Origin of the sequence: Actinoplanes cyaneus, assembly GCF_016862095.1 — a bacterium.
Lineage (GTDB): Bacteria > Actinomycetota > Actinomycetes > Mycobacteriales > Micromonosporaceae > Actinoplanes > Actinoplanes cyaneus.
The window spans coordinates 53,838-111,508 of record NZ_BOMH01000072.1; the positions used below are offsets into that span (position 1 = coordinate 53,838).

The window sequence follows — 57,671 nt, forward strand, 5'->3', positions numbered from 1 at the left end:
GACGCTGACCAACACCGGGTGGCGCGCCGGGCGGGAGGTCGTGCAGATCTACCTGTCCGCGGCACAGCCCGGGCCGGTCGAGCGCCCGGAACGCTGGCTCGCCGGATTCGCGTCGGTCGAGGCGGTGCCCGGCGAGACGGTCAGTGTGCGGATCCCGCTGCCCGAACGCGCGTTCCAGGTCTGGGACGACGGCTGGCGCACGGTGCCCGGTGGATACGAGGTCATCGCCGCGCACGCCTACGACGACATCCGGCGGACCGTCGACATCGAACGATAGGCGCCGGCGACGACGCGGCGGCCCCGGTCACCTCGGCCGGGGCCGTTACCAGCGGTGGAGGCGGGCCGAGAGGACCGACAGCGCCGCCACCCCCGCGGTCGAGGTGCGCAGGACGGCACTGCCCAGCCGGACCGGGATCGCCCCGGCGTCCCGGAAGGCGGTCACCTCGGCGTCACTGATGCCGCCCTCGGGGCCGACGACCAGCACGATCTCACCGGCGCCGGGCAGCGTGACCGCGGTCAGCCGCTCGGTGGCCTCCTCGTGCAGCACGAACGCCGCGGAGGCCTCGGCGAGCCGGGCCGCGACCTGCTTGGTGGAACAGTCCGGATCCCCGGCGACCCGGGGCAGCCACGACCGGCGGGCCTGTTTCGCGGCTTCCCGGGCGGTCGCCGCCCACTTGTCGCGCGCCTTGAACCCCCGGTCGCCGCGCCACTGGGCCACCGACCGCGACGCGGCCCACGGCACGATCTCGTCGACACCGGTCTCGGTCATCGCCTGCACGGCCAGTTCACCCCGGTCACCCTTGGCGATTCCCTGCACCACGACGAGGCGCGGGTCCGCCGCCGGCTCCTGGATGCGCTCGCCCACCGCGACGTCCACGCTGCCCTTGCCGACCGCCACGACCTCGCCGTGCGCGATGCCACCCCGGCCGTCCGCGAGGATCAGCGCCTCGCCGGCCCGCAGCCGCTGCACGGTGGCGGCATGATGCCCCTCCGGCCCGTCCAGCGTGAACGTGGACCCGGTGGGCAGGCTCTCGACCAGAAACAGCGGCGCTGACACCCCCGCACGCTACCGCGAGCCCCCCGGCACAGGCTCCGCCCGATCACCGCCGGGCGCCACCCGCCGCCGGTTCAGGAGCGGAAGAACGCCGTGACGTCGTCGGAGAAGAGCTTGGGCTGCTCGGCGGAGAGGAAGTTGCCGCCGGCCGGCAGCTCCGTCCAGTGCGTCACCGGCGCCTCCCGCTCCGCGAACCGCCGCACGGTGATGTCCGTTACGCCCAGGGCCACCCCGAGCGGAACGGTCGACTTCTCCTTGGGCGCCCAGGCGGACGGGTCGTGGGCCGACTCCCAGTACGTGGTGGCGGACGAGCCGGCCGTGCCGGTGAACCAGTACAGACTGACGTTGGTGAGCAGCAGGTCCAGCCCGACCGCGTCCTCGGGCAGGGCCGACGCCGGGTCGGTCCACTCCTGGAACTTCTCGACGATCCAGGCGAGCTGGCCGACCGGCGAGTCGTGCAACCCGAAGGCGAGGGTCTGCGGCCTGGTCGACTGGATCGCGGCGAACCCCATCCGGTCGTCGCGGAACTCCTGCAGGCGGCGCAGCCGCTCCTGCTCGGCGTCGGTGAGCCCCTCGAACTCGGCCGGGTCGCCGGACGGGAACGTGATGTGCCCGTTGACGTGCACGCCGATCACCCGGTCGGGCGCCTGCCGGCCCATCTCGACGGCGATCCAGGCGCCGCCGCCGGTGCCCTGGACGCCGTAGCGCTCGAAGCCCAGGCGGGCCATGAGCTCGGTGAGCGCGGCGGCGCTGCGCGCGGTGCTCCAGCCCGGTGCGGTGAGCGGGCCGGAGAAACCGACGCCCGGGTTGCTGACGAGCACCAGGTGGAAGTGCTCCCGCAGCGCCTCGACCACCGGCAGGTAGAGCGCGAACGAGCCGGGCCAGTCGTGGCTGATCAGCAGCGGGACGGCGGCCGGATCGGCCGAGCGGACGTGCGCGAAGTGCAGGGTCTGCCCGTCGACCTCGGTCAGGAACTGGGGCAGCTCGTTGAGCCGCGCCTCGGCGGCCCGCCAGTCGAACTCCTCGGCCCAGTGGGTGGCGAGCCCGCGCAGGTAGTCCACCGGGACGCCGCGGGACCAGCCCTGGCCCGGGATCTCCGGCGTCCAGCGGGTACGGCGGAGCCGGTCGCGCAGGTCGTCCAGCTCGCCCTGGGGCACGTCGATGCGGAAGGGGCGGATCTCGGCCATGTCCTGCTCCTCGGAGTGGAACGGAATGCTTCGTTCCGTTCCAATGTAGCACCGGCGACCGTGGAACGGAATACTTCGTTCCGATCCGCTAGGCTGCACCCATGAAGAGGCCCGGACGTGGTGAGCAGGCTGTCCGCAACAACGAGGCGATCCTGACCGCGGCCCGGGAGATCTTCCTGGCCGATCCCCGGGCGCCGGTCGCCGCCGTCGCCGAGCGGGCCAAGGTCGGCATCGGCGCGCTCTACCGGCGCTATCCGAGCAAGGAGGAGCTGCTGCGCACGATCTGCCACGACGGGCTGCGCACGTTCATCGCGGAAGCCGAGCGGGCCGGCCCGGAGCCGGACGACTGGGTCGCGTTCGCGACGTTCCTGCGCGGGGTCGTCCGGGCCGACGTGCACTCGCTGACCGTGCACCTGGCCGGCACGTTCACGCCGACCGAGCAGATGCACGCCGACGCGGTGCTGGCGTCCGAGCTGGCCGGGCGGCTGGTCGAGCGGGGCCGGCCGCACCTGCGGGCGGAGATCGGCCCGGCGGACGTGACGCTGCTGCTGGAGATGTGCGCGGCGGTGCGGGTGCCGGACGCCGCCCGGACCGCTGAGCTGCGCGAACGATGCCTCACCATCCTGCTGGACGGGCTGCGCGCCGATGGACCGCTGCCCGGCCCGCCGCCGACCGCGGCGGAACTCAACTGGCGCTGGCCGAAAGCCTGACCACCCGCCGTCAGCCGACGGCGGTCATCAAGGCCGGGACTCCGTCAAGGGTCTCCGGAACCACCCGCGCAGATCGCCCCGGAGGGTTTCGCGCTCGGGGCCGGCCACGGCCCTGCGAAGCCCTCCGGGGTCCCGGCGGGAGCGGCGGCCGGGACCACGCCGGGCGCACGACATGAAGAATTCGATCGTGATCCTGGAACGGGAACGCAGAAGGGCGGCGAGAAAACCCGCCGCCCTTCTGACCGAAGACGATCAGTGACCGTTGAACGCGTCCCGCATCCGGGAGAAGAAGCCACCCTGCTTGCTCAGCTCGGCGACATCCTCCCCGCGGGTCTTCGCGAAGTCCCGCAGCATCCGCTCCTGGTCCGCGGTGAGCTTGGTCGGCGTCTTCACGTCCAGGTGGACGAAGAGCTCGCCACGCCCCTGACCACGCAGGTGCGGCACGCCCTTGCCGCGGATGCGCAACGTGCTGGCGGGCTGCGTGCCGGGCTTGACCTCGATGTTCTCTTCGCCGTCGAGCGTCTTGATGGTCATCCGGGTGCCGAGCGCGGCGGCCGTCATCGGCAGCGTGACCCGGCAGTGGAGATCGTCGCCCTTGCGCGAGTAGACGTCGTGCGGCCGCTCGTGGATCTCCACGTAGAGGTCACCGGCGGTGCCGCCGCCCGGGCCGACCTCGCCCTGCTGGGCCAGGCGGATGCGCATGCCGTCCTCGACCCCGGCCGGGATCTTGACCGTCAATGATCGGCGGGTACGGATGCGGCCGTCACCGGCACAGGTCGGGCACGGGCTCGGGATGATCGTGCCGTGGCCCTGGCAGTTCTGGCAGGGGCGGGACGAGACGACCTGGCCCAGGAACGTGCGCTGCACCGACTGCACCTCGCCGCGGCCGCCGCAGACCTCGCAGGTGGCCAGGTGGGTGCCGGGCGCGGTGCCGGCCCCGGAGCACTGGGTGCAGAGCACCGCGGTGTCGACGGTGATCGGCGCCTCGACGCCGAACGCGGTCTCCACCAGGTCGAGCTCGAGTCGCAGGATGGCGTCGGCGCCGGGACGGGTCCGCGGGCGCGGGCCACGGCTGCCGCCGCCGGCCGCGGTGCCGAAGAACGCGTCCATGATGTCCTGGAAGCCGACGAACGGGCCGGCCCCGCCGGGACCGCCACCGGGCGCGCCGCCGCCGGGCGCGAGCGGGTCACCGCCCAGGTCGACGATCTGCCGCTTCTGGTCGTCGGACAGGACCTCGTACGCCGCGTTGATGTCCTTGAACTTCTCGTGCGCCTCCGGATCGGGGTTGACGTCCGGATGGTACTGCCGAGCCAGTTTGCGGTAGGCGCGCTTGATCTCGTCGTCGGTGGCTTCCCGGCTCACGCCGAGAATTCCGTAGTAGTCCTTGGCCACGGGGTTTGGAGTCCTCAATGTCTGCGCGGATCCGTCAATTCTGTGCCAACAGGTCGCCAACGTAGCGTGCCACTGCACGAACAGTAGCGATCGTGCCGGGGTAGTCCATCCGGGTCGGCCCGAGCACGCCGAGCCCACCAACGATCGTCGCACCCGGCCCGTAACCCGTGCTGACCACGGACGCCGACCGGAGGTTGTCGATCTCGTTCTCGTCGCCGATCAGCACCCGGGTGGTGCTGGGCTCGAGGTCGCCGATCAGTTTGAGCAGGATGACCTCCTCCTCCAGCGCTTCGAGAACGGGACGCAGCGTGCCCTGGAAGTCCAGCACACCGCCGCGGGTCAGGTTGGCCGTCCCGGCGAGTGCGAGGCGCTCCTCACTCCGCTCGACCAGCGTCTCCAGCAGCACGGTGGCGAGGCACACCATGTCACCGCGGCGCTCGGGGGCGCACTCCTCGACGAGTTTCTCCACCAGGGGCGGGGCGTCCGCGAGCTTCTGACCGGCCAGTTTCTCGTTGACCCGGCGCCGCAGATCCCACACGTCGCCCTCCGGGACGGGGGCCGGCATCTCGACCAGGCGCTGCTCGACCCGGCCGGTGTCGGTGATCATGACGAGCATCAGCCGGGTGGTGGAGATCGGCACGAGCTCCAGGTGGCGGACCGCGGAGCGGGACAGGCTCGGATACTGCACCACCGCGACCTGGCGGGTCAGGGTGGCGAGCAGGCGGACCGTGCGATGCACCACATCGTCGAGGTCGACGACGCCCACCATGAAGCGCTCGATCGCCCGGCGCTCGGCCGGGCTGAGCGGCTTGATCCTGGTCAGGCGGTCGACGAAGAGCCGGTAACCGGCGTCGGTGGGCACCCGGCCAGCACTGGTGTGCGGCTGCCGGATGTAGCCCTCCTCCTCCAGCACGGCCATGTCGTTGCGGACCGTCGCGGAGGAGACGCCCAGTTGATGACGCTCGACCAGGGCTTTGCTGCCGACCGGCTCGCGCGTCTTCACATAGTCCTCGACGATCGCCCGCAGCACTTCGAGCTTGCGGTCATCCAGACTCATCTGACCCCTCCCCCCGGATCGCGGCTCCTGGCACTCGCACGGACAGAGTGCCAGTCTACGTCGCCGCTGGCTGGAGCGCGATGATCGAAAGGACGGGAGGCCGAACCGAAACAGTTCAGGGAATGACGTCACGGATGACCGCGTCGGCCAGCAACCGCCCCCGCAGGGTGAGAACGAGCCGGCCGGCGTCGTAGGCACCCCGGTCCAGCAGGCCGTCCGCCAGGGCTTGAGCCGCCGCCGGCCCGTCGACCCGGTCCAGGCCGATGCCCTCGCGCAGCCGGACGCGCAGCATCACGTCCTCGACGTGCCGGTCCCCGGCGGTCAGCAGCTCTCTGCCGTGCCCCGGAGAGACACCCTCATTCAGGCGATTCGCGTACGTCGTCGGATGCTTCACATTCCACCATCGCACCCCGCCCACGTGGCTGTGCGCGCCCGGACCGAGACCCCACCAGTCGGCGCCGGTCCAGTAGAGCAGGTTGTGCCGGCACTCACCGCCAGCCTTCGCCCAGTTCGACACCTCGTACCACCGGAAGCCGGCCCGGGTCAGCTCCTCCTCGGCGGCGAGATAGCGGTCGGCGGCCACGTCGTCGGACGGGTAGGGCAGCTCGCCGCGGCGCATCCGCACGGCCATCCGGGTGCCGTCCTCGACGATCAGCGCGTACGCGCTGACGTGGTCCACCCCGGCGTCGACCACGGCCCGCAGGGAGCGCGCGAAGTCCTCCGGCGTCTCGCCCGGGGTCCCGTAGATCAGATCCAGGTTGACGTGCTCGAACCCGGCCTCACGAGCCTCCAGGGCGGCCTGGGGGGCCCGGCCGGCGGTGTGTTTGCGGTCGAGGACCCGCAGCACGTGGGCGGCCGACGACTGCATGCCGAGCGAGATCCGGGTGAATCCGGCGGCCCGGAGCGCCGTCAGCGACTCGGGAGTGACCGACTCCGGGTTCGCCTCGGTGGTCACCTCGGCGTCCGCGGCCAGGCCCCAGGTGCGGTCGATGCCCTCCAGGATCCGGCCGAGATCACCCGGGCTGAGCAGCGTCGGCGTCCCGCCCCCGACGAAGACCGTGTCGACCCGCCGCGGCTGGATCACCTTGGCGGCCAGGTCCAGCTCCCGCAGGACGGTCCCGGCATACTCGTCGCGGCTCGCCCCGCCGCCCAGCTCACTGGCGGTGTACGTGTTGAAGTCGCAGTAACCGCAGCGACTCGCGCAGAACGGCACGTGCACGTAGACGGCGAAACCGTTCGCCCCCACGTCACGGATCGCGTCGTCGGGGAGGGACCCGTCCGCGGGTACGGGTTCGCCATCGGGGAGTGCGCCGGCCATCCACCAAGTCTGCCTTAGGGTGCCGGCATGACATTGGTCCGTACCGTCACCGACGCCGGGGTGACCACCCTCACGCTGGACAGCCCCGCGAACCGCAACGCCCTGTCCCGCGCCCTGATCACCGAGCTGCTGACCGCGCTCGCCGACGCGGCCGCCGCCCCGGAGACGCGGGTGGTGGTGCTCACGCACACCGGCCCGGTCTTCTGCTCCGGCGCCGACCTGAAGGAGACCGCCGCCACCGGGCCGGGTGAGCGGCTGCCGGTCGAGCTGATGGCCGACCTGCTCGCCGCGATCTGGGACTTCCCCAAGCCGGTGGTGGCCCGGGTCGCCGGGCCGGCCCGCGCCGGTGGCCTGGGGCTGATCGGCGCGGCCGACCTCGCGGTCTGCACCCGGTCGGCCACGTTCGCGTTCACCGAGGTACGGCTCGGGGTGATCCCCGCCGTGATCAGCGCCACCGTGCTGCCCCGGCTGGCGCCGCGCGCCGCGGCCGAGCTCTACCTCACCGGCGACGTCTTCGACGGGACGCGTGCCGCCGAGATCGGCCTGGTCACCGCCGCGGTGCCGGACGACGAGCTGGACGCGGTGGTGGCGCGCCACTGCGCGTCGCTGATCCGCGGCGGCCCGCTCGCGCTGGCCGGCACGAAGCGGCTGCTGCGGCGTGCGCGCTCCGCGTCGATCCAGGCCGAACTGGCCGAACTGAGTGACCTTTCAGCCGGATATTTCACCTCCCCGGAGGGCCGGGAGGGCGTTTCCGCACGTCAGGAGAAGCGGGATCCGGCCTGGGTGCCGCAACGGTCCTGACTGTCGCAGGTGCGGAGGTTGTCTAGGCTGGCCTCCAGTCTCGAAGGGAGTGCGGCGCTTGAAGACAGCGGTCGGTGTGCTCGTGTCGCTCGTCCTCATCGCCGTGGTCAGCGTGTTCGTCGTCCTGCACCGTGACCCGGGCGCGATCACCCTGCCGGTGCTCGGTCCGGAGTGCGTGGTCGGCGCCGAGGGCGAGGTCACCCTGGACCTGACGCAGATGGCCAACGCGGCGACCATCGCGGCGGTCGGGGTGCGCAAGGACATGCCCGAGCAGGCCGTGGTCGTCGCGCTCGCCACCGCCCTGCAGGAGTCCAAGCTGGAGAACCTGGACGGGGGCGACCGGGACTCGGTCGGCCTCTTCCAGCAGCGGCCGAGCAAGGGCTGGGGCACCGTCGAGCAGATCAAGGACCCGAGGTATGCGGCCGGGAAGTTCTACACCGCCCTGAAGAAGGTCAAGGGCTGGCAGAACATGCGGGTCACCGACGCGGCGCAGAAGGTGCAGCGCTCGGCGTACCCGAACGCGTACGAGAAGTGGGCCGACGAGGCGAAGGTGCTGGCCGGGGCCCTGCTCGGCGAGGCCACCGGCGCGGTCGCCTGCCGGGTCACCGGCGATCCGGCGCTGCGGGGCACGGCCGCGGCGACCGCCCTGATGGCCGGGCTCAAGCTGGACTGGGGCAAGCAGCTGGATTTCGCCAGTGAGCAGGCGGCCGGGCTGACCCTCGCGGTCAGCAACCCCAGCTCCGGCTGGCGGTACGCGCACTGGCTCGTCTCGCACGCCTCGGCGACCGGCCTCGAACGGGTACGTTTCGGGAGCCTGGAATGGCACGCCCCGGACGGAAAGTGGCAGCAAGTAACCACGCCGGGAAGCCAGGACAACCGCCGCGTCGTCGCCGAAGTCTTCAACTGACCCCTACTCTCCGCAACTATCGGTGACTTTCCGTAATTCACCCTGCTGGACCCGTAAATCGCGCTGCGTATACATCGACATGGACAGTGCGCAACCACCCTGGTACTAAGTAGGGCGTGTTCTGGGGAGCGCTGGAATGGATCCTGCTGGGAGCGGGGGGCGTCGGCGCGATCATCTACGGTGTCCGCCGTCATCGGCCGGCACGCAAGGCACCGTGGTGGCTGCTCGCCGCGTCCCTGGCTGCCCTCGCCGCGGGCGACGTCTGTTACTCGTACCGGGTGATGGGCCTGGCCGACATCTTTTACCTGATGATGTTCGGCCTCACCGCGCTGTGCCTGCTGCAGTTCACCCGCGGCGGCGCGCTGCTGGGTGACCGGGCCCGCCTGATCGACCTGCTGGCGGCCGGATGCACGACACTGCTCGTGGTCTGGGTCTTCGTGATCGGGTCGAACCGGCTGCACACCGTCTCGGCCACCGACGTGATCGGCGACCTGCTGCTCCTCGCGGTGGCCGGTCGCCTGATCGCGGCCGACCGGCGCAACGTCGCGGCCTGGCTGCTGCTGACCGGCGCGGCCGGGATGCTGACCGGCGACACGCTCTACCCCGTGATCACCAACGGGCTGACCGAGTCCGCCTTCGTGGTGCTCTACCTCTGCTGGGGGCTGTCCGCCCTGCACCCGTCGATGGTCCGGCTGACCGAGCCGGCGCCGCCCCGGCACAGCCCCTGGAAGTTCCGGTGGTCGCTGATGCTGGCCCTGGCCGCCTGCACCCCGCCCGCCGTGCTGCTGGTCGAGGCGTTGAGCGGCGACGTCCGGGACGGTCCGGTGATCGCGATCACCGGCGCGGTCACGCTGCTGCTCACGATCACCCGGCTCGGCGACGCGATCCGCCAGCACAGCCAGGCGCTCAGCCGCGAGCAGGGCCTGCGTGCCGCCACCGCGGCGCTGGTCGCCACCGCGGATCGGCCGTCGGTCGACGCGGCCCTGCGGTCCGCCGTCGCCCATCTGCTGCCGCCGGCGTCGGTGCGCCGGGTCTCGCTCGCCGACGAACTGTCGCCCGCCGAGCTGCCCGCGGCGCCGACCGGCCCGACGGCTCGCAGCTGGTGGCTGGACGCCGCCGACCCGGAGGACCGGACCCTGGTCTGTCCCTTACGCCTCGAGCCGCTCGACGTGGCCCGGCCCAGCGGCGGCGCGCTGATCATCACGGGCCGCCGGGACGATCTGATCGCCGGGCACGACGCGCTGGAGGTGCTCGCCGGTCAGGCCGCGCTCGCGCTGGACCGGATCACGCTGGTCGAGGCGGTCGGCCGCCGGGACAGCGACCTCTATCTGCGCGCTGTGATTCGTAACACAGCAGAGCTGATGGCGGTGATCGACGTCGATCAGCGGATCCGCTACTGCAGCCCGGCGCTGCGTGACGCGCTCGGCGGGGCCGAACTGCCGCCGCTGGCCACCTTGGACGAGTTGATCCACCCGGACGACCGGGCCCGGGTGCGCAACGCGCTGCGCTCGCACGGCGACGGCACCGTGCACTGCGCCCTGCAGCGCGGCGACCAGAGCCAGGTTCTGGTCGAGCTCACCTATCGCGACCTGCGGGAGGACCGTCTGGTGCAGGGTCTCGTCGTGACCATGCGCGACATCACCCGCAACCACGATCCGGCCGAGCTGCACCCGCACACCGCGGTCGCCGCCGAGATGCCGGCCTGGGTGAACCGTCGCAGCGCCCAGCAACGCTTCCGCTACTAGCGATGTGTTGCTGATCACCCTGGACTGCGGCGTGGTCGACCCGGCTCCTGGCAGCGTCGGCCCACACTCCTGACCTTCGCCTCGTGCTCGCCGGACCTCGCCACGTGCCCAACGCCCGATCCGGACCTCGGCACGTGGCCGCGCCCGATCCGGGCCTTGCCTCGCACTCGCTGGACCTCGGCACGTGGCCGCGCGCCCGATCCGGGCTTCGCCTCGCCCCCCGGCCGGCCCCCGGCAAACAGGCAAAGACCATTTCCCTCGTACGCGGGAAATGGTCTTTGGGCAACGCAGAAGCGCCCGGCCTCGGGGGAGGCCGGGCGCTTCTGCGTGTTTCTAGGCGTGCCTTATCGGGTCAGGCCACGACGACCGGCGACACCGACCGTCAGGGCGACACCGATGGCGGCCAGAACGACCTGGAAGAAGAACTCGATCCAGTCGAAACCCTTCGTGTCAGCGACACCGAAGGCCCGGGCCAGCACCGTGCCCAGCAGCGCCGCGACGACACCGATGACCATGGTCAGCCAGATCGGGATGTTCTGCTTGCCCGGTACGACCAGGCGACCCAGAGCACCGATGACCAGACCGACGACCAGAGCGGAGATGATGCCGACAACAGTCATTGGGAGTTCCTCCTCGGGGGTGGAGCTTGTTCGTTGCGTCCGTCGAGCAACAGAGTTCCCGACCCCTCGAGAAATCAAACCGCCCTATTTTTTGGCGGCTTTCGGATCCGCCGCCTCGGAGGTGGAGAGCGCGGCGATGAAGGCCTCCTGAGGCACCTCCACGCGGCCCACCATCTTCATCCGCTTCTTGCCTTCCTTCTGCTTCTCCAGCAGCTTGCGCTTGCGGCTGATGTCACCGCCGTAGCACTTCGCGAGCACGTCCTTGCGGATCGCGCGGATCGTCTCGCGGGCGATGATCCGGGAACCGATGGCTGCCTGGATCGGCACCTCGAACTGCTGCCGCGGGATGAGTTTCTGCAGCTTGGCGGCGATCGACGTGCCGTACGAGTAGGCCTTGTCCTTGTGCACGATCGCACTGAACGCGTCGACCGGCTCACCGTGCAGCAGGATGTCCACCTTCACCAGGTCCGCGACCTGCTCGCCGGAAGGCTCGTAGTCCAGCGAGGCGTAGCCCTTGGTCTTGCTCTTCAGCTGGTCGAAGAAGTCGAAGATGATCTCGGCGAGCGGCAGCGTGTAGCGGAGCTCCACCCGTTCGGAGGACAGGTACTCCATGCCGAGCAGGCTGCCCCGGCGGCTCTGGCACAGCTCCATGACGGCGCCGACGTAGTCGTTCGGCACCAGGACTGTGGCGCGCACCACAGGCTCGTGGATCTCGGCGATCTTGCCGGCCGGGAACTCGCTCGGGTTGGTGACCGTCTGCTCCTTCCCGTCCTCGGTGACGACCTGGTAGACCACGTTCGGCGCCGTGGAGATCAGGTCCAGGCCGAACTCACGCTCCAGGCGCTCCCCGATGATCTCCAGGTGCAGCAGGCCCAGGTAGCCGACCCGGAAACCGAAGCCGAGCGCGGCCGACGTCTCCGGCTCGTAGGTGAGCGCGGCGTCGTTGAGCTTCAGCTTGTCCAGAGCGTCCCGCAGCGCCGGGTAGTCCGAGCCGTCGATCGGGTAGAGACCCGAGTAGACCATCGGCTTCGGGTCCTTGTAGCCACCGAGGGCGTCCTTGGCCGGCCGGTTGTTGCCGGTGACGGTGTCACCGACCCGGGACTGCCGGACGTCCTTCACGCCGGTGATCAGGTAACCCACCTCGCCGACGCCGAGGGCGGTCGCCTTCTCCATCTCCGGCGAGACGACCCCGATCTCGAGCAGCTCGTGCACCGCACCGGTGGACATCATCTTGATCTTGTCGCGCGCCTCGATCCGGCCGTCGATGACCCGGACGTACGTGACCACGCCGCGGTACACGTCGTAGACCGAGTCGAAGATCATCGCGCGGGCCGGGGCGGCCGCGTCACCGACCGGGGCCACGAACTGCCGGACGATCTCGTCGAGCAGGTGATCCACACCGACACCGGTCTTGCCGGAGACCCGCAGCACGTCGGACGGCTCGCAGCCGATCAGCTTGGCGAGCTCCTCCGAGTACTTCTCCGGCTGGGCGGCCGGCAGGTCGATCTTGTTCAGCACCGGGATGATGCGGAGATCGTTCTCCATCGCCAGGTACAGGTTGGCGAGGGTCTGCGCCTCGATCCCCTGCGCGGCGTCGACCAGCAGGACGGCGCCCTCACAGGCGGCCAGGCTGCGGGAGACCTCGTAGGTGAAGTCGACGTGGCCCGGGGTGTCGATCATGTTCAGGACGGCGGTCTCGCCCTGCTTGCCGCCCTCCCGGACGGTCCACGGCATGCGCACGGCCTGCGACTTGATGGTGATGCCGCGCTCGCGCTCGATGTCCATCCGGTCCAGGTACTGCGCGCGCATCTGACGCGGGTCGACCACCCCGGTGATCTGCAGCATCCGGTCGGCCAGCGTCGACTTGCCGTGGTCGATGTGGGCGATGATGCAGAAGTTGCGGATGCGGGTCGGATCGGTCGATCCGATCACGTTCACGCCGGGGTCGAGCGGTCCAGGCACGGTCGTCCGTTCTTCTCGGGCTGGCTGGTCGGGCTGGCTGGTCGGGCTGGGGAGCGCCGGCGGACACGCCGGCGCTCCCTATCGTCCCACGCCCGGCCGGGCAGGTCCGATCACACCCGTTCGAGCGCCTCGGGCGGACCGGGCGGCAGTTCCACGGCGACCGGATCCCCGGGACGAATCGGGCCACCCCGCAGCACGACGCCCATCACGCCGGCCCGCCGGACCACGGTGCCGTCGTCGTCCTGCCCGAGGACCTCCTTGAGCAGGCCCGGCCGGAACTTGTTGATCTGCGCGCACGGATTGCGCAGCCCGGCGACGACCACCGCCGGGCGCGGATCGGCACCGCCGCGGGCATCCCGCTCCACGGCCGCCGCCACCGCGGCCGCCGCCCGGGCCGTCTCCTCGTCCAGAGTCGCCGCATCGGCCGCGGCCAGCACCGCCCTCGCGGGATGCTCACCGGCAGCCGCTGCCCCGCCCCCAGCGTCGTTCCCGTTACCAGCGTCGTTCCCGACTCCAGCGTCGTTCCCAACCCCAGCGTCCTTGCCGACCGCAACGCCCCTGCCGAACACAGCGTCCTTGCCGACCGCAGCGTCGTTCCCAGCCCCGGCGGAGCCGTCCGCCTCAGCCGCATGCTCCGCCGCTTCCGGCGGGCCGAACCGCAAGATCGTGCCGCGCGGCAGCGCGAGCAGATCGAGGCCGAGGGTCGTCACGTTCTCGCCGATGCCGCCGGCGGGCACCTCGAAGCCCTTGCCTGCCACCTCGTCGAAGAGCTCGGCCTGGATCAGGTGCACCTGTCGCAGATTCGGCTGGCTCGGATCGGCCCGCACCCGGCTCCGATGCCGCACATTGACCCCGGCATGGATGTCCCCCTCCACACCCAGGCCCGCCACCAGGACGATCTCGTCCCGATTCGGCTTGGTGAACGTGTAGGCGTCATTCCGGCTGACCGCGGCCACGGATCCCGCATCACCACTCATGCCCAGATTCTGGCCGACCACCGCCCGGCTGCTCGACCCGGTTTTCCGCTCCTGATCAACAGACCGCGTCCTGCCGATCGCCCGGAGTCACGCCGCAGCCCCGCGTGATCACTCCTGATCGGCAGGCCGCGTCCTGCCGATCGCCTGGGGCAGCGCCGCATCCCTAGTCCGGCGGCTCGAGGAACAGGGCGGACAGCTTCGGCAGGCGACGACGCATCTCGTCCTCGTCGTCGAAGTCCCACAGGTCGCCGACCGCCGGACGGTTGCGGCCACCCTCGCCGGGCGGCAGCGGCTGACCGGTGGCCTGCTCATAGGCCCGGGCCGCGATGCCGAGCACCTCCTCCGCCTCGAAGACCGCGCCGGTGTCCGCCGCCGCCTTGATCACCAGCACGTTGGCCAGCACGTCGGGCGACTGGACCGCGGCGGCCACCGCTTTGCGGCCGTGCGCGATGAGCCAGCCCCGAAAGGCGTCGAAGCCCGCCTCGTCGGCCCCACTGTTGATCAGATAGGCCGCGGCCCAGAGATCCTCCGTCCCGGAGGCCGCCATCACCTTGTCCAGGTGGCGGCCCCAGGCGACGATCTCCTCCGGATCGCACGTGACCAGCTCGGCGACGGCGCGCTCGGCCACCTCGGCCGGGGACGCCGGCTTCGACGCGGTCGCGCGGTCGATGACCGCCCAGAAATCGTCGGTTCGCATGCCGCGATCCTGCCAGTGCCCTACGACAGTTTCGCGGAGGCACGGACGGCCACGGCAGGATGGGCGCATGCGGCCGATCACTCTGCCCGACGTTCCGTACGACTCCACCGCCGTACGCCCGGATTGGCCTGATCTGCCGGAGGCGGTGCGCACAGCGATCATCGCGCGCCTCGGCTCCCCGTTCTCCGCCGCGCGCAGCGCCGGGGGCGGCTTCACCCGAGCCTTCGCCGCCGTCGTCGAGACCGAGGCCGGGACCAGCGCCTTCGTCAAGGCGGCGCCGATGAGCGACCCCACCTCCCAGTGGTACGCCCGGGAGGCGGCCGTCACCGCGGCCCTCCCACCGGAGGTGACCGCCGCCCGGCCGCTCTGGACGATGACCGCATCCGACTGGTTCGTACTGGCCCTGGAGACCATCGACGGGAGAGTGCCGGCGCTGCCCTGGTCCCGCGACGATCTCGACGCCACGCTGCGCACCTGGTCGGCGGCGGCGACGGCGCTCGCCCACCCGTCGCCGCGGGCCCTGGAGATCGGCCTGCCCGCCCTGCCCGACATCCTCCGCAGCGAGATGTCATGGTGGTCACAGATCGCCAAGCGCCGCGAGCCGATGCCGGAGCCCGCCCTGGACACGATCGCGCCGAGCCGTCTCCGCGAGCTCGCCGCCCTCGAACGCGACCTGCCCGCCCTCGCCGCCGGCGACGCGATGATGCACGGTGACCTGCGGCTGGACAACGTGGTGCTCGACCGGGACGGCCGCGCCTGGCTCTGCGACTGGACCTGGCCATGCCTCGGCGCACCGTGGTTCGACACGGTGACGCTGCTGGTCAGCGCACATGCCAGCGGCTTGGACACCGACGCGGTGCTGCGCGCGTGGGGCGCCCCCGACGAGGGGGTGGACGGCGCTCTGGCGGCTCTGTCCGGGTATTGGCTGGTCCGGGCCGGCGGCGGGCCGAGCAGCGCCTCCCCGCACAGCCGGCAGCACCAGCGCTTCAGCGGCCTCCAGGCGCTCGCCTGGCTCACCGAACGTCGCGGCTGGACCGGTCCGCCCGCGAAGCGCGGCTGGCTCCGCCGCTGACCCCACCGCGACACCCTCCAGCACCAGCCGAGCGCCCCCGACCACCAACAGCCCCAGCCCAGCGGCCCCAGCCGACCGCCAGCGGCCCCATCCGGGTTGCGATGAGTGCTTCCCGGGCTCGAAGCACCCGTGACCACCAGCCCGGCGGCCCCAGCCGACCGCGGCGGCCCTACTTTCCAAGCCCGAAACACCTTCCAGCACCAGCCCGCAGACACAGGCTGGCCCTCAAGGGTGCTTCCCGGGCCCGAAGCACCCTTGAGGGCCAGCCGCGCGGCCTCGGCCGGCCTTGAAGGGTGCTTCGCGGGTGCCGGCACGACCCGCAGGGCAAGCCCGTGCCGAGAGGCTGGCCAGGAGGGGTGTCTCACGAGGGTCAGGCGTGTGGCAAGAGCGCCGGACCGGAGCCGTTTTGGCGGCTCGCGAACGTGCTGGTAATCTGAATCCTCGCGTGTGGTGACACGCTGTTGTTTCATGCACCGGCCTCGCCGGGTCGGGGACGGCCGCGCGGTAACCACTCGTTCAGACCAATTTCCGAACTAGTCAGGACAAGGCTGTCGCGTGGCGAACATCAAGTCCCAGATCAAGCGCAACCGGCAGAACGAGAAGGCCCGTCTGCGCAACAAGTCGGTCAAGTCGTCGCTGAAGACGGTGATCCGCAAGCTTCACGAGGCGAGCGACGCCGGCAACACCGAGACGGCGACCACTCTTCTGCGTGACGCCTCGCGTCAGCTGGACAAGGCTGTCAGCAAGGGTGTCATCCACAAGAACCAGGCGGCCAACCGTAAGTCGGCCATCGCCAAGAAGATCGCCTCGCTGTCCGCCTGATCCTCTTCGGATCAGGTCGGCGACCGCACGGAAGCGGCCGCCGACTCCGCCCGCCGGCGGGTGGGCAGAACTATCGAAACCGGGCACCGCTGGACCCTTGAGGTCCGTGCGGTGCCCGGTTCGTTTCATTTCGCGGTACGCCATGAGCCCCGCGCCACCCCGCGCCGAGCGCACCTGATCGCCGTGGCCGCGCCGCCCCACCCAGGATCAGCGGGGCGGAACGCGCGCTCCCTCACGAGGGGTGGAAAGCGCGATCCCGCTCGAGAGTTGGAAGGCGCAATCCCGGACGAGTTGCTCTGGCAAGCAGGTCCCGCTCCTGGGGCTGACCCGGCTCCGGACGGTGGCACGCCGGCGAATCACTCGGCACGGCTCCGGCCGGTGGCACGTCGGCGAGCATCGGCACGGCTCCGGGAACCACGCTGACCAGCGCACCACTCGGCGTGGCCGAATCCCGGCCGTCCGACACCGCGGCCGGGCGAACTCGCCACGGGCGAAGGGCGCGCCTACGGCCGTACGGCGAAATCGGGTGTGAAAAGGCTATTCGTAGCGCCGCACCGCGGACTGCCGCGCCATCTGCTGGCGGACGTCGAGATCCTCCGACCAGGGACGCCGTGCCGGCGCGGTGTTGACGATCTGCCCCGGTTCGGACGGCATCTCCGGCGAGGTGGAGCGGCGACCGTAGCCGTTCTCCGGTGGGAACCAGACCACCCCGGTGGAACGTGCCCCGGTGTCCACCGGCGGCGGCACGACCGGTTTCCGCACGCGCGGTGGCGGTGACCACTCCCCCGCCTGGGCGCCGGCGCGCGGCCAGTCCTCGGAATGTCCGCCGCTGCGCGGCCGATGGGTGTGACGTTCCCGCGAGACGACAGCGCGGGCCGCGACCGGCTCGGCGGTCCGAGCGGGCGGCGCGAGCCAGCCGGCGACCAGGTCGTTGAACTTCACCATCACCGCGACGGCGGCCGGCAGCAGCAGCACGCCCCACCAGCTGACCAACTCGGCCAGCGCGAGCAGGACGCCGAGCGCGAACGCGCCCTCCAGGAAGACGAAGCAGAGCAGCCCGCCGAGGCTGAGGTGGCGCAGGCGCAGCGCGCGGGCGTAGAGCGGCTGGTTGGCGACGCCGGCCCGGCGGGAGCGAACCGTCCTGGTCATCGGGTGCCACCGCCCCGGCGTGCCGCGGCCACCGCGAAGACGGCCTGCTCCAGCGCGTAACCCCGATCCTCGGCGCCGCCCTTGACGGCGGCGTTGCAGTCGGCGGCCGCGCGCATCGCGTCGACCAGGCCCTCGGGCGTCCAGCCGCGACTGCGCTCCTGGGCCCGCTGGATCTTCCAGGCCGGCATGCCGAGCGTGCCGGCCAGTTGGTACGGATTTCCCTTGCCGGCCGAGGCGACCCTCGCGACCGTCCGCACGCCGTCGGCGATGGCGTCCGCGATCGGCACCGGATCGACGCCGACGTGCAGCGCCCAGCGCAGCGCCTCGAGCGCGCCCGGCAGGTCGCCGACCATCGCCGCGTCGGCCACCGTGAAGCCGCTCACCTCGGCCCGGCCCTTGTAGTAGCGGGCGACGACCGCCTCGGTCACCTTGCCGTCGGTGTCGGCGATCAGCTGTGAGCAGGCCGCCGCGATCTCCCGCAGGTCGTTGCCGACCGAGGCGAGCAGCGCGGAGGCGGCAGCCTCGTCGCACCGGCCGCCGGCCCGCCGGAACTCGTCGCGCACGAAGGCGATCCGCTCCCGATCGCCCTTGAGCTTCATCGCCGGGACGACGGTGGCCCCGGCTTTCTGCAGGCCGTCGGCGAACGCCTTGCCCTTGGCTCCGCCCGGGTGGGTGACGATCAGCGTGACCTCGGGATCGGGACTCTTCGCATAGGCCAGCAGGGCGGCGACGAGCTCCTTGCGCGCGTCCTGCCCGTTGCGGAGGACCAGCGCGCGCCGGCCGCCGAACAGCGACGGGCTGAGCATCTCGGCGACCTCGCCGGCGCTGAGCTGACCGGCCTCGTACTCCCGGACGTCGGCGCCGGGGTCGGCGGCGCGCGCCGCGTCCACCGCCGCGGTGACGGCACGGGCGGCGAGGAGTTCCTCATCGCCTTGGACGAGCAGCAACGGGGGCGGTGGCGCGGCGTTCACGCGTGCCATGTTCGCACGTCCCACCGACACTCCGGCGAGGCTCACTCTTCAGCACAGCCGGACGGATCGCGGAACGCGAAACCAGACATATTGGCATGCAGACATGCTTCTGCCGGTGTGGCCTGCGGCATCGTCCACCGTCACGGTGACGACCGGCCGGCGCTCCCCGACCGCGGCGGTCCCGAAAACTCGCGATCCGGTCTCGGCATGTCGGACAATTCGTGCAACTTCGGGCCATCCGTGAACCGTCGGCCCAGCGCCTGGAACGGCAGCTCGATCAACCGGTGGCAGAGACCGCTCACCACCAGCGTCACCCCGAGACAGCCCGCAGCCCAGCCGAGTCGCGCCGGGATCCCCGCCGCCCGCGCCTGGACGAGGTGGTCGCCCAGCAGGCGGAGCACGAGCACATGCGTCAGGTACACCGAGTAACTGACCGTGCCGAGCCAGGACAGCCATCGGGGCACCCGCCGGCGCTGTGACGCCATGCCCAGACCGAAAACGATCAGCGCCAGGACGACCGCGCTCAACCAGGAACTCCTGGCCAACGGCTCCGTCATGCCGACCATGTCCCAGATCCCGCCGTACCGGTGGACCGCGAAGACCGCGGCGCCGAGCACCGTGCCGACCGCCAGCACCGCGCGCCCCACGGCGATCTGCCCCTGCTCCGCGCGGTAGAGCGCGGTCCCGGTGAACATCACGGCCAGGATGACGAAACCCTCCCACGGGCCACCCGGCTGGTTCACGGCCAGCAGCCCGAACACCAGCGCCGCCAGCAGAACCGCCCCGGCCACGTGACGGCGGCACACGGCGACCACTCCGACGACCAGCACCGCCGCGGCGACCACGGTCAGGTTCCGCAGCGCGAGCGGATCACCGGCGAACCTCCCGGACGGCAGCACCCCGCCGACCACGACCGCCACCGCGGCCAGCACCATCGCGATCTCCGCGCTGAACCGGTGCACGCGTACCACGAACGCCGCCGTGACCAGCAGGTAGAAGAGCATCTCGTAGGTGAGCGTCCAGAACTGCTGCTGCACGTTCACGCCGCCGAGCATGTCCTGCAGCATCGTGAGGTGGCTCAGCACCGTCGTGCCGGTGTGCTCCCGGAGCGCGCGCGGCACCATCCCCGGCCGCCACACCGACAGCAGCGCCGCCACGGCGAAAACCGCCAGGAACGCCGGGTACAGCCGGAACAACCGGCCGATCCAGAACCGCCGCACGTCACCCCGCCGCTCGATCGAGGCCGGCACGATGTACCCGCTGACCAGGAAGAAGAGTGTGACGCCGAAGATCCCGGCGTGCGCCACGTGCCGGGTGGCATGCTTCAACTCCGGCGCCAGGTAGTCACAGGCATGCTCGAAGACCACCGCCAGGACAGCCAGCCCTCGCAGAGCGTCCAGCCAGCGCAGCCGGCCCGCCCCACTCGCCGTCACCAGAGGCTTCGCAAACAGGACCACGCCCGTTCAACGAGCGGGTCCGGTCCCTCGCACTGTCACGGCGAGGCCGCGGCCGGTGGCGATCACGGCGAGGTCGCCCGACTGGTCGGTGCGCATCACCCGGGCGCCGTCCCGGGCCAGGCGTGCCAGCAGGGACGCGTTCGGGTGCCCGTAGTCGTTGTCCACGCCGACCGAGACCAGTGCGACCGCCGGGTCCACCGCGTCCAGCAACTCCGGCGACTGCAGCGCGCTGCCGTGATGCGCCACCTTCAGCACGTCCGCCCGCAGCGCCGCCGAGCCGAGCCGTTCGACCAGGTCGTTCTGCTCCTCGGTCTCGGCGTCGCCGGGCAGCAGCACGGTCCGCCCGGCGATCGTCGCCCGCAGGACCAGCGAGTTGTTGTTCGGATCCGAGTTGGTCCCGCGCATGGGTTCCAAGGGCCCCAGGGCGTCCAGGCGCAGACCCCCGATGACGTACGCCCATCCGGGCCCCACCGCCGACACCGGCGTCCCCGAGGTCCCGGCGGTCCGCGCCACCCGTTCCCGTCCACCGGCCGGCTCGGGCCAGTCCGGTCCGGCCACGGCCGCCACGGAACGTCCCCGGAACACACCGTCCACCCCGCCGATGTGGTCCACGTGATAGTGGCTGACCACGAAGAGCGCGACCTGCCGGATCCCGAGCCGGCGCAGGCACCCGTCCACCGGGTCCGGCTCCGGCCCGGCGTCGATCACCACGGCCCGGCCACCGCCGACCGGCAGCACGATCGCGTCGCCCTGCCCGACCGCGCACGCCACCACCAGCCAGCCCGGCGGCGGCCACCCGGACGTGAGCAGCCGCACCGGCAGCGCGCCGAGCACCGCGCACGCCGCCACCACCGCGGCCAGCTTGCGGGCCGCCGCCCGGCGGGCCGCGATCAGCGCCACCACCGTGAGCGCGGCCAGCAGCAACGCCCCGGGCACACCGTCCGGCCAGGGCAGCGACCCGGCCGGCGCCCGCGCCCCGACCCGCGCGACGAGCACCAGCCACTCGGCCGGCCAGTGCGCGAGCCAGGCGGCGAACTCCGCTCCGGCCGGCCAGACCGGCGACAGCAGCGCCGCGGCGACCCCGAGCAGCGTGGCCGGGGCGATGGCCGGCACCACGACCAGGTTCGCCGGCACCGCGACCAGGCTCACCGCGCCGGACAGCCCGGCGATCACCGGGCCGCAGGCCACCTGCGCCGCCGCGGGCACGGCGAGGGCCTCGGCGGCTCCGGTCGGCCAGCCACGGGCGCGCAGCGCGTCCCGCCAGACCGGCGCGAGCAGCAACAGACCGGCGGTGGCCAGCACGGACAGCGTGAGCCCGGCGTCCGCGGCCAGTTCCGGGTCGGCCAGCAGCAGCACGGCGGCCGCGGCTGCCAGCGCGGGGACCGCCACCCGCGGCCGTCCCGACGCGAGGCCGAGCAGCGCGATCGCGCCCATCGTGGCCGCCCGGATCACGCTCGGCGACGGCCTGGCCAGGATCACGAACCCGACCAGCGCCACACCGCAGAGCACCGCGCAGAGCACCGGGCCGGCACCGGCACGCCGTACGACGAAGAGAATGACGCCCAGGATGATCGCCACGTTCGAACCGCTCACGGCGTTGAGGTGGGTCATGCCGGTGGCCTGGAAGTCGGCCTCGAGGCTCGGATCGAGGCGGCTGGTGTCCCCGACGACCAGGCCCGGGAGCAGGCCACCGGAGTCGTCGGGCAGCGGCTCGCAGGCGCGTTGCAGCCCGGCGCGGAGCACCCCGGCGGCGCGCTGGGCCCACGACGGCTCCCCGATGAGCTGCGGAGACTTGCGTACGGACACGACGGCCGCCCGCAGATCACCCGGGCGCGGCGGCATCAGCCTGCCCGTGGCGGTCAGCCGCTGGCCCGGTAACAGGGTGCGCCAGCCCCGGTCGCTGCCGAGCACCAGCGCCCGTGCGGAGAGCCGGATCGGGTCGCCGCCGTCCACGGGCCGGACACGTTCCAGCTCGATCGCCACCAGATACGTCGGTGGCCCGGCCGTGCCGGTCAGTGCCCGCGGGTCGTCGCGCACGACCGCCCAGAGCTCCACCGGGTCCCCGGAGTCGATGAGCGCGACCAGGGGTCGCGCCTCGCGGACGCTGACCCGGGCGGCCGTGGCCGGTGCCCCGCAGCCGGCGCCGAGCGCGATCGCCACGCCGATCCACCGCAGGCCGGTCCACGAATGCCGGGGCGGGGCCGGCGTGGACGCGCCCCGGCGCCGCCCGATCGTCGTTGCGCTCCGGCCGTCGCTCGCCGCGCCCGGTGCCGTGACGTGCCGAGTTGCCGATCTCTCGCCGGCCCGCCCTCCCGCCGCCTCCGCCGCCCTGCTCCTTGCCGGCCCGGCCAGAGCGCCCAGCCCGGCCAGCACCAGGGCCACTCCGCCGAGGAGCAACCCGTCGCGGGCGCTCAGGTGCAGCGCGCTCAGTGCCGCGAGCCAGACCCCCGCCATGAACCCGGCGAGCCGCAGATCCGGGGCGGCCCGTCCCCGCTCCGACGCGGCATCCGCGGACGGGCGCGACCGAGCCGGAACGTCTCCCGGCGCCGCCCTCGCGGCCGAACCCGGCCGGGTGGGAACATCTCCGGCGGTCACACCGTCACCAGGTCTTTGAGCTGCTCGTAGCGCGCGTCACCGATGCCGTCCACCTTGCGCAGATCGGTCACCGCCCGGAAGCCGCCCTGCGCGTCGCGTGCGTCAAGGATGCGCTGGGCCAGGACCGGGCCCACCCCGGGCAGCTTGTCGAGGTCGGCCAGCGTCGCCGTGTTCAGGTTGATCAGGCCACCACCCGCCCCGGCTGCCCCCGTGCCGGCCGGGGCCGGAGCGGTCGTGACGCCGGGCGGCACGGCGACCCCCACCATGATCAGCTCGCCGTCGGTGACCTTGCGGGCCAGGTTGAGGGTGGACACGTCCACGCCGGGTTCGGCTCCGCCCGCGGCGGTCAGCGCGTCCGCCACCCGGGCGCCGGGCGCCAGCCGGACCAGACCGGGTCTGCGGACCTTGCCGCCGACCGCGACGACCACCTCGGCCGGCGAGGCCCCGGCGGTGGCGGGGGCGGCAGGGGCCGCAGGGGCGGGTGCACCGCTGCCCGCGGTGGCCGCCGCGCTCGCCGTGGGGGCGGTCGCGAGCGGCTCCACCCGGGGCCGGGCCCGCCAGGCCAGGAACGCGGCGACCAGCGCGACCACCACCGCGACCGCGGCCAGCGCCCGGACACCGGGCCGGCCGGGGTCGAAGGCGTGCAGCCACTTCCGCGGACCGCCCTCGTCCTCGCCGCCGCCGAAGGCGCCCTTGCCGGGAAGCGCCGGCTCGGGAGGGTCCTCGATCTTCCAGGCATACCGCTCGTCGAACGGCTCCGCCCAATCCTGAGCAGGCACCGCAGCGCCCACCCCGGGGGCGCCACCCCCGGGAAACCCGGAAGGCAACGGAACCCTGCCGGTCCGGTCAGCTCCGCCAGGCAGACCACGTCCATCACCCCTCGATCCACCGAAACCACCACCGGCGAGGGCGGGACCGGCCGGGTCACCGGAACGGGTGGACCCGGTAGCACCGCCCGGAGGGTCGGAGAATCCTTGATCGTCGATCTCGGACCACGCCGGAACAACGTCCGACCACCGCAACGGCCCGCTGCCGGCCGCCGGCTCACCCCGGGCCGGCGCGCGTGCCGGCCCTGCGTCGTGCAGTGCCCGCATCCGGGCCGCCACGACGTCGTCGGTATCCTTCGCCTCTCGCACGGGGTCGAAGTCTGGGACTTCCGCCGGGCCGGTGCCGGCGAGGCTGTGGACAGACCGGCACTGTGGACAACCTCCACGATCTTGCCCGATCTGCTAAGGACGTCGTGTGACCGAAGAAGAGGCGATCCTCCGGCTACGGGCCGCGGGCTGTGTCTTCGCCGAGGACGAGGCCGCGGTGCTGACCGGGGTCGCGCCCGGCGGCCGGGCCCTGGCGGCGCTGGTCGAACGCCGCTGCGCGGGCGAGCCGCTGGAGCAGGTGGTCGGTTTCGCGGACTTCTGCGGGGTCCGGGTCCGGCTGCGCCCGGGCGTCTTCGTCCCCCGCCTCCGCAGCGAGCTGCTGGTCCGGGTCGCCGCCGAGGAACTCCTGGGCGCCGCCGGGGCACGCCGGGCCGCCGGGGCACGCCGGGCCGCCGGGAGCACGGGGCAGCACCCGGCCCCACTCGTCGTGGACCTCTGCTGCGGCTCCGGAGCGCTCGGTCTCGCCGTACGGGAAAAGGTGTCCGGAATTGATCTGCACGCCGCCGACCTGGACCCGGTCGCGGTCGCTTGCGCCACCGACAACCTGGGCGCGAACGTGCACCAGGGTGACCTCTTCACCGCCCTCCCGCCGCAGCTCCGGGGGCGGATCGACGTCCTGCTGGCCAACGTCCCCTACGTCGCGACCAGGCACCTCCCGTTCCTCCCGGCCGAGGCCCGTGACCACGAGCCGCGCACGGCGCTGGACGGCGGCGACGACGGCCTCACGGTTCTGCGGGCCGTCCTGGCCGGCGCGCGCACCTGGCTGGCGCCCGGCGGACTCCTGCTCTCCGAGATCACCGAGGCTCAGGCCACGGCCGCGTGCAACGCCGTCGCCGGGAACGGATTGACGCCTTCCGTGGTCACCGACGATGATCTCGACGCCCGTGTGATCACCGCGAGACGATAGGCAGCAGCGTGGGGCTGTTACGCAGGGTCGCCCGTGCCCGGCTGGCCAACAGGGTCATCCGGCGGCTGCGGCGTGCGGGTGTGCCGGAGGTCCGCTATCACCGGGCCGGTTTCGAGGTCCGATTCACGCTGCCGGGCGACGACCAGCCGACCATTCTGCCGCTGACGCCGCTGCTCGGGCGCAACCGCCGTGAGCTGGGCGAACATCTGGCGGGTGTGCTAGGGACCGGCAACGTTCCGCGGGATTGGGCGAGCGCGGCGCCGCTGCTGCGCCCGGTGCTGCGCGGCGCCGCGCCGGGCTCGCCGCTGCGCCGCCCGGCCTTGCCGTTCCTGTCCGAGTTCGTCGTGGTCGATCATCCCGAGACGATGACGTACGTCACCCCGGCGCAACTGGTCCTCTGGAACGTCACCGCCGATCGGGTCTTCGACGCCGCCCGCGCGAATCTGCCCGGCGCGGTGTTGCACGGCAGCCCGTCGGGCAAGCCGGTCGTGGTGCGTTTCGTGGACGACGGGAACGCGTACTGGACCTCGCACCTGCTGCTCCCCGGCTGGCTGGACCGTCTCGCGGAGCAGGTCGGCGGCCGTCCCGTCGCGTTCGCGCCGGAGCGTGGCACGTTGCTCGTCACCGCCGACGACCCGGATCTGGTGCGGGCGTTGTTCGTGCAGGCCGAGGAGATCTACGCGAAGTCGACACGGTCGCTGACCCCGATGGCGTACGTCGGTGACCGTGACGGCTGCCCGATCCCCTACCCCGCGCCACCCGGCCATCCGCTGCACCACGTGGTGTCGCGCGCCGAGCGGATCCTGGCCGTCGAGGAGTACAACCGGCAGGCCGCCGAGTTGCCCGGGGCCGCGGGGTTGCGGCTGACCGGCTCGGACGAGAGCGGCTGGCGGACGCAGGCGCTGTGGGTGGCCGACACCCCGGCGCTGCTTCCGGTGGCCGACGAGGTGCTGCTCGGCGAGAGTCGGATCCTGCCGTGGCACGAGCTGGACCTGGCCCCGGTCGACGGCCTCAGCCCGGAACGCCGGCGAGCGCAGGGCTGGCCGGCGTAGGCGATGTTTTCGCAGTGCGGCCGAGGAGGGGCCTACTCGCGCCGGTGCACGACGACACCGGCCAGCCCCGGCCCGGTGTGCGCGGCCACGACAGCCCCCACCTCGGTGAGATAGCAGTCCCGCAGCCGATCCCCGAGCCGCATCGTGATCGCGTCCACCAGCGCGGAAGCCCGCTCCGGCGTCCCCAGGTGGTGGACCGCGATGTCGGCCTCACCCGGCCCCGCGGCCTCGACGGCGAGGTCGACCAGCCGGCTCAGCGCGCGCCCGGCCGTGCGCACCTTGTCGCGCACCACCACGGCCCCGTCCACCACGTGCAGGATCGGCTTGACCGACAGCGCCGTCCCGAGCAGGGCCGAGGCCGCCCCGATCCGGCCGCCGCGGCGCAGGAACTCCAGCGTGTCGACGTAGAACAGGGTGCTGACGCGTTCCGCGTGGTCGGCGGCGACCCGGCGTACCGCATCGAGATCCTGACCTTGAACTGCCGCCGTGGCGGCGGCGAGCGCGGGAAAGCCGAGCCCCATCGCCGCGGTGCCGCTGTCCACCACCTGGACGCGCGGGCCGATCTCGGCGGCGGCGAGCTGCGCGGCCTCGAACGTGCCGGAGAGCTTGGCGGACAGGTGCACGGAGACGATCCCGTCCGCCCCGCCGGCCAGCAGCTTGCGGTAGACCTCGACGAACTGGGAGGGGGCGGGCCGGGACGTGCTGACCGAGGAGCGGCGCCCGCCGAGCGCCCGGGCCACCTCGGCCGGGGCGATCTCGAGGCCCTCCAGGCCGTCCCAGCCGTTGATCACGACGGTGAGCGGCACGATGGTCAGCTCATACTGCCCGCTCAGCTCGGCGGGCAGATATGCCGTGGAATCGGTGACGACCGCGATGGTCATGCACGAACTGTACTGATCGGGTGCCCGCCGGGGATCAACCCGGTGTGACCGCGGACACCAGGAACGGCTCCCCCTGCTGGCAGGTCGACATCATGCCGGGCTGCGGGGTGCCGGTGACGCTCACCTTGCTGCCCGGCGTGACCGCCGATCGCAGCGTCTCGTCCTTGAAGACCAGCAGGTGGGTGCCACCGCCGGTCTCGGTGAGAAGCGTGCAGTTCGGCTCGACGCCGGAGGCGACCGTCCCGGTGATCGTGGTGGTGTTGCCGGCCGCCGGCTTGCCGGGCCTGGTGGCCTCGGGCAGAGCGGACGGCGGCAGATCCGCTGCGGAAGAGGCCGCGGCGGAGGAGGCCCCGGCGGACGGCACCGAGCCGGACGAGGTCGACGCGGCCTCGTCCGACCCGTTCGCACAACCGGCGACGAGCAGCAGGAGAAGAGCGGCAGGCACGACAGTTCGACGGATCATGGCGCTTGGACGCTCTCGGAGGCCGATCGGTTCCCCTCGGCGGGGACCCCCACGTTGTACGCCGACAACTGCCATCCGGGCCCCTCCTCCAGGGTCAGCTCGATCCAGTGACAGTTGCGCAGCGCCCGCAGCGTGCGGACCTGCTCGCCGGGCCAGCCGAGCAGGTGGGCGAGACCCTGCCGGGCGGCCGCCCCGTGGGTGGCGACCACCACGACGCCGCCGGGCGCCAGGGCGGCCGCGTCCTGAAACGCCTCGCTGACCCGCTTGCCGAGGTCGTCGAGGGTCTCGACGTCGTCGCCGACCACGTCCTCGCCGGCCCGCCAGCGGGCGATCCCGGCGGGGTGCCGGGCCTCGATCTCGGCACGGGTCAGGCCCTGCCACTCGCCGAAGAACCGCTCACGGAGCCGCTCGTCGTGAGTGGCCGCCAGCCCGGTGACAGCGGACAGCGCGGCCGCGGTGTCCGCGGCCCGCCGCAGGTCGCTGGCGACGATCGCGGCCGGCCGCAGCGCCGCCAGCGTCTGTGCCGACCGCTCCGCCTGCCGGCGGCCGAGATCGTTGAGCGGCACGTCGGCCTGGCCCTGGAAGCGGCCGGCCGCGTTCCAGTCGGTGTTGCCGTGCCGCCAGACGATGAGGCGGGTGGTCACGGTGCGTCGGTGCCGGCCGCGCCTGCCTCGACCATGTCCCGGTCGACGAACGGGATGACCGGGCAGTCCTTCCACAGCTTGTCGAGGGCGTAGAACTCCCGCTCCTCGGTGTGCTGCACGTGGACCACGATGTCGACGTAGTCCAGCAGCACCCACCGGCCCTGCCGCTCGCCCTCGCGGCGCACCGGCTTCGCCTTCTCCGGCAGTTTGACCAGCGCTTCCTCGATGGCGTCGACGATCGAGGCGACCTGACGCTCGTTGGAGGCTGAGGCGATGACGAAGGCGTCGGTGATGGCGAGCTGGTCGCCGACGTCGATGACGGAGATGTCCTGCGCCTTCTTGTCGGCGGCGGCCTGCGCGGCCGCCATCGCGAGTTCGTAAGCGCGCTCGTTAATCGACAAAAGAGTCCCCTCGATCGGGTTCAACAACAGGTCAAGTCTCTCACGCGGGTCCGGCAATCCCCGAGTCCCGATAGAGCCCCCGCTTGTTGATGTACTGCACGACACCATCCGGGACCAGGTACCAGACCGGCAGACCGGCGGCGACCCGCTGCCGGCAGTCGCTGGACGAGATCGCCATGGCCGGAACCTCGACCAGGGTGACGCTCTCCTCCGGCAGGTTCGCCGCGGAGAGCTCGAAGCCGGGCCGGGTGACACCGATGAAGTGCGCGAGACGCAGCATGGTCAGCGCGTCCTTCCACGACATGATCCGGGACAGGGCGTCGGCGCCGGTGATGAAGTACAACTCGGCCGACTGCCCGTAGACGGCCCGCATGTCGCGCAACGTGTCGACGGTGTAGGTCGGCCCGTCCCGGTCCATGTCCGCGCGACTGACGTGGAAGCGCGGGTTGGAGGCGGTGGCGATGACCGTCATCAGGTAACGGTCCTCGGCGGGCGAGACGCGGCCCTTCTCGTATGGCTGGCCGGTCGGGACGAACATCACCTCGTCCAGCTGGAAGCGGGCCTGCACCTCGCTCGCCGCGACCAGGTGACCGTGGTGGATCGGGTCGAAGGTCCCGCCCATGATCCCGATGCGCCGTGCTGACATCCGAGCAGCTTAGATCAGCCGTCCAGGCGTTTCCGTACGGCCATCAGCAGGTCATTCGACGTGAACGGCTTCTCCAGCAGCTCCACGCCCGGGTCCAGGGTCCCCTGGGAGGCCAGCACCGGCTGGGCGTAACCGGACATGTAGAGCACCCGGGTCGACGGCCGCACGTCGGTGAGCCGCTCGGCCAGTTCCTTGCCCAGCATGCCGGGCATCACCACGTCGCTGAGCAGCAGGTCGATCTGCCCGGTGTGACCGGCGGCCACCTCCAGCGCCTTGGGGCCGCAGTCCGCGCTGATCACCTGGTAGCCGGCGCCGGTGAGGATCCGGCCGGCCACGTCACGCAGCGCGTCCTCGTCCTCGGCGACCAGGACCGTCTCGCCGTTCCCGCGGGTGGCGGCCGGCGACATCTCGCTCTCCTCCGGCACCACCTCGCCCCCGGCCGGCAGCACCACGGTGACCGTGGTGCCCAGACCCGGTTCGCTGGCCAGGGTGACCTCGCCGCCGGCCTGGTTGACCATGCCGTACACGGTGGCCAGGCCCAGCCCGGTCGCCTCGCCCTTGGGCTTGGTGGTGAAGAACGGGTCGAAGGCGCGGTCCAGCACGTCGGCGATCATCCCGGCGCCCGAGTCGGAGACCCGCAGCCGGACCCGGTCGCCCAGCCGGTGGGTGTCGATCACGAGGTTCCCGCCGTCGGGCATCGCGTCCTTGGCGTTGCGCACCAGGCTGACCAGCAGCTGCTCGATCTGGCCGGGGTCGAAGGTGACCGAGGGCAGGTCGGGCGCGGGCCGGAACATCAGCGTGATGCTCGCGCCCACCGACTCGCGCAGGCCGGCCTCCAGCTCGCTGATCCGCTCGTTGAGGTCGATCGGCTGGGGACGGACCACCTCGCGCCGGGCGAAGGCGAGCAACTGGTGGGTGAGGTCGGTGCCGCGGGTGCCGGCCCGGACCACCTGCTGCGCGTCCGCGGCGATCGCCTTCAGGTCCGGTGCCGGGGCCTCGGTCTCCTCGATCACGAAGTTCGCGTAGTTGAGGATCACGCCGAGCATGTTGTTGAAGTCGTGCGCGATGCCGCCGGCCAGTTGCCCGAGGCTCTCCAGGCGCTGGCTGCGGTGCAGCTGGGTCTCCGCGCGCAGCTTCGCCTTCTCCTCCTCGGCGCGGACCCGCTCGGTCAGGTCCCGGACCACCGCGACGGCGAGCCGGCCCTGGGGTGTCTCGACGACCGTGGTGGACGACTCGACCGGGAACTCGGTGCCGTCGCGCCGCCGGGCGGTGGTCACGACGGTGCCGATCGCCCCGGGCGGGGACGACCCGATCATCCGCTGCCGTTCCGGCAGCAGCGCCCTGGACTCGTCGGTCAGCAGCACGTTGACCGGCCGGCCGATCAGGTCGGCGACGGGCCAGCCGTACATCTGGCCGGCCCGGTCGTTCGCCAGCGCGATCAGCGGGCCGTCGAAGACCAGGATCGCGTCCGGCGCTGCCTGCAGCAGACCACTGGAAAGTTCAGCGGACCATTCCACGCATTCACCCCCGTAGCACCAGGCTACCGGGGCGAACGCGGATAAAACCGGAAAAGTCAGGAGGCGCTCAGCGCGCGCCGCATGTCGTCGTCGTTGTCCAGCACCACCCGGCGCAGCACCGGGTGCAGATCCGGCGAGGCCAGCAGCCCGGCGGCCAGCTCACGGGTCCGTGCCGAGACCATCACCGCCGGGTACGCCGCCAGCGCCGTCTTCTCCGCGCTCATCCCGGACCGGATCCGCATCATCCCCGGCATCTCGGCGAAGTACCGGCTCACGTAAGGCTCCAGCAGCTCGCGCTGCTCCGGCTGCCAGAAGCCGCCCGCGGTCAGCTCGACCAGCCGGTTGGAGAGCGAGGCGTCCCCGACGATCGCCGCCCACGCCGCCTCCTTGGCCGCCGGGTCGGGCAGCGCGGCACGGCAGCGGGCCGCCCACTGCTCGCCGGTGGCCGTCCGGTCCCCGGCCAGCTCCGCCTCGATCGCGTCCACCCCGGCCGCGCCGAGCACGGCGAGCCGGTAGAGGATCAGCCAGCGCAGGTCGGCGTCCACGACCAGCCCCTCCGGCACGCCGTCGCCGGTCAGCCAGCCACTCAGCCGGGCGGTGTCGCGGGTGGCGCCGATCAGGCCGCGGGCCGCGACGAGCTGCCGTGAGCTGCCCGGCGCGGAGGCGGCGACCAGCCGGTCGGCGGCCTGCGCGATCAGCTCGCACGCGGCCGGCCTGGTCTCCGCCGTGGCGTAACGGTCGACCAGGCCACGGGTGGCGCGCAGCACGTCCTCGACGATCACCGTCTCGGTCTCCGCCGGCAACGCGGTCAGCACCAGGGTGACCAGCTCGGCGACCGGGCGCTCGCCGTCCACCACGGCGTCCAGCGCCGAGGCCCAGATCACCGCGCGGGCCAGCGAGTCGGTCAGCAACGGCAGCAGCAGCGGCACGGCGGCCGCCGACTCGTCGTCGAGACGGATCTTGCCGTACGCCAGGTCCCCGTCGTTCAGCAGCAGGAGATCCGCGACCCGGGCGCCGGTCAGGCCGGGCAGCACGGTCCGCCCGGTCGCGCCGATCTCGGCCTCGACCAGCTCCCGCCGGGTGACCACGCCGTCCGCGTGGTCGTAGACGCCGATCCCGATCCGGTGCGGGCGCAGCGTCGGGAACTCCTGCGGCGCGGTCTGCACGAGCGCGACCTCGCGGTACACGTCCCCGTCGCGTTGCACTTCGAGCCGCAGCGTGTTCACCTGCGCCCGGCGCAGCCACAGCTCGGCCCAGCCGGACAGGTCCCGGCCGCTCGCCTTGGACAGCGCGCCGAGCAGGTCGGCCAGCGTGGCGTTGCCGTACGCGTGGACCTTGAAGTGCGCGTTCACCCCGGAGAGGAAGGCGGAGTCACCCAGCCACGCGACGAGCTGCTTGAGCACCGAGGCACCCTTGGCGTACGAGATGCCGTCGAAGTTCATCAGCGCCTCGTCGGTGTCGGCGACCTCGGACGGCGCGACCGGGTGGGTCGAGGGCCGCTGGTCGGCGCGCAGCCCCCAGGCCTTGCGGTGGATCGCGAACGTGGTCCAGGTGCCGGTGAACCGGGTGGCCTCGGCCGCGACCCGGGAACCCAGGTACTCCGCGAACGACTCGTTCAGCCACAGGTCGTCCCACCACGCCATGGTGACCAGGTCGCCGAACCACTGGTGGGCCATCTCGTGGGCGATCACGCTGGCCCGATGCTCGCGCTCGGTCTCGGTGATCGTCGAGCGGGGCACGAACTCGTCGCGGAACACGATCAGCCCCGGGTACTCCATCGCACCGAAGTTGAACTCCGGGGCGAAGGCCTGCTGGTAGTGCCCGAACGGGTAGCGGATCTCGAACATCTCGTGGAACCGGTCCAGGCACTGCTTGGTGATCTCGAAGATCTCCGGCGCCTGCGCGTCGAGCTGCTCGGCGAGCGTGGCCCGGATGTAGAGCGCCAGCGGGATGCCGTCGTGCTCGTCGGTGCGCACGTGCCAGGGGCCGGCGATCAGGCTGGCCAGGTATGTCGAGATGCGCTCGGTGGCGGCGAACTCCCAGCGCCCGCCGTCGCGCGTGACCAGCTGCCCGTTGGTGGCCACGGTCCACTCGGCCGGGGCGGTCACGCTCACCCGGAACGACGCCTTCAGGTCCGGCTGGTCGAAGCAGGGCAGCACCCGCCCGCCGTTGTTGATGAACAGGTGCTGGTAGAGGTAGACCGAGCCGTCCGCCGGATCGGTGTACTTGTGCAGACCCTCGCCGTTGTTCGAATACCGCATCGTCGCGTCGACGACCAGCTCGTTCACCTCGGCGAGACCGCTGAGCGCGAGCCGCCCGTCGGCCACCGCGGCGTGCGCCACCGGCTGCCCGTTCAGCGTGATCGAGGCGATCGCGGCGGGCTCGAACTCACAGAACGTCGAGGCGCCGGAACGGGCCCGGAAGCGGGCCACGGTGCGGGCCCGGAACGTGTCGCCGGACGCGGTGAGGTCCAGGTCGACGTGGTAGCTCTCGACGTCGACGAGTGACGCCCGGTCGGCGGCCTCGGCGCGGGTCAGGGTCGGCATGACGACAATCATGCCGGTAACCGCTGCCCTGCCGCGCAGCCCCCGCCGGTGATCACTTGCCGTGACCGGCGGCGCGCGCTAGCTTCGGACCCATGCGCGTGACCCGCACCGACTGGTGGCTGCCCTGACCGGGCGGCCCCTTCCCACGCGCGATCCACTCATCCGCGGCCGCCCCACCCGGGCGGCCGTTTCACGTTGCACGTGTGGTCTCCCGGGGGCGGGGCGGTCGTCGTACCCCAGGAATCGGAGACCTCTCATGACGACCACCGTGACCCGCACGCCCGCCGTGACCCGCCGCCTCACCGGTTTTCAGCCGACCGGCCGGCTGCATCTGGGCAACCTGCTGGGCGCGCTGCGCCCCCTCATCGCGGCGCAGGACACCACCGAGTCCATCGCCCTGATCGCGGACCTGCACGCGATGACCATGGAACACGACCCTTCCGCGGTACGGCGTTCCACGCTGGAGCAGGCCACGGTCATGCTCGCCGCCGGAGTCGACCCGGAGCGCACCCCGATCGTCGTGCAGTCCCAGGTTCGCGAGCACACCGAGCTGCACTACCTGCTGGAGTGCGTGGCCGCGCACGGCGAGGCGGCCCGCATGATCCAGTTCAAGGAGAAGTCCGCGGCCGGCGGCCCGATCCGGCTCAGCCTGCTCACGTACCCGGTGCTGATGGCCGCCGACATCCTGCTCTACGACACCACGCAGGTGCCGGTCGGCGAGGATCAGAACCAGCACCTGGAGCTCGCCCGCACCCTGGCGATCAGGTTCAACTCGAGGTACGGCCCGACGTTCACCGTGCCGGAGGGCGTCCGCCCGGAATCGGCCGCGCGGATCATGGACCTCGCCGAGCCGAGCACGAAGATGGGCAAGAGCACCGGAACCGGGCGGATCGGCCTGCTCGACCCGCCCGAGGTGATCCGCCGCACGATCGCGCGGGCCGCCACCGACCCGATCGGGCTGGTCCGCCGCGACCGGGAGAACCAGCCCGGCGTGACGAACCTGATCGGCATCCTGGCCGAACTCACCGGCCGGGAACCGTCCGACGCGATCTCCTACGCGGCCCTGAAACGCGAGGTCACGGACGCGGTCGAGGCGGTGGTCGCGCCCATCCGGGCGCGTCACGCGGAGTTCGCGGCAGACCCCGATTTTGTACGCGGGGTGCTCGCGGCCGGCGCCGGGAAGGTCCGCCCGACGGCGGCCGCGACAATGAGCCGCGCCCGCCGCGGGATCGGTCTACTGGACTAACGCGGGCAGCTTCTTCTCGAAGCACACGCTCGACGGGTTGCCGGCATAGCCCCCGAACGCGGGGATCTGCCGGTAACCCGAGGACTGGTAGAGCGCGATCGCGGCCGGCAGGTGAACACCGGTCTCCAGCCGGATGACCGGCCGGCCCTCGGCGAGCGCCTCCTCCTCGACGGCGACGATCAACTGACGGGCCAGCCCGCGGCCCCGGAAGGCCGGGCGCACGTACATCCGGGTCAGCTCGGCGACGCCCGGATCGAGGGCCCGCCAGGCCGCGCACGCGACCGCCCGGCCGTTCACCGTGCCGATCAGGTGTTCCCCGTCGTCGTGCGGCTCGAATATCTTCCCCGTGCCCGCTCCGGCCTCGGCCAGCTCGCGCTGCTGAGCAGTCACGAGGGCGGCGAGTTCGGGGTCCAGGGCGGGACGCGATTCGATCAGCACGGACGTAACCGTATGTGACGCCCGTTTCCGGAGGGTTGCGAAGAACTGGACGGTCCCCTATTCGCCGGTGTCGTCCTCGTCGTAGTCCTCGTCACTGACCAGCACAGGGAGTTTCGAGTTGGTGACGCTGGAGACCGTTCCGTCGGCCGCCATGTGCATCATCTCGTCCTCCGACCGGACCCGGCGGGCCTTGCGGGCGGCGAGACGCTGCGCCGCGGAGGGCCGGTGGTCCAGCTCCTCCAGGCGGGCGTCGGTGCCACGCGGGCCGGAGACGAACTCGCCGGCGTTGGGGTGCCAGTCGAACTCGCGCTCGCCGATCCGGACCGGGTCGCCGCCCTTCGCGCCCATCTTCGCGAGCTTGTCCTCGACGCCGAGCCGCTCCAGCCGGTCCCCCAGGTAACCGATCGCCTCGTCGTTGTCGAAGTTGGTCTGCTTGATCCAGCGCTCCACCTGGGCGCCGCGGATCACGTAGACGCCGTCCGCGTCCTGCTCGACGGTGAAGCCGCTGTCGTCGACAGCGCGCGGGCGCAGCACGACCCGGGTCGCCTCGACCACCGGCTTGGCCGCCCGGAACTCGGCGACCGCCTTGGCCAGCGCGTAACCGAACTCCTTGAGACCCTCCCGGGTCACCGCGCTCACCTCGTACACCTGGTAGCCGCGCGCCTCCAGGTCGGGGCGGACCATCTCGGCCAGGTCCCGCCCGTCCGGGATGTCGATCTTGTTGAGCACGACCATGCGGGGGCGATCCTCCAGACCGCCGTACGCGCTCAGCTCCGCCTCGATCGCGTCCAGGTCCGCCAGCGGGTCCCGCTCGATCTCCGGCGTCGCCGAGTCCAGCACGTGGACCAGCACCGACGTGCGCTCGATGTGCCGCAGGAACTGCATGCCCAGCCCCTTGCCGGTGGCCGCGCCCGGGATCAGCCCCGGAACGTCCGCGATGACGAACGTCTCCTCACCGGCCTGCACCACACCGAGGTTCGGCACCAGCGTGGTGAACGGGTAGTCGGCGATCTTCGGCTTCGCCGCGGAGAGCACCGAGATCAGCGACGACTTGCCGGCCGAGGGGAAACCCACCAGGCCGACGTCGGCGACGCTCTTCAGCTCCAGCACCACGTCCATCTGGTCACCCGGCTCGCCCAGCTCGGCGAAGCCCGGCACCTTGCGACGGGTGTTCGCCAGCGCCCGGTTGCCCCGGCCCCCGCGACCGCCGCGCGCCACCTCGAACTCGGTGCCGGCGCCCACCAGGTCGGCCAGCACCTCGCCGTCGGCGGTCTGCACGACAGTGCCGTCGGGCACCTTCAGGACCAGGTCCTTGCCGTTCGCGCCGTCCCGGTTCGCGCCGGCGCCACCGCCACCGTTGGTCGCCTTGACGTGCGGGTGGAAGTGGAAGTCCAGCAGGGTGTGCTGCTGCGGGTCGACGACCAGCCTGATGCTGCCGCCGTGCCCGCCGTTGCCGCCGTCCGGCCCGCCGAGCGGCTTGAACTTCTCCCGGAGCACGGAGACACAGCCGTGTCCGCCGTCACCCGCCTGCAGGTGCAGCACGACCCGGTCGACGAACGTGGTCACGGCTCAACTCCTAGAAACGCTTCTCTGTCCGGTCGCCCGATGGCTCCCGTGATGCTGCCTTGCGAGCTCTCTGGCGCCCGGCGGCTCTTACTTCTGCGAGCTCTCCGGTCCCGGCGAGCTCTTTTCCGTCCGGCACCCGGCGAGCTCCCACCCGCGGCGCCCGGCGAACCCTCGCCCGCGGCTCTCTCGGCCGGCTCTCGCCCGGGGCGCCCGTCGGGCGTTTTGTCCCCGCCCTGACCAACGCCCGGCCTGGCGCCGCTGTTCCCACCCGGCGAGGCGTCACGGTCGCGGTCCTGGCTGGTTCTCATGGTCGTTATTCGTTCCTCATAACGACCATGAGAACCAGCCGGAGCCGGCCACGCGCGGCGCCCCGGAGGCGGCACAAACAAAAGCGGGCCGTGGACCCCGAGAGGTCCGCGGCCCGCTTCAGCAGTATTACTCCGCGACCGGCACGATGCTGACGGTCTTGCGGCCCCGCTTGGTGCCGAACAGCACATTGCCCGCGGAGAGCGCGAACAGCGTGTCGTCGCCACCGCGACCGACCAGGTCACCGGGGTGGAACTTGGTGCCGCGCTGACGGATCAGGATCTCGCCGGCGTTGACGAGCTGGCCGCCGAAACGCTTGACACCGAGCCGCTGGGCGGCGGAGTCACGGCCGTTGCGCGAGCTGGATGCACCCTTTTTGTGAGCCATGTCTACGCCTACTTCCCGCTCTTGATGCCGGTCACCTTGACGCGAGTCAGCGGCTGGCGGTGACCCTGGCGCTTGTGGTAGCCGGTCTTGTTCTTGAACTTGTGGATCCGGATCTTCGGACCCTTGGTGTGCTCGGCGATCTCGCCGGACACCGTAACGTTGGCAAGCTTGGCCGCGTCGGTCACCAGGTTGTCACCGTCGACGAGGAGGACCGCGGCGAGCGTCAGAGCGTCGCCGGGCTCGCCCACGAGCTTCTCGACCTCGATCACGTCGCCCTCGGCAACCTTGTACTGCTTGCCGCCGGTCTTGACGATCGCGTACATAAGACGCGGACTCCCTGAGACTTACGCAGCCAAAAACATAAGCTGCTGGCGGATACTGCTGAGATCCCGGCGCGGCCGGCTGGGCCGGGCGCCAGAGACAGGCGCCGAAAAAGCGCCGTCGGCAAGCCTACTTCATCGGCGCGCCGACACCAAAACCGGGTTAACTCTTTCCGCAGGCCGCATCAAGGGTGGCATGCAGATCCGCCAGCTTCTTGTCGTCGATCTTCGCAAGATCACCCTTGAGCGTGGTCACCTGAGCGCCCATCGTGGCGAGGGCCTTCTTCAGGGCCGGGTCGGAGGCCAGCTTCGACATGTCGAGCAGGGCGTAGGAGAAGCTCTCCACGTCCCGTGACGCCTTCTCCCGGGCCTGTGCCTGGGCGGCGCCGCCCTGGGCCGCGGCGTCGATCAGGAGCTTGTAGTCGGCGGCGAAGGTGCTGCCGAAGCTCGTGCTGGTGCGGGCCGCCTGGTCACAGATGGCCTTGGTGTCGGCGGAGAGCGCCGCGTCGGCGGAGGCGGCCGCCGCGGGGTCGGCGGAAGCGGCGGGGTCGGCGGTCGCCGGGCCCGCGGCGGGGGTGCCGGCGGCCGGCGCCGCGGTCGTGTCCGGGTCACCGGAGCAGCCGGCCGCGAGCAGGGCGAAGGAGAGCGCGGCCAGGGCCGCGAGGGGGCGTCGCATGGGATCTCCTCGGGGGAACGGGGATCGATCCCGACGAGGGTAACGGATAACCCGCCCCGGCAGTTAACTTTGTTTACAGCTAACTGTCGGGGCGGGTTTCCTCAGCTCAGGGGCGAGTGCGGCGGCGTGCTCCGCTGCGACGCGAGCGGCGACGGCCGGAACCGGCGCCCACCGAGTCGTCGTCCTCGTCCTCCTCGGCCGCGTCCGGGTCGTCCGAGCCGACCAGCCGCATCGGCTCGTCCTCGTCCCCGTCCTGCTCCTCGTCCTCGTACTCCGCCCCGTTGGCGGCGGGTGCCTCGTACCGGGAAAGGTCGTAGCCGCTGATGTCGTAGTCGTCGTCGGCGTTCGTGGTGGTCAGGGCCGGCTTGGCGGCCCGGACGATCCCGGACCCGGCCATCGGAGCCTGAGCCACCGGAGTCTGGGCCACGGGAGCCTGAGCCACCGGAGCCTGAACCGCCCGCGGCGGAGTCTGAGCCACCGGAGCCTGAGCCTCGGCAACCGGAGCCACCGGCGTCTCGGCGATCGGGGCCTCGGCCACCTCCGCCGCCGGACCCGCCTCGATCAGCTCGACCTCGGCGACCGGAGCCTCGACGACCTCGATCTCGACCGGCTGCTCGACAACCGGAGCGTCGCCGCCGCGCCGCCGCCGCGACCGGCCACCGGCCGGTGCCTGCTGAACCGGTGCCTGCTGAACCGGGGCCTGCTGGACCGGCGCCTGCTGGACCGGGGCCTCGGTACGCGCCGCCGCCGCGACCGCCTTCACCTGCGTCGCCGCTGCCGCGCCGCTGCCGCCGCCGTTACCACCACTGTTGCCGTTGGACCGCTTCTCCGGCACCGGCTCGTGGTGGATGATCACGCCGCGACCCTTGCAGTGGTCGCAGGTCTCGCTGAACGCCTCGAGCAGCCCGGCGCCGATCCGCTTCCGGGTCATCTGCACCAGGCCGAGCGAGGTGATCTCGGTGACCTGGTGCTTGGTCCGGTCCCGGCCCAGGCACTCGGTCAGCCGGCGCAGCACCAGCTCGCGGTTGCTCTCCAGCACCATGTCGATGAAGTCGATCACCACGATGCCGCCGAGGTCGCGCAGCCGCAGCTGACGCACGATCTCCTCGGCCGCCTCCAGGTTGTTGCGGGTGACCGTCTCCTCGAGGTTGCCGCCGGCGCCGGTGTACTTACCGGTGTTGACGTCGACCACGGTCATCGCCTCGGTCCGGTCGATCACCAGGTGGCCGCCGGAGGGAAGGAAGACCTTGCGGTCGAGGCCCTTGAGGATCTGCTCGTCGATGCGGTGCTCGACGAAGACGTCGCCCACGCCGGTGTGCCGGTGCAGACGCTCGACCAGGTCCGGCGAGACCGAGTGCAGGTAGCCCTCCACCTCGCCGTACGCCTGCTCGCCCTGCACGATCAGCTCGCGGAAGTCCTCGTTGAACAGGTCGCGGACCACCCGGATGACCAGGTCGGGCTCCTCGGAGAGGGCGCGCGGGGCGTTGCCCTCGGCGGCCCTCGCCTGGATGTCCTCCCACTGAGCCTGCAGCCGCTTGACGTCGCGGGCCAGCTCGTCCTCGCTGGCGCCCTCGGCGGCGGTCCGCACGATCACGCCCGCGCCGTCCGGCACCATCTTCTTCAGGATGTCCCGGAGCCGCTTGCGCTCGTTGTCCGGCAGCTTGCGGCTGATCCCGGAGGCGTTGCCGTTCGGCACGTAGACCAGGTGCCGGCCGGAGAGCGCGATGTGGCTGGTCAGCCGGGCGCCCTTGTGACCCATCGGGTCCTTGGTGACCTGCACCAGCACCGAGTCGCCGGAGCGCAGCGCCTGCTCGATCGAGCGGGCCCGGCCCTCCAGCCCGGTGGCGTCCCAGTTCACCTCGCCGGCGTACAGCACCGCGTTACGGCCGCGGCCGACGTCGACGAACGCCGCCTCCATGCTCGGCAGCACATTCTGCACCTTGCCCAGGTACACGTTGCCGACCATCGTGCCGGAGGTGGCCCGGGCGACGTAGTGCTCGACCAGGACGCCGTCCTCCAGGACCGCGATCTGGATGCGGTCGGACTTCTGCCGGACGACCATGACCCGGTCGACCGCCTCGCGGCGGGCCAGGAACTCCGACTCGCTCAGGATCGGCGGGCGGGTGCGGCGCTGCTCGCGGCCGTCCCGGCGGCGCTGGCGCTTGGCCTCGAGCCGGGTCGAGCCGGAGACGCCCTGCACCTCGTCGGTGCGGCGCGGCTCGCGGACCCGGACGACGGTGTGCACGCCGTCCTCGATGCCGCCGGTCTCGCCGTCCCCGCTGGAACCCTTGCGACGGCGGCGACGGCGGCGACGGGTGACTCCGCCCTCGCCCTCCTCGCCGTCCTCGTCCTCGGCCTCGTCGTCCTGGGACGCCTCGGCGTCACCCTCGGACTCCTCGGCCTCGGGGTCGTTCTCGTCGTTCTCGTCCATGGGGCCCTTGCCGCGGCCACGGCCACGGCGGCCCCGGCGGCGACGGCGGCGGGCACCGGCCTCGTCGTCCTCGGAGTCGTCGTCGACGCCCTCCTCGACGTCGTCGGCGCCCTCGTCCACCTCGTCGACGACCGGCTGCTCCGCCTCGGCGGCGACCGGCTCGGCGGCCGGCTGCTCCTCGGCGGCGCCCCGGCGACGGCGACGGCTGCGGCGGGTGCCCTCGGCCGGCTCCTCCGTGGCCTCCGGGACCGGCGCGGACGCGGCCTCGGTGGTCTCGGCGGGAGCGGCCTCGACCGGCTCCGGCGCGGGGGCCGGGGCGAGCGGGTCGGTGACCGGGCGACGACGCCGGCTCACCGGTGCGGGCTCGGCCTCGGTCGCCTCCGGCGGCATGAAGAGGACGGCCGGGGGCATCGCGGCGCGGCGGGTCCGGGACCGGCCGACCGGCTTCTCCTCGACGAAGTCGTCGTCCAGCGGGAGGACCCCGACGACCGGCACACCGGCGGCGGGGGTCGCGGCCGCGTCCTCGGCGGCCGCGTCCTCAGCGATCTCCTCCTCGTCCTCGGCAGAGGTCTGGGAGACCGCCGGGGCTTTGGAGGCTGCCGAACGCCGGGAGGTTGCCGAACGCCGGGTGGTCTTCGAGGTTCCGGAGACGGCCGGCGGCTCGGAGACGACGACCGGAGCCGGCGCCTCGGACACGGCGGCCGGAGCCGGCACCTCCGGCTCGATCGGAGCCGCGGTCCCGGCGACGGGCGCGGGCTCGTCGGCGGGCTGCGGGAGCTCCAGCTGCTCGGCGGAGGTTTCCGACGCGGCGGGAGCGGCTGCCTTGCGGCGGCTACGGGTGGCTTTCTTGACCGGCTTCACCGGCGCCTCGGAGCTCTCCGCGACCGAAGGGCTCTCCGCGGCGGAAGGGCTCTCCGCAACGGAAGGGCTCTCGGCGGCGGACGTGCTCTCCGCGGCGGGGACGGCCGGTGCGGCCGCCTTGCGCCGGCTGCGAGTCGCCTTCTTCACGGGCGCCGGTGTCTCCGCGTCCGCCGAAGTCTCGGCGGCAGCGGCGGCGGGCGCCTCACCGGAGGCGTCCGCAAGGATCGCGGCTTCCTCCGGCGCGGGAGCGACCGCCTTGCGACGCGGGGCACGCGTCCGGCGGGCCGGGGTGGTAGGGGCGGTTTCCGTGGGCGGCGGAACTGCACCGTCCCGTTCACCGCCCTGTTCTCCCAGATTGGCTGGGGGCTCGTTATCGAGCATGGGCGCTCTCCAGTTCTGGCGACCCCGGGCGCGGGTGAGCGCTGCCACGCAGGATCGCTGCAAGTATTTCGGGCCCGGCCGAGACGGACGGGCTGCCGAAGTCTGCCAATGAACGCCGACCGATTCCCGGTCAGTGTCCGCCGATGCCGACGCCCTGACGATCCGCCTCCAACGGATCGACAATCTCCCCCTGCGCGGTGAGTGTGCCCTGGGCCAGCCGGGTCACCCTCACAGGGACCGGCGGCTCCAGGCCGGCCACCACGCGCAGGCCGGAAAGGACGTCATCGGGCCGCACGGCGGGCGTTACCTGCCGTACGACAAGGTCGATTATCGCACACGGTACTCCACCGGCCCCGGAAGGTAGGTCCGGCTCTGTTACCACCATGCACCTAACCACGGCCGCGCGCGCGTCGAACGTCCGTCGTCCCTGCTTGGTCATGCGTTCGACCAGCACCTCGCCGGCGGCGAGGAAGGCGGTGACCGCCTCCTGAGCAGTGGCCGGAGTCACCTCGAACAGCTCCAGCCGCCACAGCGACGCGTCGATGCGGTCGGCGAGGCTGCCGGCGCCGGCCGGGACGGCCTCCAGCACGTCCAGACCCGGGGAGAGCGCGGCGTCGAGCGCGACACGCAGCTCCTCCGGGTCGGTCTCGGTCTGCAGGCCGATCTCCAGATACTCCGCCTCGCTGCCGACGCCGGTCGGGGCGGCACTCGCGTACGAGATCTTGGGGTGTGGGGTGAAGCCCTGCGAGAAGGCTATCGGGACGGCGGCACGTCGCAGCGCACGCTCGAAGGCGCGGGCGAAGTCCCGGTGGGAGGTGAAGCGCAGCGGCCCGCGCTTCGCATAGCGAAGGCGGATCCGCTGCACGACCGGGGCCTGACCGCCCACGGGCTGGTTCTTCGGGGGAATCGTCGCACTCCTAAACGGGGACCCGCAGGCCGTTCACCGGGGTCAGGGGAAGCAGCTTCTTACCGGTCGGGCCGATCTGGATCTCGGTGTCCATCGACGGGCACACGCCGCAGTCGAAGCACGGGGTCCAGCGGCAGTCGTCCTGCTCGAACTCGGACATCGAGTCCTGCCAGTCCTGCCAGAGCCAGTCCTTGTCGAGGCCGGAGTCCAGGTGGTCCCAGGGCAGGACCTCGGTCTCCTCGCGCTCGCGGGTGGTGTACCAGTCCAGGTCGACGCCGAGATCGGGAAGCACCTCGGTGCAGGCCTCGACCCAGCGCGCGTACGAGAAGTGCTCGGACCAGCCGTCGAACCGGCCGCCCTTCTCCCAGACCCGGCGGATGACCTTGCCGACCCGGCGGTCGCCGCGGGAGAGCAGGCCCTCGATCAGCGACGGCTCGCCGTCGTGATAGCGGAAACCGATCGCCCGGCCCAGCGAGCGGTCACTGTTGATCGCCTGCTTGAGCATGCGGAGCCGACCGTCGATCACCTCGGGCGTGTCCATCTTCGCCCACTGGAACGGGGTGTGCGGCTTCGGCACGAACCCGCCGATCGACACGGTGCAGCGGATGTCCTTGGTGCCGGCGGCCTCCCGGCCGGCCCGGATCACCTCGTGCGCCATGTCGGCGATCTCCAGCACGTCCTCGTCGGTCTCGCTGGGCAGGCCGCACATGAAGTACAGCTTGACCTGGCGCCAGCCGTTCGAGTACGCCGTCACCACGGTCCGGATGAGGTCTTCCTTGGTCACCATCTTGTTGATGACCTTGCGGATCCGCTCGGAGCCGCCCTCCGGCGCGAAGGTGAGGCCGGTGCGCCGCCCGTTCCGGGAGAGCTCCTGGGCCAGCTCGATGTTGAACGCGTCGACCCGGGTGGACGGCAGCGACAGCGAGACGTTGGTGTCCGCATACTGCTGGGCCAGGCCCGAGCACATGTCGCCGATCTCGGAGTGGTCGGCGCTGGAGAGCGAGAGCAGGCCGACCTCGCTGTAGCCGGAGAACTCCAGCCCCTCCTTGACCATCTGGCCGACCGTGGTGATCGACCGTTCCCGCACCGGGCGGGTGATCATGCCGGCCTGGCAGAACCGGCACCCCCGGGTGCAGCCCCGGAAGATCTCCACCGCATACCGCTCGTGGACCGTCTCGGCGAGAGGAACCAGGGGCTTCTTCGGGTACGGCCACGCGTCGAGATCCATCGTGGTGCGCTTGGCGACCCGGAACGGGACGTCCGGCCGGTTCGGCACGACACGCTGGATGCGCCCGTCCGGCAGGTAGTCGACGTCGTAGAAGCGGGGCACGTAGATGCTCTCGGTCCGCGCCAGGCGCAGCAGGATCTCGTCCCGCCCGCCGGGACGGCCCTCCGCCTTCCACTCCCGGATGATCCCGGTGATCTCCAGGACCGCCTCCTCGCCGTCACCGAGCACGGCGGCGTCGATGAAGTCGGCGATCGGCTCCGGGTTGAAGCTGGCGTGCCCACCGGCCAGCACGATCGGATGGTCGACCGTGCGGTCCTTGCTCTCCAGCGGGATCTGGGCCAGGTCGAGCGCGCTGAGCATGTTCGTGTAGCCGAGCTCGGTGGCGAACGACAGGCCGAGGACGTCGAACGCCTTGACCGGGCGGTGCGCGTCGACCGTGAACTGCGGGACGCCGTGCTCCTTCATCAGCGCCTCGAGGTCCGGCCAGACCGCGTACGTCCGCTCGGCCAGCACGTCCGGTTGTTCGTTGAGCACCTCGTAGAGGATCTGCACACCCTGGTTGGGCAGGCCCACCTCATACGCGTCCGGGTACATCAGCGCCCACCGGACGGTGGTGGCGTCCCAGTCCTTGACGACGGCGCCGAGCTCGCCGCCCACGTACTGGATCGGTTTGCTGACCCGGGGCAGTAGCTGCTCGAGCTGCGGGAAGACGGAACTGACGCTCATGGGTGTCCAGCGTACGCGAGACGCTATCGGCCCAACTCCTCAGCGGCACGGTCCAGGTCGATCGCGAACAGGTCGTTGCGGAACGCGCAGAGCTGCAGGGTCATCCGGGCGGCGCCGCGCTCGCCGACGACCAGGCGGATCGGTTTGCCCCGTTCGTCGAGTTCACCGACGATCAGGTCGAGCAGCCGGACCCCGGCGCTGTCCAGGAACGAGACGGCGGTCAGGTCGATCAGCACGGCATCCGCGGTCGTGGTGCGGGCCACGATCGCCCGGCCGATGTCGTGCGCGTTCGCCAGGTCGATCTCACCCTTGAGATGTACGGCCTCGGCCACCCCGCGCCGGGAGAACGTCACCCACTGGTCGGTCATCACGGTGCCACCTTCGTCATACGTCCCCGGCCCGCGCCCGCGGCCCTGTCGTCCGGCTCCCGGGACCGCCGCCCGCCGCCGGTCATGACCGGGCTCCCCGGTGGCGGCGCATGGTGACCGTGGTGCCGTCGCCCCGGTCCACCATCACGTCGTCCATGGCTTCGTCGATCAGCTGCATGCCGCGCCCGCGGGATTGTCCCGGCCCGCGCCACGTGCCGTGGTCGGTGACCCGGATCTCCACGGCGTCGCCGGTGATCGTGGCGGCCACGTCCACCACGCCGAACGGGTCGTCCCGGTAGGCGTGCTCGATCGCGTTCGCCACCGCCTCGGAACAGCCCAGCAGCACCGCGTCCATGCAGTCCTGGTCCACCTCGTGCGCGATCAGCCAGGCCCGCATGTCGGAGCGGAGCAGCGCGATCTGCAGCGGGTCGGCGCCGAGCGTGCGCTCCAGTCGCTCCTCCGCCCCCAGGGTCAGGCAGAGCAGGCAGACGTCGTCGCCGTGGTCACGACCGACCATGGTGTCGGACAGCGCCTCGGTCAGGCCCTTGAGCGGGGCGCCGCGCAATCGGCTGAACTCCCGGTTGAGCACCTCGAAGCCGCGGTCGATGGGCCGGTCCCGGCGCTCCACCAGCCCGTCGGTGTAGAACAGCAGGCGGCTGCCCGGGGCCAGGCGCATCCGGTGCTCGGTGCGGCGGCGGTCGCCGGCGCGCGTGCCGATCGGGCCGGAGCGGGCCTGGAGCAGGAACTCGGCCGACCCGGCCGGCTGGTGCAGCAGCGGCGGCAGGTGCCCGGCGCACGCGTAGACCAGCTCGCACGCGTCCAGGTCAACCTCGCCGTAGACGACAGTGGCCATCCGCGCCGACTCGACCCGCTGGCAGAACAGGTCCAGGCCCTCCAGCAGCCGGGCCGGCCCGCCTGCCGCGTTCGCCAGCGCCCGGATCGCGCTGCGCAGCTGACCCATCGTGCTGGCCGCCTCCAGGCCCCGGCCGACCACGTCACCGACCACCACGGCCAGCCGGTTCGGGGTGATCAGGAAGGCGTCGAACCAGTCGCCGCCGACCTCCAGGTCGCGCCCGGCGGCCTGGTAGTGGGTCTCCAGGGCGAACCGCGGGTCGCCGGAGGGCACGTCGGTGGCGAGCAGGCTGCGCTGCAGCGACCGGGCGATCGCGCGCTCCTGCTCGTAGAGCCGGGCGTTCTCCAGCGCCAGCCCGGCCCGGTCGGCCAGGTCGACGAGGAACGCCTGCTCGGCCTCGGCGCCGCGGCGGTAGGCGGCCATCCGCAGGGAGAGGGTGCCGAGCACCCGGCCACGCGCGGTGATCGGCAACACCGTGCAGCCGAGCTCATCACCGTCGGTGGCGAAGACCGGCATCACCGAGCGGGTCACCTCGGTGATGCGCTCGGCGAGCAGCTCCTCGTCGGGGCCGGGGCCGCCCGCGTCCTCGCGCAGCCCGGCCGAGCCGATGTGCAGCCGGACGGTCGCCCAGTCGGCGATCTCCGGCACCACCCGCTCGACCAGTCGCCGGCCACGCTGCAGCAGCCGGTGCTCCTCGTCCAGCGCCCGCGTGGTGCCGGCCAGGAACGCGGCCCGCTCCTCCCGGCGCTGCAGGTCGTCGTAGAGCCGGGCCCGGTCCAGTGCCTGGCCGGCCTGCTGGCCGAGCAGCCTGATCACGCGCAGCTCGCCGTCGCTCAGCTCCCGCTCGTCGGCGAAGCTGAAGGCCAGCACGCCGAGCACGGTCGCCCCCGCCTGCTCCTCCGCGGGGCCGGTGGTCAGCGGCAGCAGCACCACGGTCTTGCGGCCGGAGGCGGTCATCGTCCGGGCCAGGTCGGGGAAGTGCTCGTCCGCCTCGGCGAGGTTGTGCACCACGTGCAGGTCGCCACGGCGGGCCACCTCGGCCACCGCCCGCCCGGACGAGCGTGGCATGTCGTCCCAGTTGCCGGTGGTCGGGTCGGTCGAGGCCACGGCGATCAACTGGTCCCGCTCGACATCGACCAGGTAGATGCTGCTGCTGGTGGCCTCGAACGCCGGCTCGGGCGCCCGCAGCACGGCCTCGGCCACCTCCGCCTCGGTCGGCGCGGCGGCCAGGTCGGCCACTATCTGCTGCAACACCCGGACCCGCTTCTCGGCGGCCTCGGCGATCTGGCGGGCGTGCAGCAGCTCCTTCTCGTAGCCGCGGCGCTCGGTGGCGTCGAAGACCGTCGTGCGGATCACCCGGGGCGCCCCGCCGGCAGCCCGTTCCAGCGTCGAGTTGACCAGCACGGACACCGGGGACCCGTCCGCGCGGACCACCTCGAGCGCGATCTCGTGGACCTGGCTCTGCATCGTCAGCAACGGCGCGTAATGGGTCTCGTGGTAGATCTGATAACCCGGCGTGAGCAGATCACGGAACCGGAGGTGACCGATCAGGGCGGACCGCTCGTACCCGGTCCAGTCCAGGAACGTCTGGTTGACCCGGACGATCGTGCCGTCCGGAAGCGTCGTCAGATAGCCGCACGGCGCATGCTCGTACAGATCCTCGGGATCGTCGTCCCAGGGCAGTCGCAACTCGCTGGTCACGTCCGGCCCACCAGATTCACTCACGCCTCTGCTCCGCCGATCATGCCCGCTGTTTACAACCAGGACTTGATGGCGTCAACCGTCTCTTCGGGGGCGCTCAGGTTCGGGCAGTGGCCGGTCGCGTTCAGCGTCACGAACGTGCTCTGCGGCGTGTGCTTGTGCACGTACTCCCCGACCACGCTGGGCGCGATGACGTCGTCCGAGCACTGCAGGACCAGCGAGGGCACCCGCATCAGGGGAAGGTCGGCCCGGTTGTCGGAGAGGAAGGTGACCCGGGCGAACTTCTTGGCGATCGCCGGATCGGTGCGGCAGAACGAGTTCGTCAGCTCCTCGCCGAGCTCCGGGCGCTCCGGATGGCCCATGATCACCGGCGCCATCGCGCTGGACCAGCCCAGGTAGTTGCTGTCCAGTGAGTCCAGCATCTGCTCGATGTCGGGCCGGCCGAAACCGCCGACGTAACCGCTCGCCTCGTCGTTGATGTACCGCGGCGACGGGCCGATCATCACCACCCCGGCGAACCGCTCGGGCCGGCGGACCGCGGCGAGCAGGCCGATCATCGCGCTCACCGAGTGGCCGACGAAGAGCACGTCCCGCAGGTCGTGCTCCTCGACGATCTCGAGAATGTCGGTGGCGTAGCCGTCGAGCGTGGCGTACTTCGTCTCGTCGTACGCCGTCAGGTCGGATCTGCCGTTGCCGACGTGATCGAAGAGCACGAGGCGGTGCGTGCCGGCGAAGGCAGGCGTGACGAGTCGCCACATGTGCTGGTCGCACCCGTACCCGTGCGCGAAGAGCATCGGCTGGCCCGAGTCGCGACCCGAGAACGTCACGGCGTTTCTGAGGGTCGTGCTCATGCCGCCACCTCCGTCACGGACCGGCGTCGCCGTGAGTATCCGACCGAGCCCGATGACTCGCTTCCCGACTTTTCACGTTCCGGCGATGTTTCAGTTTCCGGCGATGTGATCGCAAGCTCGCTCATGCGGTAGGAGCCCTCCCCAGTGCACGGACTGACGAAACCTGATCGTGAAAGGCGTCACCCGGATCGCCGGATGTGAAGTAGGGGTAACCATACGACTCCGGAGCGTTTCGCACATCGCCCCCGTTGTCCGCCATTCGTGTCCACCGGCCGGATTCTGCTCGCGCGTCCTCTTGGCACACCATGCCTAACCTGGGTGAGGACGCGCGCTGCCGGCCAGGAGAAGGAGACCGACGACAATGGCTGACACGGAGCCGGGAGGTCACACCCCGGCCACCGGAATGCCCGGCCCGACCCGGGTGGCCGGCCCCTCCGACGAGCCGCCCACAGGCATGCTGCCACCGCGGTGGCTCGGAGCGGCGCCGGTGCCGGCAACCGGGCCCAGGAAGTCGCTGTGGGGGCGGCTCGTCGATCGCGTGGGCGGGCAACCCGAGCCGGATCCGGACGAGTACTGGGCGACGATGCCGGCCGTGGACCCGTGGGCGGGGCAGGACACTCCGGTCTGGACGACCGACCATCTCGTCCCGGCCGCGGAGCCGCCGACGCGCTTCGACCTGCCGCCCGTGCACACGCCGCCGACCCGTCTCGACGTGCCGGCCGCGCCCACCGCGCACAACCCACCGACCCGCCTCGACGCGCCCACCGGGCCGGCCGCCACCGCCACCGGCCCGGCCGCCGCGGGTCAGCCCACTCCGGGTCAGCCCGTCCCGGGTCAGCCCGTCCCGGAGAAGGTGGACCTTCCGGCCAAGGTCAAGGCGCTCCTCGACGACCTCGGGGTGAAAGCGGCCGAGGTCGCGCAGGCACGGAATGCGAAGGCCGCCGCGAAGGACGCCCCCACCGCCGTACCACCGAAATCGTCTTCTGCCGGCGGGCAGGCGGAACCTCGCGGCTGGTTCCGCAAGCCGGCCGCGAGCCCGGCGTCCCAGCGGATCCCGGTGCAGCCCAGGCCACCGGCGAGCATTCCCGGGGCGAACCGCCCGCCGTGGGCGTCGCCGCGTCCGCGACGCCGGCGCCGGCGTCTGCGGCGGCTCATGCTGGTCGTCGCGGTTCTGGCAGCGATGTGGTTCGGCGCCCCCTACGCGTACGACCAATGGCCCGTCCTCGGCCAGTTCCCGGTCACGGCCCAGTTGCCCGACCGACTCGACGACCTGCGGCTACGCGTCGACGACGCCAGCCAGAAGGCCGTCGACAAGCTGGCCGATCAACTGGCGGCGGCCGGTTCCGAGGGCCAGGCGTTCGCGGGCGTCTACGGCGACTCCGGCGGCAAGCGGGTGACCCTCTACGGCGTCACGGGCTGGCGTTTCACCCCGCAGTCGGACGTGAACGGGCAGCTGGCGCGGCTCTCCGGCGACGTGAAGCTCAGCAATGTCCAGGATTTCGACCTGGACGAGTCCGGCGCGTTCGAGACCTGCGGCGCGGGCCGGGTGAACGGCACGTCGACGGTGATCTGCACGTGGGCCGACCACGGCAGCATGGCCACCGTGCTGCTGACCCGGCGTTCGGTGACGGAGAGCGCCGCACTCGTGGCCAAGCTGCGCGCCGAGGTGCTCGCCCCGAAGTTCGGCGCCTGAGGCGTGCCGGTGGCCGGGGCGTTCACCTCGGCGGCCGGTCAGCGGAGCGCGGCGGCGATCGCCTCGGCAGGGGTCGCGGCCGGCCGCCCGATCAGGCGCCGCAGGTCCCCGGAGCTGGTGTAGAACTCGTCGCGGCTCATGGCGCGGTCGGCGTCGGCGATAACGTCCGCCAGCTCGGCGGGCACGCCCGCGCCGGTCAGCAGCCGGGCGAACGCCTCGACCGGGAGATCGGTGTACTCGATCCGCTTGCCGGCGGCGGTCGAGATCGCCGCGGCCAGCTCCGTCAGGGTGAAGGCCACCTCCCCGCCCAGCTCGTACGCCTTGCCCGCGTGGCCCTCGGTGGTCAGCACGACGGCGGCGGCGTCGGCGTAGTCGGCTCGGGTCGCGGCGCTGATCCGGCCCTGGCCGGCGGCCCCGGCGAGGACTCCGCTGGTCAGCACCTGGGGAAGCTGGACCGTGTAGTTCTCCAGGTACCAGCCGTTGCGCAGCATCACGCTGGGGAGGCGCTCGCGCAGGTACTCCTCGGTGGCACTGTGGGTGGGAGCGAGGATGGTGGTGGACGTGTCCGCGTGCAGCATGCTCGTGAACGCGACCTGCGACACGCCTGCCGCCACCGCGGCGTCGATGGCGCGGCGGTGGTTGGCGACGCGCTCGCCCGGGGTCGTGGTGGAGATCAGCAGGAGCCGGTCCGCGCCCTCGAAGGCCGCGGGGAGGCTCTCGGGTTCCGCGAAGTCGGCCCGGCGGACGTCGACACCGCGGTCGGCGAAGTCCTTGATCTTGGTGACGTCACGGCTGGTCGCGACGATGCCGGCGGCCGGCACCCCACGGGTCAGCAGCGCTTCGACGGTGAGCCTGCCCAGTTGCCCGGAGGCTGCGGTGACAACGATCGACATGATCATTTCCCTTCGGCCGCGGACCTCCCACGGCGCAGCACCCACGATGAACTGGTCACTCTCTTTCCGTAAGTACGCACTTCCCGGTAAGGTGGCCACCCTGACGAAACGATCGAGGTGAGAATGGTGGCGAGCACCCAGAAGGTGAGCGAGCCCACGTCGTCGTGGGACCCCTATGCGCGTGGCTGCCCGTCGCGTGACGTGCTCGACCACATCGGCAGCAAGTGGGCGGTGCTCGTGCTGGGCGAGCTCGGCAGGCACGGGGCGTGCCGGTTCACGCGGCTGCGCCAGGAGCTCGCGGGGGTCAGCGAGAAGATGCTCACCCAGACGTTGCGCACGCTCGAACGCGACGGGCTGCTCGTGCGGACGGTGTACCCGGAGGCGCCGATCCGGGTGGAGTACGAATTGACGCCGCTCGGCCAGACACTGCGGGGCCCGCTGAAGGCGCTCACGGAGTGGTCGGTGCAGCACATCGAGGAAGTCCTCGACGCCCGCGAGGAGTACGACGACCGCACCGCGAAGCGCTCCTGACCACGCCGCAGCCCGGGCCGAAGGTCACGACACGGGTCAGGCAGCGTCTTCACGCTTGGGCGCGTAACGCGGCACATACTCCTGGCCGGTGAGCTTCTGGATCTCGCCCATCACCTGGTCGGTGAGCTCGCGCAGCGACGTCCGGTCGTCGGCGCGGCCGGCCGTCTCGATCGGCTCGCCGAACTTCACGATGACCTGGCCACGCATCAGCTTCGGGTACATCCGGCCGATCGGCTGGACCACATCGGTGCCGATCATGCCGACCGGGATGATCGGGACGCCGGCAGCGGTGGCCAGCCGGGCCACGCCGGTGCGGCCGCGGTAGAGCTTGCCGTCCGGCGAACGGGTGCCCTCGGGGTAGACGGCGACCAGGTCGCCGGCCTCGAGCGCCGGGATGGCGGCGTCGAACGCGGTGAGAGCGGCCCGGCCACCGGCGCGCTCGACCCGGATCGCGCCGAGGCCCTCCATCAGCTTCCGCGAGAAGAAGCCCTTCACACCTTTGCCCACGAAGTAGTCCGACTTGGCCCAGAAAGCCAGGTGGCGCGGCACGGCGGCGCCCAGGAACAGCTCGTCGGCGACGGAGAGGTGGTTCCCGGCGAAGATCGCGCCACCGGTCTTCGGTATGTACTCGAGGCCCTCGATGCGCGGCTTCCAACCCATCATCAGCGCATTGCCGACGGTGAGCTTGCCGATCGAGTAGATCAGGGGCAACTCGTCCTCCGATGACCAGTGCATGAAACAAGTTGAGGGGTGAGGAGAGGTTATCGGACGCAGGGCCGCCGTGGACTATTGATCTTGTGCCGGGCCCGGACATTCGCCGCGTCAGGCGAACATCCGGGCCAGTCGGTTATCTCACACGGGTGTGACGGTTACGGCGATCCGCTCGCCCTCGCCGGCCTCGCCCGTGAATCCCTGCACCTCGCCGAAGGTCAGGGACGTGGCCAGGGTCTCGCCGGCGACGAACTCCCGGTGCGCCTCGACCGCCGCACGGACCGCCGGTGACGCGCTGACGACCAGCGAGATCCGGTCGGAGACGTCCAGGCCCGCGTCGCGCCGTGCCTGCTGCACGACCCGGATCACGTCCCGGGCCACCCCCTCGGCGGCCAGCTCGGCGGTGACCGCGGTGTCCAGCACGACCACCCCGGCGCCGCCCGGCAGCGGCGCTGAGTTCTCCGCGTCAGCGGCGACCAGCTTGAGCTCGAACTCGCCCTCGGCCAGCGTCACGCCGGCCGCCACCGGAGCACCGCCGACCAGCTCCCAGTCACCCGCCTTGACCGCCTTGATGACCTGCTGGACCTGCTTGCCGACGCGCGGGCCGAGCGCCCGCGGCACGACGGTCAGCACCTGCTGGCAGTACGCGGCGACGTCGTCGGTGAAGACCACGTCCTTGACGTTGACCTCGTCCTTGAGCAGGTCGCCGAGGCCCTCCAGCGACTTGCCGCCGGCCGAGGCGACGGTCAGCGTGGCCAGCGGCAGCCGGACCCGCAGCGCCTTCGCCTTGCGCAGCGACAGCGCCGCGGACGCCACGTCCCGGATCGCGTCCATCGACGCGACCAGGTCGTGGTCGGCCGGGAACGCGCTCGCGTCCGGCCAGTCCGTCAGGTGCACCGAGCGGTCGCCGGTCAGGCCGCGCCAGACCTCCTCGGCGGTGAGCGGGGCGAGCGGGGCGACCACGCGGCACAGTGTCTCCAGGACGGTGGCCAGGGTGTCGAACGCGTCCGGGTCGCCTGCCCAGAAGCGGTCACGCGAGCGACGCACGTACCAGTTGGTCAGCGCGTCGAGGTAGGCGCGGACGTCTCCCGCCGCTCCCGAGATGTCGTACTCGTCCATCTTCTTCGCGACCTCGTCGACCAGCTCGCCGGTCTTGGCGAGGATGTAGCGGTCGAGCAGGTGGCCGGAATCGGTCCGGAGGCCGGCCTCGTACGACGACGCGTTCGCGTAGAGGCTGAAGAAGTACCAGACGTTCCACAGCGGCAGCAGCACCTGCCGGACCGAGTCGCGGATCGCCGTCTCGGTGACCGGCATGTCCCCGCCCCGCAGCACCGGCGACGACATCAGCATCCACCGCATCGCGTCGGAGCCGTAGGTGTCGAAGACCCGGTACACGTCCGGGTAGTTGCGCAACGACTTGGACATCTTGCGCCCGTCCTCGCCGAGCAGGATGCCGTGGCTCAGGCAGTTGCGGAACGCCGGCCGGTCGAACAGCGCCGTCGCCAGCACGTGCATGGTGTAGAACCAGCCGCGGGTCTGCCCGATGTACTCCACGATGAAGTCACCCGGGTAGTGGTGCTCGAACCAGTCCTTGTTCTCGAACGGGTAGTGCACCTGCGCGAACGGCATCGACCCGGACTCGAACCAGCAGTCCAGCACCTCCGGCACGCGCCGCATGGTGGACCGCCCGGTCGGGTCGTCCGGGTTCGGCCGGGTCAGCTCGTCCACCCCGGGCCGGTGCAGATCCGTCACGGTCACGCCGAAGTCGCGCGAGATCTCCTCGAACGACCCGTAGACGTCCACGCGCGGGTACTGCGGATCGTCCGACTTCCACACCGGGATCGGCGAGCCCCAGAACCGGTTCCGGGAGATCGACCAGTCCCGCGCGTTCGCCAGCCACTTGCCGAACGAGCCGTCCTTGATGTGCGCCGGCGTCCAGGTGATCTCCTGGTTCAGCTCGACCATCCGGTCACGGAACTTCGTGACCGCCACGAACCACGAGGACACCGCCTTGTAGACGAGCGGGGTGTCGCAGCGCCAGCAGTGCGGGTAGGAGTGCGTGTACCCGTCGTGCCGCAGCACCACGCCGCGCTCCTTGAGCAGCGCGATCACCGGCTTGTTCGCGTCGAAGACCTGCACGCCCTGCAAGTCCGGGACCAGCGAGGTGAACCGGGTCTGCTCGTCCACGGTGACCACGGTCGGGATGCCGGCCGCGTTGCAGGCGTTCTGGTCGTCCTCACCGAAGGCGGGCGCCATGTGCACCACGCCGGTGCCGTCCTCGGTGGTCACGAAGTCGGCGCCGAGGACCTGGAACGCGTTCTCCCCGGCCGGCTCCCGCAGGTAGTCGAAGAGCGGCGTGTAGCGGCGGCCGACCAGGTCGCTGCCGCGCACGGTGCCGACCTGCTCGTACTCCTCGAGCTCCTTGGCGTAGGCGGCCACCCGCCCGGCGCCCACGATCAGCTTCTGCCCGGACCGGTCCGACAGCACCGCGTACTCGATGTCCGGTCCGACAGCGAGCGCCAGGTTGGAGGGAAGCGTCCACGGGGTGGTCGTCCACACCGCGATGTCCTCGCCGCTGTCCAGGCGGAACCGCACGGTCAGCGCCGGGTCGGTCCGGTCCCGGTAGACGTCGTCCATCCGCGTCTCGGTGTTGGACAGCGGCGTCTCACAGCGGTAGCAGTAGGCGAGAACGCGGAAACCCTCGTAGACCAGGCCCTTGTCGAAAAGGGTCTTGAAGGCCCACATGACCGACTCCATGTAACTGGGGTCGAGCGTCTTGTAGTCGTTGCCGAAATCCACCCAGCGGGCCTGCCGGGTGACGTACTTCTGCCATTCGCCGGCATAGGCGAGCACCGAGGTGCGGCAGGCCTCGTTGAACTTGTCGATGCCGAGGTCGAGGATCTGCGCCTTGCTGGTGATCCCGAGCTGCTTCTCGGCCTCGATCTCGGCCGGCATGCCGTGCGTGTCCCAGCCGAAACGACGTTCGACGCGCTTGCCGCGCATCGTCCGGTAGCGCGGGACGACATCCTTCACATAGCCGGTGAAGAGATGCCCGTAATGCGGAAGACCATTGGCGAACGGCGGGCCGTCGTAGAAGACGTATTCGTTGCCGCCGTTCTCCCCGGCCGGTCGCGCCCGGACCGAGGCCTCGAACGTGCCGTCGGCCTCCCAGTGCGCCAGGACGGCCTGCTCGACCGCGGGCAGGTCCGGAGAGGCCGGAACGCCCGTCGCGTCGGTGTGCTTGGGATACATGGTGCTCCTCGAACAGTCATCGGATGACTGCGAGGACGAGCCGCCTTGCGGACGGCCCGCGGTACCACCTCGCTTGACGGGTCGTGGACCCGCCCGCTCATTCATCGGCTGCCGCGCGTGCCGAATCGCCCGGTTCTACTTGGGGGTGACCCCGTTCTTCCGGAGGCTCCCCGGTGATGGCCGGTTCGTCGCCTGCGCTGGCGACAACGATACCGGCCACCCCGGGATTCCCTCATCCGCATTACCCATTCATCAAGATCAACTACTGTTTCCCGTACGCCGTGAGCGTCGTCGACCACAACGAGACGCCGTCCCGATCGCGCAGGTGCACCGTGAGCGCGCCCGAAGACCCGTCGATCTCCACCTCGCCGAAGTGCTGATAGCCCAGTGCCGGCGAGGTGTTCGCCACCGGCGGGGCGTGCACGAAGACCGCCTCCGGCCCGAACGTCGAGTCCAGCGCGTTGGGCCCGAACGCGCCCGCGTGCGCCGGCCCGGAGACGAACTCCCAGAACGGGGTGAAGTCCTGCACCGCCGCCCGCGCCGGGTCGTAGTGGTGGGCCGCCGTGTAGTGCACGTCGGCGGTCAGGAACACGATGCCGTGGACGCCGTGCCGGTGCGCCGCCCGCAGCACCTCGGCGAACTCCAGCTCACGGCCCCGCGGGGCGCCGTTGTCGCCCTGCGCCACCCCCTCCTGGCCGGCCGGTGAGTCCGGCACGACCAGGCCGAGCGGCAGGTCGTTGGCGATGATCTTCCAGGTCGCCCGGCTGTTCCGGAGCCCGTCGATCAGCCACCGCCGCTGGGTCGCGCCGAGCAGGCCACGCTTCGGGTCGGCGTACGTGTCGTCGGTGTTCGGGTCCTTGAACGTGCGCATGTCCAGCACGAAGACGTCGAGCAGCGGCCCGTACGAGATCTTGCGGTAGACCGGGCCCGGTCGCGAGGAGATCGGAACCCACTCGTGGTACGCCTGACGCGCCCGCGCGGCCAGCACGTCCACCCGCTTCTCGGTGTACCGCGCGTCGTCCAGGATCTCCCCGGGATACCAGTTGTTCAGCACCTCGTGGTCGTCCCACTGGTTGATCTGCGGGACCGCCGCGGCGAACCGCTTGTACGCGTCGTCGAGCAGGTTGTACGCGTACTGCCCGCGGTATTCGTCGAGGCTCTCGGCGACCTTCAGCTTGGCCTCGGTGATCCGGTTACGCCAGATCCGCCCGTCCGGCAGGGTGACCGTCTCGGTCAGCGGCCCGTCGGCGTAGACGGTGTCCCCGCTGTGCAGCAGGAAGTCCGGCCTGCGCAGCCGCGCCGACTCGAAGAGCTTCAGCCCGCCGAAGGCAGGGTCGATGCCCCAGCCCTGGCCCACCACGTCACCGGTCCAGACGAACCGGACGTCGCCGCGGCGCGTAGGTGCGGTCCGGAACGTGCCGTCCACCGGAAGGCTGAACAGACCCGGCCGGTCCGGGCTCTCCACCTTCGCCCGGTAGTAGACCTTTTCCCCGGCCGGCAGCCCGCGCAGCCGCACCTTGCCGGTGAAGCCGCTCTCCGGGGTGACCAGCGGGCCACGGATCACCCGCGAGCCGCGGAAGTCCGGCCGGCGGCTGGCCTGCACCCAGAGCCGGCCGGGCCGGTCCGCCCGGGTCCAGACCACCGCCGAGTCGGCGGTGACGTCACCGCTCTGCACGCCGTGGGTGAGCACCGGGCGGCTGCCGGCGCTCGAGAACGCCGGGGCCTCGAAAAGCGCTCCGGCCACGCCGCCGGCCACCCCGGCGCGCAACAGATTCCTTCGCGAGATCGCAGTCATGTCTGATGCCTATCGATCCCACGTGGCCCCGAGATGGCCGTGCCCTGAACTTCCTCGTGCTCTCCCGCCGCGCCCTGGACTGCCTGGTGCTCTCGGCTGTGCCCTGGACTGCCTGGTGCTCTCCGGCCGCGCCGAGTGATCAGCGGCGGTCAGGCCCGTCGATCAGAGATTCGGGAACCAGAGCGCCAGCTCACGCTTCGCGCTGTCCGGCGAGTCGGAGGCGTGCACCAGGTTCTCCCGGTTGGACAGGGCCAGGTCACCACGGATCGTGCCGGCCGCGGCCTTGCGCCCGTCGGTCGCGCCGATCATCGCCCGCACCACATCGATCACCTCGTCGCCGGAGAGCACCACCGCGGCCAGCGGGCCACTGGTCATGAAGTCCTTGAGCGGCGGGTAGAACGCCTTGTCCACGTGCTCGGCATAGTGCTGGTCGGCGAGCCCGGCGTCCATCGTGCGCAACTCCAGCGCCTCGACGACCAGGCCCTTACGCTCGAAACGCGACAGAATCTCGCCGAGCAGTCCGCGGCGGACGGCGTCAGGCTTGATGAGCACGAGCGAACGCTCGGTGGTGCTGGACACGTGGGGTTCCCCTCCGGAGGCGACAGGCCAGGCGGCAGACAGAGCAGACGACAGACAGGGCAGACGACGACAGGATCGACACGCCCGAGGTTCAGCCTATCGGTACCTCAGGGACGGTGAGCGGCGATGTCCGTACTGCCGTACTTTCGCTCAGTGACCGCAGGGCCATAACCTGAGCGGGAACAACCGGGAGGTCCACAGTGGCGAACCAGACCGGCCGGCCCATCGCACCGGCACGCAAGTTGGTGGCGTTGGTCATGGGCACGA

General features: G+C 71.6%; 49 protein-coding genes (1 of these 49 only partly in view). 12 read left to right on the forward strand and 37 right to left on the reverse strand.

Features of this window, described 5'->3' with window-relative positions; translation table 11 throughout:
- Positions 1-277, forward strand: the final stretch of a protein-coding gene (locus tag Acy02nite_RS40175) for a beta-glucosidase family protein (protein ID WP_203753728.1). It extends 2,078 nt beyond the left edge of the window; the window shows 277 of its 2,355 coding nt (coding positions 2,079-2,355); its start codon lies off the left edge, out of view; it ends in the stop codon at positions 275-277.
- A 45-nt stretch (positions 278-322) separates the two neighbouring features.
- Here Acy02nite_RS40175 and Acy02nite_RS40180 read toward each other — a convergent pair whose 3' ends face one another.
- On the reverse strand, positions 323-1,057 hold the full coding sequence (locus tag Acy02nite_RS40180; RefSeq protein ID WP_203753731.1) for a 16S rRNA (uracil(1498)-N(3))-methyltransferase: 735 nt from the start codon (positions 1,055-1,057) through the stop codon (positions 323-325).
- Positions 1,058-1,128: 71 nt separating this feature from the next.
- On the reverse strand, positions 1,129-2,241 hold the full coding sequence (locus tag Acy02nite_RS40185) for an epoxide hydrolase family protein (RefSeq protein ID WP_203753734.1): 1,113 nt from the start codon (positions 2,239-2,241) through the stop codon (positions 1,129-1,131).
- Between the two features lie 101 nt (positions 2,242-2,342).
- On the opposite strand from Acy02nite_RS40185, the gene Acy02nite_RS40190 reads away from it, so the two are divergent.
- Positions 2,343-2,951 (forward strand): TetR/AcrR family transcriptional regulator, encoded by a 609-nt coding sequence (locus tag Acy02nite_RS40190; protein WP_203753737.1) that lies wholly within the window; start codon positions 2,343-2,345, stop codon positions 2,949-2,951.
- Between the two features lie 252 nt (positions 2,952-3,203).
- On the opposite strand, the gene dnaJ is transcribed toward Acy02nite_RS40190, so the two are convergent.
- The 3 genes from dnaJ to hemW form a co-directional block, all read right to left on the reverse strand.
- The gene (gene dnaJ, locus Acy02nite_RS40195; RefSeq protein ID WP_203753740.1) at positions 3,204-4,343 is read right to left on the reverse strand and encodes a molecular chaperone DnaJ; all 1,140 of its coding nucleotides are present in this window, start codon (positions 4,341-4,343) and stop codon (positions 3,204-3,206) included.
- 34 nt (positions 4,344-4,377) lie between these two features.
- Entirely contained in the window at positions 4,378-5,400 is a 1,023-nt protein-coding gene (hrcA, locus tag Acy02nite_RS40200) for a heat-inducible transcriptional repressor HrcA (RefSeq protein ID WP_203753743.1), read from the reverse strand.
- 115 nt (positions 5,401-5,515) lie between these two features.
- Entirely contained in the window at positions 5,516-6,718 is a 1,203-nt protein-coding gene (gene hemW, locus Acy02nite_RS40205; protein ID WP_203753746.1) for a radical SAM family heme chaperone HemW, read from the reverse strand.
- Between the two features lie 27 nt (positions 6,719-6,745).
- Here hemW and Acy02nite_RS40210 point away from each other — a divergent pair, with 27 nt between their 5' ends.
- The 3 genes from Acy02nite_RS40210 (at position 6,746) to Acy02nite_RS40220 (ending at position 10,171) form a co-directional block, all read left to right on the forward strand.
- Entirely contained in the window at positions 6,746-7,519 is a 774-nt protein-coding gene (locus Acy02nite_RS40210) for an enoyl-CoA hydratase-related protein (RefSeq protein WP_203753749.1), read from the forward strand.
- A gap of 49 nt (positions 7,520-7,568) precedes the next feature.
- Positions 7,569-8,426 carry a hypothetical protein gene (locus Acy02nite_RS40215; RefSeq protein WP_425548234.1) on the forward strand — a complete coding sequence of 286 codons (858 nt, stop codon included), beginning with the start codon at positions 7,569-7,571 and terminating at the stop codon, positions 8,424-8,426.
- A 116-nt stretch (positions 8,427-8,542) separates the two neighbouring features.
- Complete coding sequence (locus Acy02nite_RS40220) at positions 8,543-10,171, forward strand: PAS domain-containing protein (RefSeq protein WP_203753754.1); 1,629 nt, start codon at positions 8,543-8,545, stop codon at positions 10,169-10,171.
- Positions 10,172-10,515: 344 nt separating this feature from the next.
- Here Acy02nite_RS40220 and Acy02nite_RS40225 read toward each other — a convergent pair whose 3' ends face one another.
- From Acy02nite_RS40225 to Acy02nite_RS40240, 4 genes are all read right to left on the reverse strand, one after another.
- Entirely contained in the window at positions 10,516-10,791 is a 276-nt protein-coding gene (locus Acy02nite_RS40225) for a GlsB/YeaQ/YmgE family stress response membrane protein (protein WP_203753757.1), read from the reverse strand.
- A gap of 84 nt (positions 10,792-10,875) precedes the next feature.
- The gene (lepA, locus tag Acy02nite_RS40230; RefSeq protein WP_203753759.1) at positions 10,876-12,753 is read right to left on the reverse strand and encodes a translation elongation factor 4; all 1,878 of its coding nucleotides are present in this window, start codon (positions 12,751-12,753) and stop codon (positions 10,876-10,878) included.
- A 110-nt stretch (positions 12,754-12,863) separates the two neighbouring features.
- Entirely contained in the window at positions 12,864-13,730 is an 867-nt protein-coding gene (locus Acy02nite_RS40235; protein WP_203753761.1) for an MOSC domain-containing protein, read from the reverse strand.
- Between the two features lie 163 nt (positions 13,731-13,893).
- Positions 13,894-14,427: a DUF4240 domain-containing protein gene (locus Acy02nite_RS40240; RefSeq protein WP_203753763.1), complete on the reverse strand. Its 534-nt coding sequence runs from the start codon at positions 14,425-14,427 to the stop codon at positions 13,894-13,896.
- 67 nt (positions 14,428-14,494) lie between these two features.
- On the opposite strand from Acy02nite_RS40240, the gene Acy02nite_RS40245 reads away from it, so the two are divergent.
- Together Acy02nite_RS40245 and rpsT are read left to right on the forward strand one after the other, a co-directional pair.
- Positions 14,495-15,499: a phosphotransferase family protein gene (locus Acy02nite_RS40245; protein ID WP_203753765.1), complete on the forward strand. Its 1,005-nt coding sequence runs from the start codon at positions 14,495-14,497 to the stop codon at positions 15,497-15,499.
- A 555-nt stretch (positions 15,500-16,054) separates the two neighbouring features.
- On the forward strand, positions 16,055-16,321 hold the full coding sequence (gene rpsT / locus Acy02nite_RS40250) for a 30S ribosomal protein S20 (RefSeq protein ID WP_203753767.1): 267 nt from the start codon (positions 16,055-16,057) through the stop codon (positions 16,319-16,321).
- Between the two features lie 537 nt (positions 16,322-16,858).
- Here rpsT and Acy02nite_RS47825 read toward each other — a convergent pair.
- The 5 genes from Acy02nite_RS47825 to Acy02nite_RS46875 form a co-directional block, all read right to left on the reverse strand.
- Positions 16,859-17,470: a hypothetical protein gene (locus Acy02nite_RS47825; protein WP_425548233.1), complete on the reverse strand. Its 612-nt coding sequence runs from the start codon at positions 17,468-17,470 to the stop codon at positions 16,859-16,861.
- Positions 17,467-18,450: a DNA polymerase III subunit delta gene (gene holA / locus Acy02nite_RS40260; protein ID WP_203753769.1), complete on the reverse strand. Its 984-nt coding sequence runs from the start codon at positions 18,448-18,450 to the stop codon at positions 17,467-17,469. Before holA ends, Acy02nite_RS47825 begins: the two co-directional genes overlap by 4 nt.
- 131 nt (positions 18,451-18,581) lie before the next feature.
- On the reverse strand, positions 18,582-19,874 hold the full coding sequence (locus Acy02nite_RS40265; RefSeq protein ID WP_203753771.1) for an acyltransferase family protein: 1,293 nt from the start codon (positions 19,872-19,874) through the stop codon (positions 18,582-18,584).
- Between the two features lie 30 nt (positions 19,875-19,904).
- Entirely contained in the window at positions 19,905-22,352 is a 2,448-nt protein-coding gene (locus Acy02nite_RS40270) for a ComEC/Rec2 family competence protein (protein ID WP_203753873.1), read from the reverse strand.
- A 137-nt stretch (positions 22,353-22,489) separates the two neighbouring features.
- Positions 22,490-23,140 (reverse strand): ComEA family DNA-binding protein, encoded by a 651-nt coding sequence (locus Acy02nite_RS46875; protein WP_239175685.1) that lies wholly within the window; start codon positions 23,138-23,140, stop codon positions 22,490-22,492.
- Between the two features lie 595 nt (positions 23,141-23,735).
- On the opposite strand from Acy02nite_RS46875, the gene Acy02nite_RS40280 reads away from it, so the two are divergent.
- On the forward strand, positions 23,736-24,554 hold the full coding sequence (locus Acy02nite_RS40280) for a putative protein N(5)-glutamine methyltransferase (protein ID WP_203753773.1): 819 nt from the start codon (positions 23,736-23,738) through the stop codon (positions 24,552-24,554).
- Positions 24,555-24,562: 8 nt separating this feature from the next.
- Positions 24,563-25,606 carry a DUF1444 domain-containing protein gene (locus Acy02nite_RS40285; RefSeq protein ID WP_203753775.1) on the forward strand — a complete coding sequence of 348 codons (1,044 nt, stop codon included), beginning with the start codon at positions 24,563-24,565 and terminating at the stop codon, positions 25,604-25,606.
- Positions 25,607-25,638: 32 nt separating this feature from the next.
- Here the strand turns inward: Acy02nite_RS40285 and Acy02nite_RS40290 are convergent, their stop codons facing one another.
- The 7 genes from Acy02nite_RS40290 to pepN are packed head-to-tail and all read right to left on the reverse strand — an operon-like array spanning position 25,639 to position 32,704.
- Positions 25,639-26,487, reverse strand: a complete 849-nt coding sequence (locus tag Acy02nite_RS40290; RefSeq protein WP_203753777.1) for a DegV family protein — start codon at positions 26,485-26,487, stop codon at positions 25,639-25,641.
- A gap of 34 nt (positions 26,488-26,521) precedes the next feature.
- Positions 26,522-26,950: a hypothetical protein gene (locus tag Acy02nite_RS40295; RefSeq protein ID WP_203753779.1), complete on the reverse strand. Its 429-nt coding sequence runs from the start codon at positions 26,948-26,950 to the stop codon at positions 26,522-26,524.
- Positions 26,947-27,594, reverse strand: a complete 648-nt coding sequence (locus Acy02nite_RS40300; protein WP_203753781.1) for a histidine phosphatase family protein — start codon at positions 27,592-27,594, stop codon at positions 26,947-26,949. Before Acy02nite_RS40300 ends, Acy02nite_RS40295 begins: the two co-directional genes overlap by 4 nt.
- A complete protein-coding gene (gene rsfS / locus Acy02nite_RS40305; RefSeq protein WP_203753783.1) occupies positions 27,591-27,995 on the reverse strand; it encodes a ribosome silencing factor in 405 nt (134 codons plus the stop codon). The genes Acy02nite_RS40300 and rsfS overlap by 4 nt, the downstream gene beginning before the upstream one ends.
- Before the next feature lie 40 nt (positions 27,996-28,035).
- On the reverse strand, positions 28,036-28,641 hold the full coding sequence (nadD, locus tag Acy02nite_RS40310) for a nicotinate-nucleotide adenylyltransferase (protein ID WP_203753785.1): 606 nt from the start codon (positions 28,639-28,641) through the stop codon (positions 28,036-28,038).
- 14 nt (positions 28,642-28,655) lie between these two features.
- Complete coding sequence (locus Acy02nite_RS40315; protein ID WP_203753787.1) at positions 28,656-30,158, reverse strand: hybrid sensor histidine kinase/response regulator; 1,503 nt, start codon at positions 30,156-30,158, stop codon at positions 28,656-28,658.
- A gap of 56 nt (positions 30,159-30,214) precedes the next feature.
- A complete protein-coding gene (gene pepN / locus Acy02nite_RS40320) occupies positions 30,215-32,704 on the reverse strand; it encodes an aminopeptidase N (RefSeq protein WP_203753790.1) in 2,490 nt (829 codons plus the stop codon).
- A gap of 256 nt (positions 32,705-32,960) precedes the next feature.
- Here pepN and trpS point away from each other — a divergent pair, with 256 nt between their 5' ends.
- The gene (trpS, locus tag Acy02nite_RS40325) at positions 32,961-33,950 is read left to right on the forward strand and encodes a tryptophan--tRNA ligase (RefSeq protein ID WP_203753793.1); all 990 of its coding nucleotides are present in this window, start codon (positions 32,961-32,963) and stop codon (positions 33,948-33,950) included.
- Here trpS and Acy02nite_RS40330 read toward each other — a convergent pair.
- The 11 genes from Acy02nite_RS40330 to Acy02nite_RS40380 all read right to left on the reverse strand — a co-directional run bounded on the left by Acy02nite_RS40330 (position 33,939) and on the right by Acy02nite_RS40380 (position 47,950).
- Positions 33,939-34,388, reverse strand: coding sequence for a GNAT family N-acetyltransferase (locus Acy02nite_RS40330; protein ID WP_203753796.1), 450 nt, complete (start codon positions 34,386-34,388; stop codon positions 33,939-33,941). The genes trpS and Acy02nite_RS40330 overlap by 12 nt on opposite strands.
- Positions 34,389-34,445: 57 nt before the next feature.
- Positions 34,446-35,954 (reverse strand): GTPase ObgE, encoded by a 1,509-nt coding sequence (gene obgE, locus Acy02nite_RS40335; RefSeq protein ID WP_203753799.1) that lies wholly within the window; start codon positions 35,952-35,954, stop codon positions 34,446-34,448.
- 435 nt (positions 35,955-36,389) lie between these two features.
- Positions 36,390-36,647, reverse strand: a complete 258-nt coding sequence (gene rpmA / locus Acy02nite_RS40340; protein WP_122976754.1) for a 50S ribosomal protein L27 — start codon at positions 36,645-36,647, stop codon at positions 36,390-36,392.
- A gap of 8 nt (positions 36,648-36,655) precedes the next feature.
- Complete coding sequence (gene rplU, locus Acy02nite_RS40345; protein ID WP_014688346.1) at positions 36,656-36,970, reverse strand: 50S ribosomal protein L21; 315 nt, start codon at positions 36,968-36,970, stop codon at positions 36,656-36,658.
- A gap of 160 nt (positions 36,971-37,130) precedes the next feature.
- Positions 37,131-37,643: a hypothetical protein gene (locus tag Acy02nite_RS40350; protein WP_203753803.1), complete on the reverse strand. Its 513-nt coding sequence runs from the start codon at positions 37,641-37,643 to the stop codon at positions 37,131-37,133.
- A gap of 106 nt (positions 37,644-37,749) precedes the next feature.
- Positions 37,750-41,316, reverse strand: a complete 3,567-nt coding sequence (locus Acy02nite_RS40355) for an Rne/Rng family ribonuclease (protein ID WP_203753806.1) — start codon at positions 41,314-41,316, stop codon at positions 37,750-37,752.
- Positions 41,317-41,446: 130 nt separating this feature from the next.
- A complete protein-coding gene (locus tag Acy02nite_RS40360; RefSeq protein ID WP_203753879.1) occupies positions 41,447-42,181 on the reverse strand; it encodes a TIGR03936 family radical SAM-associated protein in 735 nt (244 codons plus the stop codon).
- 52 nt (positions 42,182-42,233) lie between these two features.
- Positions 42,234-44,177 (reverse strand): TIGR03960 family B12-binding radical SAM protein, encoded by a 1,944-nt coding sequence (locus Acy02nite_RS40365; protein WP_203753809.1) that lies wholly within the window; start codon positions 44,175-44,177, stop codon positions 42,234-42,236.
- Between the two features lie 23 nt (positions 44,178-44,200).
- Positions 44,201-44,545 carry an STAS domain-containing protein gene (locus Acy02nite_RS40370; RefSeq protein WP_203753811.1) on the reverse strand — a complete coding sequence of 115 codons (345 nt, stop codon included), beginning with the start codon at positions 44,543-44,545 and terminating at the stop codon, positions 44,201-44,203.
- Positions 44,546-44,627: 82 nt separating this feature from the next.
- A complete protein-coding gene (locus Acy02nite_RS40375) occupies positions 44,628-47,123 on the reverse strand; it encodes a SpoIIE family protein phosphatase (RefSeq protein WP_203753813.1) in 2,496 nt (831 codons plus the stop codon).
- Between the two features lie 29 nt (positions 47,124-47,152).
- On the reverse strand, positions 47,153-47,950 hold the full coding sequence (locus tag Acy02nite_RS40380) for an alpha/beta fold hydrolase (RefSeq protein WP_203753815.1): 798 nt from the start codon (positions 47,948-47,950) through the stop codon (positions 47,153-47,155).
- Positions 47,951-48,311: 361 nt separating this feature from the next.
- Between Acy02nite_RS40380 and Acy02nite_RS40385 the strand changes: the two genes are divergently transcribed.
- Positions 48,312-49,643 carry a hypothetical protein gene (locus Acy02nite_RS40385; RefSeq protein ID WP_203753817.1) on the forward strand — a complete coding sequence of 444 codons (1,332 nt, stop codon included), beginning with the start codon at positions 48,312-48,314 and terminating at the stop codon, positions 49,641-49,643.
- Positions 49,644-49,681: 38 nt separating this feature from the next.
- Here the strand turns inward: Acy02nite_RS40385 and Acy02nite_RS40390 are convergent, their stop codons facing one another.
- Positions 49,682-50,536, reverse strand: a complete 855-nt coding sequence (locus Acy02nite_RS40390; RefSeq protein ID WP_203753819.1) for an SDR family oxidoreductase — start codon at positions 50,534-50,536, stop codon at positions 49,682-49,684.
- A gap of 126 nt (positions 50,537-50,662) precedes the next feature.
- Between Acy02nite_RS40390 and Acy02nite_RS40395 the strand changes: the two genes are divergently transcribed.
- Positions 50,663-51,067: a winged helix-turn-helix transcriptional regulator gene (locus Acy02nite_RS40395; protein WP_425548262.1), complete on the forward strand. Its 405-nt coding sequence runs from the start codon at positions 50,663-50,665 to the stop codon at positions 51,065-51,067.
- Positions 51,068-51,103: 36 nt separating this feature from the next.
- On the opposite strand, the gene Acy02nite_RS40400 is transcribed toward Acy02nite_RS40395, so the two are convergent.
- From Acy02nite_RS40400 to ndk, 4 genes are all read right to left on the reverse strand, one after another.
- Positions 51,104-51,778: a lysophospholipid acyltransferase family protein gene (locus Acy02nite_RS40400; RefSeq protein WP_203753882.1), complete on the reverse strand. Its 675-nt coding sequence runs from the start codon at positions 51,776-51,778 to the stop codon at positions 51,104-51,106.
- A 141-nt stretch (positions 51,779-51,919) separates the two neighbouring features.
- Entirely contained in the window at positions 51,920-55,030 is a 3,111-nt protein-coding gene (gene ileS, locus Acy02nite_RS40405) for an isoleucine--tRNA ligase (RefSeq protein WP_203753823.1), read from the reverse strand.
- A gap of 262 nt (positions 55,031-55,292) precedes the next feature.
- Positions 55,293-56,825, reverse strand: coding sequence for an alkaline phosphatase D family protein (locus Acy02nite_RS40410; RefSeq protein ID WP_203753825.1), 1,533 nt, complete (start codon positions 56,823-56,825; stop codon positions 55,293-55,295).
- A gap of 162 nt (positions 56,826-56,987) precedes the next feature.
- A complete protein-coding gene (gene ndk, locus Acy02nite_RS40415) occupies positions 56,988-57,404 on the reverse strand; it encodes a nucleoside-diphosphate kinase (protein ID WP_203753828.1) in 417 nt (138 codons plus the stop codon).
- Positions 57,405-57,671: the final 267 nt, after the last annotated feature.

Coding starts and splice junctions, on each gene's coding strand:
- Acy02nite_RS40225 (WP_203753757.1), bottom strand. CDS start 10,791: ATGACTGTTGTCGGCATCATCTCCGCTCTGGTCGTCGGTCTGGTCATC.
- Acy02nite_RS40370 (WP_203753811.1), bottom strand. CDS start 44,545: ATGACCGACCAGTGGGTGACGTTCTCCCGGCGCGGGGTGGCCGAGGCC.
- Acy02nite_RS47825 (WP_425548233.1), bottom strand. CDS start 17,470: ATGACCAGGACGGTTCGCTCCCGCCGGGCCGGCGTCGCCAACCAGCCG.
- Acy02nite_RS40240 (WP_203753763.1), bottom strand. CDS start 14,427: ATGCGAACCGACGATTTCTGGGCGGTCATCGACCGCGCGACCGCGTCG.
- Acy02nite_RS40270 (WP_203753873.1), bottom strand. CDS start 22,352: ATGGCGGGGGTCTGGCTCGCGGCACTGAGCGCGCTGCACCTGAGCGCC.
- Acy02nite_RS40290 (WP_203753777.1), bottom strand. CDS start 26,487: ATGACCATCGCGGTCGTCACCGATTCCACGGCATATCTGCCCGCCGAG.
- Acy02nite_RS40185 (WP_203753734.1), bottom strand. CDS start 2,241: ATGGCCGAGATCCGCCCCTTCCGCATCGACGTGCCCCAGGGCGAGCTG.
- hrcA (WP_203753743.1), bottom strand. CDS start 5,400: ATGAGTCTGGATGACCGCAAGCTCGAAGTGCTGCGGGCGATCGTCGAG.
- Acy02nite_RS40380 (WP_203753815.1), bottom strand. CDS start 47,950: ATGAGCACGACCCTCAGAAACGCCGTGACGTTCTCGGGTCGCGACTCG.
- nadD (WP_203753785.1), bottom strand. CDS start 28,641: ATGTCAGCACGGCGCATCGGGATCATGGGCGGGACCTTCGACCCGATC.
- rplU (WP_014688346.1), bottom strand. CDS start 36,970: ATGTACGCGATCGTCAAGACCGGCGGCAAGCAGTACAAGGTTGCCGAG.
- Acy02nite_RS40385 (WP_203753817.1), top strand. CDS start 48,312: ATGGCTGACACGGAGCCGGGAGGTCACACCCCGGCCACCGGAATGCCC.
- Acy02nite_RS40210 (WP_203753749.1), top strand. CDS start 6,746: ATGACATTGGTCCGTACCGTCACCGACGCCGGGGTGACCACCCTCACG.
- Acy02nite_RS40355 (WP_203753806.1), bottom strand. CDS start 41,316: ATGCTCGATAACGAGCCCCCAGCCAATCTGGGAGAACAGGGCGGTGAA.
- Acy02nite_RS40390 (WP_203753819.1), bottom strand. CDS start 50,536: ATGTCGATCGTTGTCACCGCAGCCTCCGGGCAACTGGGCAGGCTCACC.
- hemW (WP_203753746.1), bottom strand. CDS start 6,718: ATGGCCGGCGCACTCCCCGATGGCGAACCCGTACCCGCGGACGGGTCC.
- pepN (WP_203753790.1), bottom strand. CDS start 32,704: ATGCCGACCCTGACCCGCGCCGAGGCCGCCGACCGGGCGTCACTCGTC.
- Acy02nite_RS40295 (WP_203753779.1), bottom strand. CDS start 26,950: ATGATCCGTCGAACTGTCGTGCCTGCCGCTCTTCTCCTGCTGCTCGTC.
- rpmA (WP_122976754.1), bottom strand. CDS start 36,647: ATGGCTCACAAAAAGGGTGCATCCAGCTCGCGCAACGGCCGTGACTCC.
- Acy02nite_RS40365 (WP_203753809.1), bottom strand. CDS start 44,177: ATGAGCGTCAGTTCCGTCTTCCCGCAGCTCGAGCAGCTACTGCCCCGG.
- Acy02nite_RS40350 (WP_203753803.1), bottom strand. CDS start 37,643: ATGCGACGCCCCCTCGCGGCCCTGGCCGCGCTCTCCTTCGCCCTGCTC.
- Acy02nite_RS40235 (WP_203753761.1), bottom strand. CDS start 13,730: ATGAGTGGTGATGCGGGATCCGTGGCCGCGGTCAGCCGGAATGACGCC.
- Acy02nite_RS40410 (WP_203753825.1), bottom strand. CDS start 56,825: ATGACTGCGATCTCGCGAAGGAATCTGTTGCGCGCCGGGGTGGCCGGC.
- Acy02nite_RS40190 (WP_203753737.1), top strand. CDS start 2,343: ATGAAGAGGCCCGGACGTGGTGAGCAGGCTGTCCGCAACAACGAGGCG.
- holA (WP_203753769.1), bottom strand. CDS start 18,450: ATGGCACGCGTGAACGCCGCGCCACCGCCCCCGTTGCTGCTCGTCCAA.
- trpS (WP_203753793.1), top strand. CDS start 32,961: ATGACGACCACCGTGACCCGCACGCCCGCCGTGACCCGCCGCCTCACC.
- Acy02nite_RS40245 (WP_203753765.1), top strand. CDS start 14,495: ATGCGGCCGATCACTCTGCCCGACGTTCCGTACGACTCCACCGCCGTA.
- ileS (WP_203753823.1), bottom strand. CDS start 55,030: ATGTATCCCAAGCACACCGACGCGACGGGCGTTCCGGCCTCTCCGGAC.